The organism is Rhizobium chutanense (assembly GCF_002531935.1).
GTDB lineage: Bacteria > Pseudomonadota > Alphaproteobacteria > Rhizobiales > Rhizobiaceae > Rhizobium > Rhizobium chutanense.
The window spans coordinates 57,672-113,245 of the sequence record NZ_NWSV01000014.1 but is presented as its reverse complement, the minus strand read 5'-3'; the positions used below and the strand labels follow the sequence as shown (position 1 = coordinate 113,245).

At 61.1% G+C, this 55,574-nt stretch carries 55 protein-coding genes, 2 tRNA genes and 1 pseudogene (1 of these 58 only partly in view); 35 read left to right on the top strand and 23 right to left on the bottom strand.

The genetic code is table 11. The features are described 5' to 3' along the window. The first annotated feature begins 20 nt into the window (after positions 1-20). Complete coding sequence (erpA, locus tag CO666_RS20730) at positions 21-353, top strand: iron-sulfur cluster insertion protein ErpA (RefSeq protein WP_010068483.1); 333 nt, start codon at positions 21-23, stop codon at positions 351-353. A 156-nt stretch (positions 354-509) separates the two neighbouring features. Then, complete coding sequence (xth, locus tag CO666_RS20725) at positions 510-1,301, top strand: exodeoxyribonuclease III (protein WP_097614075.1); 792 nt, start codon at positions 510-512, stop codon at positions 1,299-1,301. A gap of 15 nt (positions 1,302-1,316) precedes the next feature. On the opposite strand, the gene exoR is transcribed toward xth, so the two are convergent. From exoR to CO666_RS20695, 6 genes are all read right to left on the bottom strand, one after another. Beyond that, on the bottom strand, positions 1,317-2,126 hold the full coding sequence (exoR, locus tag CO666_RS20720; RefSeq protein ID WP_097614074.1) for an exopolysaccharide production regulator ExoR: 810 nt from the start codon (positions 2,124-2,126) through the stop codon (positions 1,317-1,319). A 19-nt stretch (positions 2,127-2,145) separates the two neighbouring features. Further along, positions 2,146-2,616 (bottom strand): hypothetical protein, encoded by a 471-nt coding sequence (locus CO666_RS20715; RefSeq protein ID WP_097614073.1) that lies wholly within the window; start codon positions 2,614-2,616, stop codon positions 2,146-2,148. Between the two features lie 228 nt (positions 2,617-2,844). Continuing rightward, positions 2,845-4,110 (bottom strand): OmpP1/FadL family transporter, encoded by a 1,266-nt coding sequence (locus tag CO666_RS20710; RefSeq protein ID WP_097614072.1) that lies wholly within the window; start codon positions 4,108-4,110, stop codon positions 2,845-2,847. A 397-nt stretch (positions 4,111-4,507) separates the two neighbouring features. Then, the gene (locus CO666_RS20705; protein ID WP_097614071.1) at positions 4,508-7,351 is read right to left on the bottom strand and encodes a valine--tRNA ligase; all 2,844 of its coding nucleotides are present in this window, start codon (positions 7,349-7,351) and stop codon (positions 4,508-4,510) included. A gap of 116 nt (positions 7,352-7,467) precedes the next feature. Further along, positions 7,468-8,361, bottom strand: coding sequence for a DUF2497 domain-containing protein (locus CO666_RS20700; protein WP_097614070.1), 894 nt, complete (start codon positions 8,359-8,361; stop codon positions 7,468-7,470). Between the two features lie 255 nt (positions 8,362-8,616). Further along, a complete protein-coding gene (locus tag CO666_RS20695; RefSeq protein WP_179869733.1) occupies positions 8,617-9,282 on the bottom strand; it encodes a protein-L-isoaspartate O-methyltransferase family protein in 666 nt (221 codons plus the stop codon). 533 nt (positions 9,283-9,815) lie between these two features. On the opposite strand from CO666_RS20695, the gene CO666_RS20690 reads away from it, so the two are divergent. Further along, a tRNA-Cys gene (locus CO666_RS20690) sits at positions 9,816-9,889 on the top strand. Between the two features lie 74 nt (positions 9,890-9,963). Here CO666_RS20690 and CO666_RS20685 read toward each other — a convergent pair. Continuing rightward, positions 9,964-10,266 (bottom strand): hypothetical protein, encoded by a 303-nt coding sequence (locus CO666_RS20685; RefSeq protein WP_097614069.1) that lies wholly within the window; start codon positions 10,264-10,266, stop codon positions 9,964-9,966. A gap of 187 nt (positions 10,267-10,453) precedes the next feature. Between CO666_RS20685 and CO666_RS20680 the strand changes: the two genes are divergently transcribed. Then, positions 10,454-10,789: a KTSC domain-containing protein gene (locus CO666_RS20680; protein WP_097614068.1), complete on the top strand. Its 336-nt coding sequence runs from the start codon at positions 10,454-10,456 to the stop codon at positions 10,787-10,789. A 10-nt stretch (positions 10,790-10,799) separates the two neighbouring features. On the opposite strand, the gene CO666_RS20675 is transcribed toward CO666_RS20680, so the two are convergent. After that, positions 10,800-11,099 (bottom strand): hypothetical protein, encoded by a 300-nt coding sequence (locus tag CO666_RS20675; RefSeq protein ID WP_097614067.1) that lies wholly within the window; start codon positions 11,097-11,099, stop codon positions 10,800-10,802. Between the two features lie 100 nt (positions 11,100-11,199). Continuing rightward, positions 11,200-11,517: a hypothetical protein gene (locus CO666_RS20670; RefSeq protein WP_097614066.1), complete on the bottom strand. Its 318-nt coding sequence runs from the start codon at positions 11,515-11,517 to the stop codon at positions 11,200-11,202. Between the two features lie 117 nt (positions 11,518-11,634). On the opposite strand from CO666_RS20670, the gene CO666_RS20665 reads away from it, so the two are divergent. Beyond that, positions 11,635-11,709, top strand: a tRNA-Asn gene (locus tag CO666_RS20665). 189 nt (positions 11,710-11,898) lie between these two features. Further along, a complete protein-coding gene (locus CO666_RS20660; protein WP_097614065.1) occupies positions 11,899-12,999 on the top strand; it encodes a hypothetical protein in 1,101 nt (366 codons plus the stop codon). A gap of 474 nt (positions 13,000-13,473) precedes the next feature. Here the strand turns inward: CO666_RS20660 and CO666_RS20655 are convergent, their stop codons facing one another. Then, positions 13,474-13,788 (bottom strand): hypothetical protein, encoded by a 315-nt coding sequence (locus tag CO666_RS20655; protein WP_097614064.1) that lies wholly within the window; start codon positions 13,786-13,788, stop codon positions 13,474-13,476. A 505-nt stretch (positions 13,789-14,293) separates the two neighbouring features. Continuing rightward, a complete protein-coding gene (locus tag CO666_RS34585) occupies positions 14,294-14,473 on the bottom strand; it encodes a hypothetical protein (protein ID WP_097614063.1) in 180 nt (59 codons plus the stop codon). Positions 14,474-14,796: 323 nt separating this feature from the next. Here CO666_RS34585 and CO666_RS20640 point away from each other — a divergent pair, with 323 nt between their 5' ends. The 3 genes from CO666_RS20640 to CO666_RS20630 all read left to right on the top strand — a co-directional run bounded on the left by CO666_RS20640 (position 14,797) and on the right by CO666_RS20630 (position 18,509). After that, positions 14,797-15,708, top strand: a complete 912-nt coding sequence (locus CO666_RS20640; RefSeq protein ID WP_097614062.1) for a hypothetical protein — start codon at positions 14,797-14,799, stop codon at positions 15,706-15,708. A 172-nt stretch (positions 15,709-15,880) separates the two neighbouring features. Further along, positions 15,881-17,998, top strand: a complete 2,118-nt coding sequence (gene katE, locus CO666_RS20635; RefSeq protein ID WP_097614061.1) for a catalase — start codon at positions 15,881-15,883, stop codon at positions 17,996-17,998. 151 nt (positions 17,999-18,149) lie between these two features. Continuing rightward, positions 18,150-18,509, top strand: a complete 360-nt coding sequence (locus CO666_RS20630) for a low affinity iron permease family protein (RefSeq protein WP_097614060.1) — start codon at positions 18,150-18,152, stop codon at positions 18,507-18,509. 21 nt (positions 18,510-18,530) lie between these two features. On the opposite strand, the gene CO666_RS20625 is transcribed toward CO666_RS20630, so the two are convergent. Continuing rightward, complete coding sequence (locus CO666_RS20625) at positions 18,531-18,938, bottom strand: low affinity iron permease family protein (RefSeq protein WP_097614090.1); 408 nt, start codon at positions 18,936-18,938, stop codon at positions 18,531-18,533. A 210-nt stretch (positions 18,939-19,148) separates the two neighbouring features. Between CO666_RS20625 and CO666_RS20620 the strand changes: the two genes are divergently transcribed. Then, positions 19,149-20,240, top strand: a complete 1,092-nt coding sequence (locus tag CO666_RS20620; protein WP_097614059.1) for an extracellular catalytic domain type 1 short-chain-length polyhydroxyalkanoate depolymerase — start codon at positions 19,149-19,151, stop codon at positions 20,238-20,240. Between the two features lie 16 nt (positions 20,241-20,256). Here CO666_RS20620 and CO666_RS20615 read toward each other — a convergent pair whose 3' ends face one another. After that, positions 20,257-20,556: a DUF6074 family protein gene (locus CO666_RS20615; protein WP_097614058.1), complete on the bottom strand. Its 300-nt coding sequence runs from the start codon at positions 20,554-20,556 to the stop codon at positions 20,257-20,259. Between the two features lie 195 nt (positions 20,557-20,751). Here CO666_RS20615 and CO666_RS20610 point away from each other — a divergent pair, with 195 nt between their 5' ends. Continuing rightward, complete coding sequence (locus CO666_RS20610; protein ID WP_097614057.1) at positions 20,752-22,017, top strand: glycerate kinase type-2 family protein; 1,266 nt, start codon at positions 20,752-20,754, stop codon at positions 22,015-22,017. On the opposite strand, the gene CO666_RS20605 is transcribed toward CO666_RS20610, so the two are convergent. Beyond that, positions 22,014-22,985, bottom strand: coding sequence for an NAD-dependent epimerase/dehydratase family protein (locus tag CO666_RS20605; RefSeq protein WP_097614056.1), 972 nt, complete (start codon positions 22,983-22,985; stop codon positions 22,014-22,016). The genes CO666_RS20610 and CO666_RS20605 overlap by 4 nt on opposite strands. A gap of 97 nt (positions 22,986-23,082) precedes the next feature. After that, entirely contained in the window at positions 23,083-24,039 is a 957-nt protein-coding gene (locus tag CO666_RS20600; protein ID WP_097614055.1) for a lytic transglycosylase domain-containing protein, read from the bottom strand. A 183-nt stretch (positions 24,040-24,222) separates the two neighbouring features. Between CO666_RS20600 and CO666_RS20595 the strand changes: the two genes are divergently transcribed. Further along, positions 24,223-24,792, top strand: a complete 570-nt coding sequence (locus tag CO666_RS20595) for a hypothetical protein (protein ID WP_097614054.1) — start codon at positions 24,223-24,225, stop codon at positions 24,790-24,792. Between the two features lie 68 nt (positions 24,793-24,860). Here CO666_RS20595 and CO666_RS20590 read toward each other — a convergent pair whose 3' ends face one another. Then, on the bottom strand, positions 24,861-25,520 hold the full coding sequence (locus CO666_RS20590) for a peroxiredoxin (protein WP_097614053.1): 660 nt from the start codon (positions 25,518-25,520) through the stop codon (positions 24,861-24,863). Positions 25,521-25,983: 463 nt separating this feature from the next. Between CO666_RS20590 and CO666_RS20580 the strand changes: the two genes are divergently transcribed. The 6 genes from CO666_RS20580 to CO666_RS20555 all read left to right on the top strand — a co-directional run bounded on the left by CO666_RS20580 (position 25,984) and on the right by CO666_RS20555 (position 35,044). Next, positions 25,984-26,571: an ANTAR domain-containing response regulator gene (locus tag CO666_RS20580; RefSeq protein ID WP_064838202.1), complete on the top strand. Its 588-nt coding sequence runs from the start codon at positions 25,984-25,986 to the stop codon at positions 26,569-26,571. Positions 26,572-26,605: 34 nt separating this feature from the next. Continuing rightward, positions 26,606-27,886, top strand: a complete 1,281-nt coding sequence (locus CO666_RS20575) for a CmpA/NrtA family ABC transporter substrate-binding protein (RefSeq protein ID WP_097614051.1) — start codon at positions 26,606-26,608, stop codon at positions 27,884-27,886. A gap of 435 nt (positions 27,887-28,321) precedes the next feature. Next, a complete protein-coding gene (locus CO666_RS20570; protein ID WP_097614050.1) occupies positions 28,322-29,563 on the top strand; it encodes an MFS transporter in 1,242 nt (413 codons plus the stop codon). 17 nt (positions 29,564-29,580) lie between these two features. Next, the gene (nirB, locus tag CO666_RS20565) at positions 29,581-32,031 is read left to right on the top strand and encodes a nitrite reductase large subunit NirB (RefSeq protein WP_097614049.1); all 2,451 of its coding nucleotides are present in this window, start codon (positions 29,581-29,583) and stop codon (positions 32,029-32,031) included. A 4-nt stretch (positions 32,032-32,035) separates the two neighbouring features. After that, on the top strand, positions 32,036-32,386 hold the full coding sequence (nirD, locus tag CO666_RS20560) for a nitrite reductase small subunit NirD (protein WP_097614048.1): 351 nt from the start codon (positions 32,036-32,038) through the stop codon (positions 32,384-32,386). After that, positions 32,387-35,044 (top strand): nitrate reductase, encoded by a 2,658-nt coding sequence (locus tag CO666_RS20555; protein WP_097614047.1) that lies wholly within the window; start codon positions 32,387-32,389, stop codon positions 35,042-35,044. 31 nt (positions 35,045-35,075) lie between these two features. Here the strand turns inward: CO666_RS20555 and CO666_RS20550 are convergent, their stop codons facing one another. Both CO666_RS20550 and CO666_RS20545 read right to left on the bottom strand, forming a co-directional pair. After that, positions 35,076-35,753: an HAD family hydrolase gene (locus tag CO666_RS20550; RefSeq protein ID WP_097614046.1), complete on the bottom strand. Its 678-nt coding sequence runs from the start codon at positions 35,751-35,753 to the stop codon at positions 35,076-35,078. 124 nt (positions 35,754-35,877) lie between these two features. Continuing rightward, positions 35,878-36,297: a DUF2000 domain-containing protein gene (locus CO666_RS20545; RefSeq protein ID WP_097614045.1), complete on the bottom strand. Its 420-nt coding sequence runs from the start codon at positions 36,295-36,297 to the stop codon at positions 35,878-35,880. Between the two features lie 139 nt (positions 36,298-36,436). Between CO666_RS20545 and CO666_RS20540 the strand changes: the two genes are divergently transcribed. Further along, positions 36,437-36,922 (top strand): Lrp/AsnC family transcriptional regulator, encoded by a 486-nt coding sequence (locus CO666_RS20540; protein WP_097614044.1) that lies wholly within the window; start codon positions 36,437-36,439, stop codon positions 36,920-36,922. 19 nt (positions 36,923-36,941) lie between these two features. On the opposite strand, the gene CO666_RS20535 is transcribed toward CO666_RS20540, so the two are convergent. Next, on the bottom strand, positions 36,942-37,256 hold the full coding sequence (locus tag CO666_RS20535) for a hypothetical protein (RefSeq protein WP_097614043.1): 315 nt from the start codon (positions 37,254-37,256) through the stop codon (positions 36,942-36,944). 212 nt (positions 37,257-37,468) lie between these two features. Between CO666_RS20535 and CO666_RS20530 the strand changes: the two genes are divergently transcribed. The 3 genes from CO666_RS20530 (at position 37,469) to CO666_RS20520 (ending at position 40,855) form a co-directional block, all read left to right on the top strand. After that, complete coding sequence (locus tag CO666_RS20530; protein ID WP_085736989.1) at positions 37,469-37,795, top strand: hypothetical protein; 327 nt, start codon at positions 37,469-37,471, stop codon at positions 37,793-37,795. Between the two features lie 175 nt (positions 37,796-37,970). Continuing rightward, positions 37,971-39,419 carry a cryptochrome/photolyase family protein gene (locus CO666_RS20525; RefSeq protein WP_097614089.1) on the top strand — a complete coding sequence of 483 codons (1,449 nt, stop codon included), beginning with the start codon at positions 37,971-37,973 and terminating at the stop codon, positions 39,417-39,419. Positions 39,420-39,595: 176 nt separating this feature from the next. Then, positions 39,596-40,855 carry an SAM-dependent methyltransferase gene (locus CO666_RS20520; RefSeq protein ID WP_097614042.1) on the top strand — a complete coding sequence of 420 codons (1,260 nt, stop codon included), beginning with the start codon at positions 39,596-39,598 and terminating at the stop codon, positions 40,853-40,855. Here CO666_RS20520 and CO666_RS20515 read toward each other — a convergent pair whose 3' ends face one another. Both CO666_RS20515 and CO666_RS20510 read right to left on the bottom strand, forming a co-directional pair. Continuing rightward, positions 40,856-41,689 (bottom strand): SDR family NAD(P)-dependent oxidoreductase, encoded by an 834-nt coding sequence (locus CO666_RS20515; protein WP_097614041.1) that lies wholly within the window; start codon positions 41,687-41,689, stop codon positions 40,856-40,858. It abuts the gene before it with no gap. 100 nt (positions 41,690-41,789) lie between these two features. Next, a complete protein-coding gene (locus tag CO666_RS20510; protein WP_179869732.1) occupies positions 41,790-42,449 on the bottom strand; it encodes a ChrR family anti-sigma-E factor in 660 nt (219 codons plus the stop codon). Between the two features lie 226 nt (positions 42,450-42,675). Between CO666_RS20510 and CO666_RS20505 the strand changes: the two genes are divergently transcribed. From CO666_RS20505 to CO666_RS20485, 5 genes are all read left to right on the top strand, one after another. Continuing rightward, on the top strand, positions 42,676-43,713 hold the full coding sequence (locus CO666_RS20505) for a cysteine synthase A (protein ID WP_097614039.1): 1,038 nt from the start codon (positions 42,676-42,678) through the stop codon (positions 43,711-43,713). A 6-nt stretch (positions 43,714-43,719) separates the two neighbouring features. Next, positions 43,720-44,457 (top strand): alanyl-tRNA editing protein, encoded by a 738-nt coding sequence (locus CO666_RS20500; protein WP_097614038.1) that lies wholly within the window; start codon positions 43,720-43,722, stop codon positions 44,455-44,457. 18 nt (positions 44,458-44,475) lie between these two features. After that, positions 44,476-45,345 carry a 3-mercaptopyruvate sulfurtransferase gene (gene sseA, locus CO666_RS20495; protein WP_097614037.1) on the top strand — a complete coding sequence of 290 codons (870 nt, stop codon included), beginning with the start codon at positions 44,476-44,478 and terminating at the stop codon, positions 45,343-45,345. Between the two features lie 5 nt (positions 45,346-45,350). Then, positions 45,351-45,911, top strand: coding sequence for a GNAT family N-acetyltransferase (locus tag CO666_RS20490; RefSeq protein WP_097614036.1), 561 nt, complete (start codon positions 45,351-45,353; stop codon positions 45,909-45,911). Between the two features lie 202 nt (positions 45,912-46,113). Continuing rightward, entirely contained in the window at positions 46,114-46,623 is a 510-nt protein-coding gene (locus CO666_RS20485; protein ID WP_097614035.1) for a DUF1203 domain-containing protein, read from the top strand. A 16-nt stretch (positions 46,624-46,639) separates the two neighbouring features. Here CO666_RS20485 and ald read toward each other — a convergent pair whose 3' ends face one another. Continuing rightward, the gene (gene ald, locus CO666_RS20480; protein ID WP_097614034.1) at positions 46,640-47,758 is read right to left on the bottom strand and encodes an alanine dehydrogenase; all 1,119 of its coding nucleotides are present in this window, start codon (positions 47,756-47,758) and stop codon (positions 46,640-46,642) included. Between the two features lie 156 nt (positions 47,759-47,914). Here ald and CO666_RS20475 point away from each other — a divergent pair, with 156 nt between their 5' ends. The 7 genes and pseudogenes from CO666_RS20475 to CO666_RS20440 all read left to right on the top strand — a co-directional run bounded on the left by CO666_RS20475 (position 47,915) and on the right by CO666_RS20440 (position 54,409). After that, positions 47,915-48,376: an Lrp/AsnC family transcriptional regulator gene (locus CO666_RS20475; protein WP_003573658.1), complete on the top strand. Its 462-nt coding sequence runs from the start codon at positions 47,915-47,917 to the stop codon at positions 48,374-48,376. Between the two features lie 72 nt (positions 48,377-48,448). Then, positions 48,449-49,344, top strand: a pseudogene (locus CO666_RS20470) (DMT family transporter). Between the two features lie 73 nt (positions 49,345-49,417). Beyond that, positions 49,418-49,969: a TetR/AcrR family transcriptional regulator gene (locus CO666_RS20465; RefSeq protein ID WP_097614033.1), complete on the top strand. Its 552-nt coding sequence runs from the start codon at positions 49,418-49,420 to the stop codon at positions 49,967-49,969. A 60-nt stretch (positions 49,970-50,029) separates the two neighbouring features. Further along, positions 50,030-50,761, top strand: a complete 732-nt coding sequence (locus CO666_RS20460; protein ID WP_097614032.1) for an SDR family NAD(P)-dependent oxidoreductase — start codon at positions 50,030-50,032, stop codon at positions 50,759-50,761. Continuing rightward, positions 50,761-51,492, top strand: coding sequence for an SDR family NAD(P)-dependent oxidoreductase (locus CO666_RS20455; RefSeq protein WP_210202064.1), 732 nt, complete (start codon positions 50,761-50,763; stop codon positions 51,490-51,492). Before CO666_RS20460 ends, CO666_RS20455 begins: the two co-directional genes overlap by 1 nt. 156 nt (positions 51,493-51,648) lie before the next feature. Then, positions 51,649-52,050, top strand: coding sequence for a PilZ domain-containing protein (locus CO666_RS20450; protein ID WP_097614031.1), 402 nt, complete (start codon positions 51,649-51,651; stop codon positions 52,048-52,050). A 370-nt stretch (positions 52,051-52,420) separates the two neighbouring features. Then, positions 52,421-54,409: a bifunctional 2',3'-cyclic-nucleotide 2'-phosphodiesterase/3'-nucleotidase gene (locus tag CO666_RS20440; protein WP_097614029.1), complete on the top strand. Its 1,989-nt coding sequence runs from the start codon at positions 52,421-52,423 to the stop codon at positions 54,407-54,409. Positions 54,410-54,451: 42 nt separating this feature from the next. Here CO666_RS20440 and CO666_RS20435 read toward each other — a convergent pair whose 3' ends face one another. Then, positions 54,452-55,420 carry a LysR family transcriptional regulator gene (locus CO666_RS20435; protein ID WP_097614028.1) on the bottom strand — a complete coding sequence of 323 codons (969 nt, stop codon included), beginning with the start codon at positions 55,418-55,420 and terminating at the stop codon, positions 54,452-54,454. 139 nt (positions 55,421-55,559) lie between these two features. Here CO666_RS20435 and CO666_RS20430 point away from each other — a divergent pair, with 139 nt between their 5' ends. After that, a protein-coding gene (locus tag CO666_RS20430) for an FMN-dependent NADH-azoreductase (RefSeq protein WP_097614027.1) crosses the window boundary here: on the top strand, positions 55,560-55,574 show its 5' end (the start). It continues 600 nt past the right edge of the window; only the first 15 of its 615 coding nucleotides appear in the window; the start codon lies at positions 55,560-55,562; its stop codon lies beyond the right edge, outside the window.

The following is a 55,574-nucleotide window of genomic DNA, read 5'->3' as shown; positions in this document are numbered from 1 at the left end:
TGACCCCGGCAGGAGGAAACATGACGGATACGAGTGTAACCCTTTCAGATGCCGCAGCAAAGCGTATCGCTGCGATCGTCGGCGCCGAGGCCGGCAAGAGCGCCCTGCGCGTCTCCGTCGAAGGCGGCGGCTGTTCGGGCTTTTCCTATAAGTTCGATCTTGCCGAAGGCGCCGGTGACGACGACGTCGTCGTCGAAAAGAACAATGCCAAAGTGCTGATCGACAGCCTTTCGCTCGTCTACATGGCCGGCTCGGAGATCGACTTCGTCGACAATCTGCTTGGCCAATCCTTCCAGATCAAGAACCCGAACGCGGTGGCAAGCTGCGGTTGCGGCACAAGTTTCTCGATTTGAAGATTTGAATCTTTGACATTGTCCCCATCGAACCGGCCGAAGAACTGCTTCCGGCCGGTTTATCGTCTTGTCCCCCGGCAAAATACCGCGATAAAAGAAGCGCGTCGCCCTTCGAAACACCTCCGGACGACATGCAATAACGGGAACGGGAGAGCCATGAAGATCGCGACCTGGAACATCAACGGCGTCAAGGCGCGTATCGACAATCTCACGCAATGGCTGAAGGATTCCGACCCGGATATCGTCTGCCTCCAGGAGATCAAGACGGTCGACGAAGGCTTTCCCCGGCTGGAGATCGAGGCGCTCGGCTATCACGTCGAGACGCATGGCCAGAAGGGCTTCAATGGCGTGGCGATCCTCTCCAAGAGTTCGCCTTCCGAAGTGAACCGCGGCCTGCCCGGCGATCCGCTCGACGAACAGTCGCGCTTCCTCGAGGCGGTGTTCACGCTGCCCGACACGCGCATCCTTCGCGTCTGCTGCCTCTACCTGCCGAACGGCAATCCTGTCGACACGGAGAAATATCCCTACAAGCTCGCCTGGATGGAGCGCCTGCGGGCGTTTGCCGCCGAGCGGCTGGCCTATGAAGAGATGCTGGTGCTTGCCGGCGACTACAATGTCATTCCGGAGCCGCACGACTGCTTCGATCCCAAGGTCTGGGAAAACGACGCGCTGTTTCTGCCGCAGACGCGGGAGGCGTTCCGCCGGCTCGAAAATCTCGGGCTGACGGATGCGGTGCGCGCGACGACCGACGCGACGCAGTTCTATTCCTTCTGGGATTATCAGGCCGGCGCCTGGCCGAAGAACAACGGCATCCGCATCGACCATCTGCTGCTGTCGCCTGAGGCCGCCGACCGGATGACGTCGGCTGCGATCGAAAAACATGTGCGGGCATGGGGGAAGCCGTCCGACCACGTGCCGGTCGTCGCTTATTTCGATTTCGCGGCCTGAGGCTTCCCCTCAGCCTTAATCGTCAGAGCCGCTGGCGATGCTATGCGAGAGGGATACCGCCGTGCGGCGGTCGGCCTCGTTGGCGACCGAGAAGGCCTGTTCCTGCAGCGCTTCCATCCAGCTGCAATCCTTGGGCTTGCAGCGGTCGAGCGCCGCCGTCATCAGCGCCAGGCCGCGGGCCGTCTGGCCTTCGTCGAAAAGAATATTGCCGAAGACCGCCATGGCGCCGGGATGACCGCTCTTGCGCGCCTGGTTCAGCCATTTCTTCGCCTGCTGCGGGCTGGCATTGCCGCCCTCGCCGGCCAGCATCATCTGCGCCAGCTGGAATTGCGCCTCGGGGACGCCAAAGGTGGAGGCCACCTGAAAATAAAGCTGGCGCGCCTGGCTGAGGTCGATCCGGACCGGACTGCCTGAGATGCCGTGCTTGTAATAATTGGCGAGCGAAAGCAGCGCATTGACGAAGAATCCGGTATCTTCCGAACCGGGCTCGACACCCTGCTGGGCGATTTCGCTGTAAATCTTGAAGGCTTCGAAATCATCCTGCGTGACGCCGTCGCCATCGGCATACATATTGGCGAGCGCCCAGCGCGAGCCGGTGTGCCCCTTTTCGGCGGCGTATTTGTAGGCTTCGACAGCTTCTTCCTTCTGGCCGTTCTTATAGGCTTTGAAGCCGAACTTGAAGAGATCGAAGGGGCCGGATTCCTTGCTGACACCAGCCTTGATGTCGAATGCGCGGGCCGGACCGGACAGTGCCACGGCCAAGGCCAAGGCCATAGACATGCCCATCAGCATGAATTTGAACAGTTTGAACTCGGACGTCACCATTTCAACCGATTTCTTTCGCTCATCGCAGGCAGGAAGCAACGGCGCTCGCGCCATGCATTCCGCGGATGTATTTCGTCGAGGCGAGCGATCCCGCGGCGAGCTCGATGGCTCCTTTGCCCGCGTCGCATCCAGCCCACTGGCCTTTTCGCAAAGGCCGCATTTTCAGCGCATCGTTCAGAACCACCCGGCTCCCGGCATGGCCCGACTGCAATCTCCGTGGCACTCTTTCAGCAGGTGCGGCATCCGCCTTCCCGCCTTTATCGCATTCGTAAACAGCAAATGTGACGAAACCGGTATCGACATCTTCGGCAACGCCCATCTGCTCATTCGAGCGGAGCGAAAACCGCAACGATGAACGGCTCGACGGCATCGCCGCGAAGCCCGATCGGCGGCTGGAACAGCCTTGTGCTGAAAGCGAAACGACCGCCAACGAACGATTGTTGCCAATCATATCGCGCGATCTGCTGTTACCGGAAAAAAATCGACCCATGCTACTGATTACACGCACCGTAAGTCTGCCATCTCGTCGCCTGCAAATAGCGGTGCTCCCTCTTTGTGGCGGGAAATGGACAAATTCGCCCCACGACCATCATATGCAAACTGTCGTAAAAAAGTGTTGCTGAATCGTCACAAAACGGGACCGGGATTGGCATGGTTAACGGACACGAATAAAGAAGAGCCCGGCAGTGCCGGGCTCCTAATTCTTCAAATCGGGGAATTAGAACTTGACCTTTAGACTTGTCGACAGTGCAGCGACCAGATCGTTACCAAAAGAATAAGAGACGTCGTCGCCATAGGTCTGGCCATTATACTCGACGGTGCCGGACGAACCGCTCGTCAACACGCCCACGGCACCGGCAAAACGCCATTCGATATTTTCGGTCGGCGTATAGGCGGCGCCGAGACCGAGCGTCCAGCTGTCAGTCTGCGCACCATAACCCTGGCTGGTGCCGCGATCCCACGTGAGGCTGATCGCGCCGGCCCACTGATCGTTGAACTTGTGGCCCACGCCGCCGGCGATGGTCCAGCCGTCACGATAGAGAAGGTCGAGCGAAGTGATTTCCGTAGCGCCACCCGCTGTGCAGGCGGCCAGGCCCTTTGTCGATTTCGGGCAGAAAGCCACGGACTGGAGGACACTCCAATTCGTCCACTTGACCGATCCGAAGGCGAGCCAATCCGGAGCGATACCGCTTTGCAACTTCAGTTCCAGCGAATCCGGCGCTTCGGCGGAACCGAAAACAGGTGTGACCAGGCCTCCATATGTCGGAACAACCGGAACCTGACGGAGATCGACAGTGCCGGTCAGATTATCGTACTTGACGCGGCTGTTGTAGACGAGACTCGCGCGCATCGCATATTCGGGGATCTCGTAAGCGAGACCAGCGCGCCAGCCCCAGCCGCTATCGTCGAGATCGAGGCGGCCAACGCCGGTGCCGGTGCCGAGCAGAAGCGGAAGTGTGGAAACCAGACGTTCCTTGAAGCCCTCGACCTCCTGGTAGAAACCGCCGCCAATAAAGCGAAGCTGCCCCGGGCCGACATCAAAACGATAGGAGCATGTGCCGCCATAATTGCGGGTTTTGATCTCCGTCTCGATATTATTGTTGGCGCCGGCCCAGTTCGAACCGGGGTCGGTATGCGCGCCGAAGGGCTCCGAATAGTCAACGAGGCAGTCGACTGCATCGCCGAAACCAGCCTTAAAGCCAATATAGGGGATCGTGTAATTTGAGGTCTCGTCGGCTGTGTCTGGACGGCTGTTCAGATTACCGCCGCCGGTTAAGACGGAGGTGTTCGTGTCGCGGACGTCCTTCAGCTTGCGCTGCGGCGTGACGTAGGTCACGCCCGACTGAAACGAGAAAGGCGACGTATCGAACAACTGATCGATATTGTATCCGCCACGCTCCAGACCGCCGGCAAAGGACGGCGATGCAAGCGACGAAAAAAGAACGAGCGACGTTACGCCCTTGGAAAACCTACGCGATGCCATTGTGTCTCCCCCACTCCAGCAATTGATGTCACGCCACTCTAGTAAGTGTTCCCTCGACCTGGCAACGCGGCCCACGGCGGCATTCCCGGGCGTTGCACCGACTAACTTACGTAAAGAAATTGACGGACACGTCAAAAAATCTGGTTAATAAAATTTTTTTCCAGAGTTTTTGATTTTCAGATGGGCTTTTGGGTTTTCATTCCAAACATTGTGGAAGCTGTATCAATCCGACAACAGTGGCAGTTTTCGCCCATCGGAGATCCGGAAAGCCACAATCCACAGGCTCAGCGCCCGAAACCGCCGCTTTCAGGACCGAATCACGCGCGCCCGGAATGACAAAAGACGCGCCCGAAGCGAGCGCGTCTTTGAAATAACTTACCAAAATGGACGGCGAAACTTACCCGGCTTCGCTCACCCTGGAAAGGGCAGTCTTCAGGCTGGTGATCTGCCCCTTCAGTTCATCGAGGCGCTCACGCTCGGCCTCGACCACCTCGGGATTGGCGTTGGCAACGAACTTCTCGTTGGAGAGCTTGCCGTTGATGCGGGCGATTTCCGCCTCCATCTTGGCGATTGCCTTTTCGAGCCGGGCCTTTTCGGCGGACAGGTCGATCAGATTGCCGAGTGGCAGGCAGATGGTGGCTTCGGCGACGACGATCTGAGCAGCACCCTTCGGCGCATCGTCGGCCAGCGATATCGCCTCGACGCGCGCAAGCCGCTTGATGGCGGCGTCGTGGCGGAACAGCCTTTCGCGGGTCAGGTTGTTGGCTTTGACGACGACGAGCGGGGCTGTCGCCGACGGCGGCACGTTCATTTCGGCGCGCACCGAGCGGATGCCGGAGACGAGGTCGATCAGCCAGTTGATCTCGTCGGCGGCCGCGTCATCGGCATAGGAGGGTGCCGGCCATTCGGCATGGCAGACCAGCGTGTCACGCTCCTTGCCCTCGCCCGCCGTATGCGCCCAGAGCTCCTCGGTCATGAACGGCATGAAGGGGTGCAGCAGTTTGTAGATCTCTTCGAGAATATAGGCGCTGCAGGCCTGGGCCTCGGCCTTGGCGCCTTCATCCTCGCCGTTAAAGACCGGTTTCAACAGCTCGAGATACCAGTCGCAGACCTCGTTCCAGACGAAGCGATAGAGCGCGCCGGCCGCATCGTTGAAGCGGAAGGCTTCGAGTGCTTCCGTTACGTCACGTTCCGTACGGGCAAGCTCCGTCAGGATCCAGCGGTTGATGGTGAGTTCGGCAGCCTCGGGCACGAAATGCGGATCGCTCTTGGCGCCGTTCATCTCGGCAAAGCGCGTGGCGTTCCAGAGCTTGGTGCCGAAATTGCGGTAGCCGGCGATGCGGGCCGGATCGAGCTTCACGTCGCGGCCCTGCGCGGCCATGATCGCCAGGGTGAAGCGCAGCGCATCGGCGCCGTATTCGTCGATCAGTTCCAGCGGATCGATGACGTTGCCCTTCGACTTCGACATCTTCTGCCCATTCTTGTCGCGCACCAGCGCGTGGACATAGACGGTATTGAAGGGTTCGACGGGCTGGCCATCTTCGTCCTTCATGAAGTGCAGGCCCATCATCATCATGCGGGCGACCCAGAAGAAGATGATATCGAAACCGGTGACGAGAACGTTGGTCGGATAATAACGTGCAAGCTCCGGTGTCTGATCCGGCCAGCCGAGCGTCGAGAACGGCCAGAGCGCCGAGGAGAACCAGGTGTCGAGCACGTCCTCGTCGCGCGTCAGGATTTCGCCCGGCTTAAAGTTTTCCAAGAGGTCCTCGACATAGGCCTTCATCGGCCCCTCATGCGAGAGGTAATGCTGGATCGCCGCCTGCAGTGCCTCTTCCTCGGTCTTTTCGACGAAGACCTGGCCATCCGGCCCGTACCAGGCGGGAATCTGGTGACCCCACCAGAGCTGACGGGAAACGCACCAGGGCTGGATGTTCTCCATCCATTCGTAATAGGTCTTGTCCCAGCTCTTCGGCACCATTCTGGTGCGGCCTTCGCGCACCGAGGCGATCGCCGGTTCGGCAAGCGTCTTGGCGTCGACATACCATTGTTCGGTCAGCCGCGGCTCGATCGGCACGCCGCCGCGGTCGCCATGCGGAACCATGTGCTTGTGCGGCTCGATCTTGTCGAGAAGACCGGCCTCTTCGAAAATTTCGACGATGACCTTGCGCGCATAAAAACGGTCCTGCCCTTCCAGCCGATCCCAGGCGCCATGGAGTGCCGCCGGATTGTCGAGACCTTCGAGAAAGTCCTCGTTATCCTTGATCGTAATCGTGCCGTCATCATTCATAATGTTGATGATGCGAAGACCCGCGCGCTTGCCGACATCGAAGTCGTTGAAATCATGGGCCGGGGTGATCTTGACCGCACCGGTGCCGGCCGTCGGGTCGGCATAATCGTCGGCAACGACCGGAATGCGGCGACCGACGATCGGCAGAATGACATGCTTGCCGATGATGCTCTTGTAGCGGTCGTCCTTCGGATTGACCGCAACGCCGGTATCACCCAGCATGGTCTCCGGCCGGGTCGTTGCGACGACGAGATAATCGCGCGTTTCGAATTCGGTCGGCTTGCCTTCTTCGTCGAAGGCGACCGGATGCTGGTAGGTGACGCCCTTTTCCAGCGGATAACGCAGGTGCCACAGACTGCTCTTGACCTCGACCGGCTCGACTTCGATATCGGAAATCGCCGTCAGCAGCTTCGGATCCCAATTTACCAGGCGCTTGTCACGATAGATGAGGCCCTGCTTGTAGAGCGTGACGAAAACTTCGAGAACGGCCTTCGACAGGCCTTCGTCCATGGTGAAGCGCTCGCGCGACCAGTCGCAGGACGCACCCAGGCGCTTCAGCTGGTTGAAGATCAGGCCGCCTGATTCAGCCTTCCATTCCCAGACCTTGTCGATGAAGGCGTCGCGGCCCATGTCGCGGCGGCCGGGCAGCTGCTGTTCCATCAGCTTGCGCTCGACGACCATCTGTGTGGCGATGCCGGCATGATCCATGCCCGGCTGCCAGAGCACGTCCTTGCCGCGCATGCGCTCGAAGCGGACGAGAATGTCCTGCAGCGTGTTGTTCAGCGCGTGACCCATGTGCAGCGAGCCGGTGACATTCGGCGGCGGGATCACGATGGTGAAGGTCTCGGCCCCGGGCTTGGCGTTCGCGCCGGCGCGGAAGGCGTCCGCTTCATCCCATTTAGCGGCGATTTTCGGTTCGACGGCAGCGGAATCATAGGTCTTGTCGAGCATTTTCTGACCAATTTCGAGGTTCGAGGGTGGCGTTTGTAAATAGGATGGCTACGGCCAAGTCAATAAAAAAGCCGCCCCGGAGACCGGAGCGGCTTTTCAGGGAAAAAGCAATCCGATCAGCGGCGCGGGCCGCGCGCCACGCGCTCAATTTCCTCGCGCACCAGCCGCTCGACCAGTGTCGGCAGATTATCATCAAGCCATTCGCGCAGCATCGGGCGCAGCATATCCTCGGCGATCTCGTCCAGCGAGCGGCGCTCCGCCCCGTCGATGGCGGCGGCGAGCTCCTCGAAAGAGCGGCTGATCTGCAGACCGGCATCCTCCGAAAGCAGCGTCGGCTGAACTTCGTCCATAACGCTCGGCAGGAAACGCTCGGCAGACGACTGAGCGGGCTCCAAAGCCGGCGGCGCCGTTTCGATGGCGGGCGCCGGCTCAGCGACGGCCACCTCAGGCGCTTCCATAAACACCGGCTCGGGGGCCGGCTGCTGGATTGCAACATGCTGGGGTGTCGGGGCAGCCGTGAAGGCAGGCTGCGCCTGATGCGATTGCGGTTGCGGCTGCGGTGTTGCGGCACGGGGCTCCGGCATGACGGCCGGCGGCGGTTCGGGCTGGCGGAAGCCGCTCGGAATTTCACGCAGCGCCTGACCGGCCTGCACGGCGCTGCGCTCGGAGGCGGCGCGCACACGGGCGGCGACATCGGCAAGCGACAGGGCGCGGGCCGGCACTTCGGGTTCAGGCGCGGTGCCGGCCGAATTGGCGGCGACGAAACGCGGATCGGAAGAGCGTGGATCGGAGGAGCGCAGGGCCGGTTCGGGGAATTCCACGCCGGCATAGGTGTCATCCACCGTCAGATGGATTTCGGAGCCGTTCTCATCCTCATCGGCGCCGTAGACCGGCGGCAGGGACGCGGAAATCGCCTTGCCGGCGCCGGGCTCATTGCTTTCGATGATCTGGCGGATGGAGGCCAGAATTTCTTCCATGGACGGTTCACGCGCTACGCTTGGCTGAGCCATTTCTATCCCCGTTATCCAAAAACAACGACCGGATGATGTGGAGCGTTCACCCGAATCACCACCACCTTAGAATACCCCAGCCATGAAAAAAATCATCGCGAATCAATTGAATGCAGCCATGCACAGTTTTGTTACCCGATGTTTGCGACGTGGCGGCGTTCAGGATAAATCATGTTTGTGAAGGCTCTGCCGCGACCCTCATAAAAAAACGGGCGCCGATGGCGCCCGTCGCTGAATTCATCAATGAAATCGGCCTCAGAAAACGAATTCGCGCGCCTTGGCGAAACCCGGCAGCGGCTTGACCGAAGCGTTGAAAAAGACGTTTTCCGAAACGGCGCCACGCTCGGCGACGAAGACCTTGGCGCGGGCGGCATTGCCGTAGCCCTCGACCGTGACCAGGCGGCCGCCATCGCGCAATTGACCGAGAAGACCAGCCGGAACTTCCTCGACAGCACCGTTGACGAAGATCAGATCATAGGGCGCGCCGGCGGCATAACCCTTTTCGAGCGGGCCGGTGACGACCTCGACCTTGGCATAGTCGGCAAGCTTCGCCTTCGCTTCGGCGGCAAGCGCCTCGTCGCATTCGAGCGCGACGACGGAGCCGGCGATGATCGACAGCAGCGCCGATGTGTAACCCGTGCCGCAGCCGACTTCGAGCACGAAATCATCCTTGGTGATTTCAGCCAGCTGCAGCAGCTTGGCAAGCGGCGACGCCTCCATCAGGAATCGGGCAGGCTTTCCGGGTGCCGCGGCCGATATCTCGACATCGTTGTCGATATAAGCCAGCAGCTTCGCCTTCTCGGGCACGAATGCCTCACGCGGCACCGTCAGAAGCGCCGTCAGCACGGAATGCGAGGTAACGTCCGTCGTGCGAACCTGGGTGTCGACCATCTTTGCGCGCGCTGCTTCGAAATCCATCATGTCCTCTCGCTCTTTAAAAAGCGGTTCTTGTCCCCCGTCTCTTAATCCGCGCCACGAATGCTTTCAAGGCTTGGCAGCCATCGGCGAAAAGAATCCGGCGTGCGCCTCTTCCGTGCCACAGCAGGACCGAAGCATTGCTACTGCGCGTGGAATCCCCTGCCCCTTCATGTTATGATTCACAGCGGAGGAAACAGGAGGAGGAGCAGGCCATGTCTGCGATCTTGGGTTATTTCACGCTGTTCGATTTTTTCATCGTCGCAGCGCTCATCGGCATATTCTGCTGCGGGCTGCTGGACGGCGAAACGACCCTGAAGTGACAAGGCGTCGGAGCGCTCCGGGATAGAGCTGGCGGCGTCTTGGCGCGATCTTATCGCTGGCGATCTGGTCTGGAAACTCCAGCGCGCAGCCTTCCGTTCTGCGACAGAGAATGACTTTTTCAACCGCCGCAGAATGGCGTTTTTCCGAAATGCCCTCTTGCGATTTCCTTACGATCATTCTAAACGCTCGCCACGGCTCTGATAACGAGCCGGTGAGGCCTCGTGGCGGAGTGGTGACGCAGAGGACTGCAAATCCTTGTACCCCGGTTCAATTCCGGGCGAGGCCTCCAAAATTCTTCCACATGACGTAAGCGATGTGAATGCGGCTCCCCTTTGCGGGCGCGGCATGGGCGACCGCGCAGTGCTACCAGGCCTGCTGGCCAGGCGAAAAATCGAACTGTGACGGATTGATTCCCGTGAGACGGTAGAGCGCCTTCAGCCCGCCTTTGCGGATCGCCGCCTGATACTCGAGATCGCCCAACTCGGATCCCCCATCGATTTCCGGGCCGACGCCGAGTAGACGTCGCATAGCCTCCGGCGAAATTCGGGTAAAACTGCGAATGTCGCCGCTGCTGTATTTGACGAGCAGCAGGCGGGCATCGGCGTTGTAGTGAAGCGCTTCTATGTCGCGCGATTGGATCAAAAAGGTTTGCATGCGCGCACCCATAGCGGAAGGTGACGCTGCCGCAACAAAATGGTTGACGTAACGTTAATTGGCGCAGAGTTATCGAGGCGAAGAGAGGCGTTGCCCTTTGAATTGCGAAGCGGCAATGATTGCAGTTTGAAACAAATCGTCAGCTTGACGATCGTCCACCCGGCCTCATATTGCCCCGGGAGGGTGATAGGAGCTTGCAATGGAATGGGCTGCCCTCAAAGCGAAGCACGCGCGTGCGGCTTACGATGCCGAGAGCCGCGATCTCCATGTAAAGTTCCCGGGTGCTGCGCCGGTGAAACATGCGGACATTCCGCCACACGTCTACCAGAACCTGCTGGAAACGAGCGATCCGCACTTCTACTACAACTATTATGTTGCGCCTTCCCGCGTCGCATCGGGCGGCCGACATGCGGTTTCCCTATCCTACGCCATGAAGCTCGTCCTCATCCTTGCCGCCTGTAGCCTGTTGCTGGCGACCAGCCTTGATCCGGACCATGGCGGCGTTTTCGAGGAAAGCGAAATCAGATCGAATTAGGCCGACTCAATCACAGAGCGGCAATGCGGCTGAATGCAGGGTCGACATTGTCCGTTCTGTTCTCATTGCGATAGCGGCGGTCGTCCCGATTGCGGTCGTTCCCGCCATCACGCTCGTTCCTGCCGTTGAAATTGCGATAGTTGCGAGGCCCGTTATAGCTGCCGCCTTGGCCGTGGTCGATCACGCAACCCTCGGGACGGCGGCAAATGCCGCGGGCGTCAAAACCGCCACTGTCGACGGCTTGAGCCGCGACGGGAACGCCGGAGAGAATCGTCGCCGCTGACAGGGCAATAACAAAAAAGGCCTTCATTTCCGCACCTGGACCATTGTGACGCATTTTCGCGTTTCATTCCATAAACCACGAATGCGAGACGCGCTCCACCGTTCGATGAACACGCGCCCGGTATCCGTCAGCCGGCCGGTTTTCCACGCCTGTGCCACCAGACCGCCAGCCGCCGGCGAAGCCGGCGCGCGACAGGCAGATCGTGCGAAAGCACCAGCAAACCAAGCGGCAGCATCCAGAAGCCCAAGATCGGCAAGAAGCCCAGGAACCCGCAAAGAATGAGGCCCACGCCGATCGCCATCCGGGCGATGCGCGAGCGCGGCATGCCGATGCTGAAGGCGCCGAGCATAAGCCGGCCGCTGGTGTGATCGATACCGAAGCGCCGCCCCCGCTTCTCGGGCCTATCGCCGCCCCTTGTCTCTTCGCGTTCATTGCCATTCGTCATTCCCCAGAGATGGGCACGGGCACCCCAAATACAAGTTCATTTCATTTTTTTGAAAAAACTGCTTGGCAAATCGGGAAAGCATTTGTATTAGCCCACTCACACCGCGCCAAGCAGTGATCCCTGGTAGCTCAGCGGTAGAGCATTCGACTGTTAATCGACAGGTCGCCGGTTCGAATCCGGCCCGGGGAGCCATTTTTTTCAAGCAAGCGTCTGTTTCAGTCGATAAGTCCGAAAGCAGGCGTTTTCTTTCCCCACTTTTGTAACGCTTTTCCGCGGTTCGACTCCGCTGTCGGCTCCTGTGGATAACTGCGCACCCCATGGCTGGCGCCGCCTGCGACGACATCATATATTCCTTTCGTACGAGTGCCGCGCGGGATCTCAATGAATCCGGACAAACTTCGCAACCTGCTGCAGGAAATGGATACTCGCGTCGGCCGGATGCAACGCGCGAGGAAGGACCACTTCACTGCAAACCTCTCCAGGCTCAGGGCCGAGGTGCAGCGACTTCTCAGCAAAGTCGATACGTTGCGAGCGCCGGACATTGCCGCACTGGAACTAAACCTGTCGGTCATTCCGATTCAGGACCTGGACCGATCAAGTTTGAATAATCTGCTGCTCGGCATGAAGATCGGCTTGAACCAACTTGGCCCCGAAGACGTCCTGGACGCATTGCCCGGTCAGAGGCCCGCAGCCTTTCAGTTTGGGTTCGAGGGCGAACGCGTCGTTGTGGTTGATCAGCCTCTTAGAACTCGAGAGCGCGATAAGGATATTGCTGTGGCAGCATTAGAAGCTGCCACGGAGAAGGGAGCCTACGTTGGTGAGCAGTTGGCTTTATCGAACTGTTCTCCGCGCCTGAAGGACGCATTCAGGTCACTCCAGGACAAGCTTGAGGCTCGCGCCAACATCATTCAGATAGGGATGTACAATCAGACCTGTGGTCGCGTCTTGCGCGGGGACGTCGAGGAACTCTCGCCAACGCTTTTTGAGCTGTTGCGATCCCACGTCGATCTCGTCTTCGCTGCAGCGTCGCAGTTTGAGGCGTGGAGAGTGTTCCGTGAGAACGCCGTGGACATTGATCGAGATTCTGTCACCGCACTGTCCCAAAGCACCATCGCGCTGGTACGGGATCTAAGGGCACGAAGAGATGCAGATCCTGAGGTAGCGAGCGCTCTGGAGATTGTAGTCAGTTGGACGGAGGACAAAGACGCGGATAAACGCGATGTCCTTGCTCTTACGGGAACCCTTCAAAATCTCTGGTCGCTCGCTGCCAAATCTGCATTAGCTAAGGAAGTTGTCAGCGAGGGTCGCAAGCTGGTTGCCAAGGCCATTATCGCGGCTCTCCTGGCCGCTACCACGGCTGGTGCCCTTGCGGCCTTCGCAAAGGTGCCGGGTGCTGAATGGATCGAAACAACCGCGGCGTACTTCAAATCTACGACAGAAGCCACTCCCGCCCCGCCTGCGCATAAATCGGCAACACCTTAGCCCCTTGCAATGATTCGGAACCGGGCTAAGTCATGTTCATGAGATAGTGTCGCCCGTGACAGCGGATGTGCTGGCACTTGGCAGAAGGTTGGAGCGAGCATTCGCCCGGCCTCTTTGTTTGCTTACTGAAAAGCGTCACCCTAAGGTGGGGATCTCCGCACAGCTAAGCGGGTGAGATCCAGACAGGTAGCGGCGCAGATTACCCCACTGCATGTTATTATGACGTCGGCAGTTGCCGTTAGTCTTGTGCGGCTTGCACAGCCCGCAAGCAGATTCGCGCGCACGCTTTCTCTTGTGATGCATGTCGATCTCCGAGCGAATTCGGTGCGCCTCGATGGCGCACGCCTGTGTGTCGGAGAGAATGGACGTGCTGTTCATCTGCGCTATAGCAGCGAGATATGGAAAAGCCGCCGGATTGCAGGGCCGGCGGCGCGCTTGTGGTGTGCCAAGGTTGGTGTTCCCTGGCGCTGCCAACTAAAAATCGAAATACACTGTCACACCTGACCGACGACGATAGGGGTAGTCGTCGCGGTAGCTGTAATAGTCGCGCGAGCCGTAGTACCGCGGACGATAGCACGAGCCGTAATACCGGCAATCGCGGTAAGCGTACCGGTGTTTCTTCCAGTGGCCATACGCATATCCATTACCGTGGCGACGGTGTTTGACCTGCTCGACGATGGGGGCGTGCACCTGTACGGCACTCGGAACAACGATCGGCGTTGCGTTTAGCGGCAGGGCGAAAGATGCAGACAAGACAATGGCTGCAAGTGAGGAACAAAGCATTTTCATCGGCGCATCCTTTCATGCCACGATTCTGGGTTAATGAGGATTAACCTCCGATGAACGGCCGCGTGCTTGTTAGAAGAGCCGAAAGCAGGCGTTTTCTTTCCGCCTTTCTCCCGCTTTTGAAGCCGATCTTTTGCCGTTGGCTGGTTGTAGCCAGAACTCGGTAGCCCCGTAATCCTTGTCATAAGTCACAAGCCGACTACACTTGGTGCATGAAATCAGATGGCCGGCGACCACGGATGAACTGGCGCTTTGCCGATGATGATTGAAAAAGGCCGGCGCGAACTCTCGCGCCGGCCTTTTGTCTTCTGTGCATTGGGAAGGGCCATCCGCTGAGGTGAGGATGGCGCGACCACCTTTGCGTTGACGATCGGATGGTATACAGGCTGCGGCAGGACGCGACTGCCATTAACTTTAGAATGGAGTCGGGCGGCAGATTGACGTCACGTCGCTGCCACGAGATCACGTGGCCGTCCTGAAGCGCCGCTCTTTGCGGAGCACACTGCCTCTAATAACTGCACGAACGGCCCTCGCGGGGGCGGAAGCCGTCCGCACAGGCCGGGTTCATCGAATCTCCCGGCTGATATCCCGATGCCGAGCCATATGAATTCGGCGGTGTCGAGCAAGCCGAGGTTAAGGCGGTAAGGCCGATTGCTCCGGCTGCCAGAAATGCCCGAAATCTGTTCATCAATGCTCTCCAGTTTAGCCGGGAGTGGAGAGCCTCTGCTCTCCTCCCTGTCCCCTTCAACATAGATATAGGCGCGCTCCCCCGCCGGCGTTAGCTCCGCGCGCGCAAAGATTTTCGTCGATCTCCATGAACTCCTCATGGAGATCGTCGACGAGCGGGCCGGCCGGGAACAAAGACCGTGGATTAAAGTTGAGTGGCATCAACAACGTAACGTCAGCCCTGACAGGAGGTCTCTCATGGGTCGCGGTATTCTACTTTGGCTGCTCGGTGTTCCACTGCCTATCATCATTCTTCTTGCTCTGTTTATGCGATAGGAACGGATCATGTCGGTTTCAATGACAGGTTCCGGAGAGATTGCCGCTCCGGTCGAATCCTCCAAATCGGCCATGACATGGGGGCCTATCTTCGGGGGTGCCGCCGCTGCCGTCGGCGTGACCTTGATCCTTTTGCTTCTCGGATCCGGCCTCGGGCTGACGATGGTGTCGCCCTGGTCGGGGCAGAGCAGTTCGCTCGGGACAATCGGCGTGACGGCGGCGATCTGGCTCGTTCTCGTGCAATGGCTCTCTTCGGCGCTCGGAGGCTATATTACCGGCCGATTGCGGACGAAATGGGCGGCCGTCCACACCGACGAGGTTTTCTTCCGCGATACCGCGCATGGGTTCTTAAGCTGGGCTTTGGCGACAGTTTTCGTCGCCGGCTTTCTTGCGTCGTCGCTGACGTCGCTCGCCGGCGCGGGTGCACAAGCCGTGGGTTCGGCCGCACAGGCCGTCGGGTCGACTGCCAGTACTGCAGCAGCATCGTCGGCAACCTCGCCGGTGGATCTCTCCACGTCCTATTTTACCGACGCCTTGCTGCGCCCCGATCAGGCTCGCGCGGCGGCGACATCCAATGATGCCGCAGCAACATCGGAGGTATCCCGCATCCTGCTCAACGGCGCCGCCGAGGGCCAGATTCCCGACGATGACAAGGCCTATCTTGCCACGATCGTCTCTTCTCGGACCGGCCTTTCCGAAGCCGATGCACGCACGCGCGTCGATACGGTGCTGAAGCGCATCGACGATGCCAAGGTCGCCGCCCAGAAAGCGGCCGATGAGGCACGCAAGGCCGCCTCCACCACCGCCCTGCTCGGCTCGTTGTCGCTGCTGATCGGGGCTTTCATCGCCTCTGCCGCCGCCGCATTTGGCGGATCGCAACGCGACGAAGAGGAAGATCTCCTCGTTACGCCCCGGCTCTGACAACTGGCGAAAACCGGGCGCGCGGGGTCAAAAGCCCCGCGCCTTCTTATGTGAGCCGCCCCGCGCCTGAAAAGACGCGTAGCGCTGCAAGCAGCGGTTTATTTCATCCCGAACGGAACATGTCGCCATTTTTGAGCTTCGGTTAGGTCAAACCCGTTCCCGGAGAAAATAGATGGCCAAGAAGACGTCCAAGACCTCGCCCTCGGACAACGCGACGATCCATGATCAGAAACCGCACCGAGGTGCGGGCGGTGAGCTTCATCAATTTGCCGAAGACGGCATGCCGGTGCTGACCACAGCACAAGGCGGCCCCGTCTCCGACGACCAGAATACGCTTCGTCTGGGCGCCCGCGGCCCCGCCCTCATCGAGGATTTTCATTTCCGCGAGAAGATCTTTCATTTCGACCATGAGCGTATCCCGGAGCGGGTCGTGCATGCACGCGGTTACGGCGCCCACGGCTACTTCGAAACGTATGAATCCCTGGCCGCCTATACGCGAGCCGATCTTTTCCAGCGGCCCGGCGAGAGGACGCCGGCCTTCGTCCGGTTTTCAACCGTGGCCGGCAGCAAGGGTTCGTTCGATCTGGCGCGCGATGTGCGCGGTTTCGCGGTGAAGCTCTATACCCAGCAGGGGAATTGGGATCTGGTTGGCAATAATATCCCTGTCTTCTTCATACAGGACGCGATCAAATTTCCCGACGTCGTCCATTCCGTAAAGCCGGAACCCGACAGGCAATTCCCGCAGGCACAGTCGGCGCATGACAATTTCTGGGACTTCATCACCCTCACCCCGGAAAGCATGCACATGATCATGTGGGTGATGTCGGACCGCGCCATCCCACGCTCCTTCCGTTTCATGGAGGGGTTTGGCGTTCATACCTTCCGCCTCGTCAACGCGGCAGATGAATCGACCTTCGTCAAATTCCACTGGAAACCGAAGCTCGGCCTGCAGTCCGTCGCCTGGAACGAGGCGGTCAAGATCAATGGTGCGGATCCGGATTTCCATCGCCGCGACCTCTGGCAGTCGATCCAGTCGGGGAATTTCCCGGAATGGGAACTCTGCGTCCAGCTTTTCGATCAGGACTTCGCCGATAGCTTCGATTTCGATATCCTCGACCCGACCAAGATCATTCCCGAGGAAATCCTTCCGGTCAAACCGATCGGCCGGCTCGTGCTTGACCGCATGCCGGAAAACTTTTTCGCAGAGACCGAGCAGGTCGCCTTCATGACGCAGAATGTTCCGCCCGGCATCGATTTCAGCAACGATCCACTGCTGCAGGGGCGGAATTTCTCCTATCTCGACACGCAGCTGAAACGTCTGGGCGGTCCGAATTTCACGCATCTGCCGATCAACGCTCCCAAATGTCCCTTCCACAACTTCCAGCAGGATGGCCATATGGCGATGCGCAATCCGGTCGGGCGCGCCAATTACCAGCCGAACTCGTGGAATCAGGGGCCGCGGGAATCGCCGGTTCAGGGCTATCGTCACTTTCCTGCCGAGGAACAGGGCCAAAAGGTCCGGCTGCGGCCGGAAAGCTTTGCCGATCACTACAGCCAAGCCCGCCAGTTCTACATCAGCCAGACTCCGCCGGAGCAACGCCACATCGCCGCAGCGCTGACCTTCGAACTGAGCAAGGTTGAAACCCCGGTCATTCGCGAGCGCATGGTTTCGCATCTGATGAACATTGACGAGACGCTGGCCAGCAAGGTCGGTCACGCACTCGGCTTCCAATCGATGCCGAAGCCCGCCGATGCCGCCACGCCGACACGCCAGGACCTCGAGCCGTCGCCGGCGCTCAGCATCGTCGAGCGCGGCCCGAAACGCTTCGAAGGCCGCAAGCTCGGGATCCTTGTCAGCGACGGCACAGATGTCGCCATCTTCAAGGCGCTGCTTGCCGAGATCACCGAGCAGAAGGCGACATTCGAAGTGATCGCGCCAAAGGTCGGCGGCGTGACGCTCTCCGACGGCAACTGGATCGAGGCGCATCAGATGATCGACGGCGGACCTTCGGTTCTCTACGACGCCGTCGCCCTCCTCCCTTCGTCCGAAGGAACCAGCGATCTGCTGAAGGAGGCAACGGCCGATGATTTCGTGTCGGATGCCTTCGTGCACTGCAAGTTCATCGGCTATGTGAAAACCGCGCTGCCGCTCATGCAGAAGGCCGGAATCGCCGATTCACTGGATGAGGGTGTGATTGCCCTTGGAGGGCCTGGGGATGTCGCAGCCTTTGTCAAGGCGCTCGGCAAACTGCGTGTCTGGGGCCGGGAACCATCGGTCAAACTGAATTGATCGTCCGGACGCCATGAAAATGGCCCGTCATCGCCTAAAACCCGCGGACGCGGGTTTTAGGCTGTTCACAGCGCGCATTTTTTATCGAGTGAGGGTGATGGAAACGGCTTCGATCCGCTCCATCTTCAATGTTGTGCGCTGTGGAGGCCGTATGCGCTGGCGTTTTCGACAGATCTCCGACTTGGCCGTCTTGTGGGCAGGGCATCGCGCCGTACCTGCGACCCTCATCATATTGGCAGTCTTGTGGGCGGTGGTCGGTCTGCACTTTTCTTTCCCCCGGCAATGGTTTCTGCTGACCAACATGGTGGGGACACTCATCGTCTTTTTCATTTTGCTGCTGGTGCAGCACGCCCAAAATCGGGACATGATGGCGCTCCAGACCAAGCTCGACGAATTGATCCGATCAAGCAAGGCTGGAAATCATTGGATCGCAGCCGAGAAGAACGAGGCCGAGGCCATTGAGGAAATGCGTCGGCAACATCACGACCAGATCAGAGAGACGATGAACTGAGGCGCGTCGAAGCGATATGCGTCAGCTGGATGCTGCCTCCGTGGCAGATTTCTCATCCGCTTTCTCCCCGACGCATTCGGCTTGCGCGGCAAGCGTCTTGCTCATTTCTCTCAGTTCACCCTCCTCCAGCTTCTCGATGCCGACGAATTTGTTGGCGGCCTGGCTCGTCAGGATGAGTTCGTCAAGCTTGGCCTGGACCGCTTTGCCGTCGCGGTTCTGGCTGTTCTGCAATACAAATACCATCAGGAAGGTAATGATGGTCGTGGTTGTATTGATCACCAGCTGCCAGGTTTCAGAATAGCCAAAAAAAGGGCCGGATATCGCCCAAGCGAGCACGAGCGTCAGAGCCGCGACAAAGGTGAACGGCTTTCCCGAGAAATCGGCGACGGCCGTTGCAAAGGAAGAGAAGAAGTTGGGTTTGTTCGACATCTGAAAAGCCTCGCTGGATTGCAGCATCAATGCTGTCAATCGACAACATCAACGTCACATCCGGATTGAAGTTCCTTGCCTGCCGAGCGGCCCGCGCACCTGGAAATCCGGCCGACTCGAATAATATTGTGCAGCGCAGCAACTTTCCGCCGCCCGATGCGTTTAGCCAGGCATCACCGCCATCCCGGCAGCTGATTGGCGGAGACTATCATGAGATCTATGTCAGACACCCTCGCACGCCTTGCTGCGTTGCGAGGAACGCTTCGCCCCCGCCCCACGCAGGAAAATCCCAATCTCCTCGCCTTGGACGCATTCGGCGCAAATCCGGGCGCCTTGGGCGGTTACATCTACCTGCCATCGAAGCGGGGGAAAAACACGGCCCTGGTGGTCATTCTGCACGGCTGCACCCAGACTGCCGCCGGCTATGATATCGGGTCGGGGTGGTCTAGGTTGGCCGAGGATTATGGTTTTGCGCTGCTGTTTCCCGAGCAGCGAAGGGCAAACAATCCAAACCTCTGCTTCAACTGGTTTAACCCGGAAGATATCCGCCGGGATCACGGCGAGGTCTTTTCCATTCGCCAGATGATCGCAAAGGTCGTAGCGGAATACGGTATGGACAGCAGGCGCGTTTTCGTGACCGGGCTTTCGGCCGGCGGCGCCATGGCCGCCGCCATGCTTGCCACCTACCCGGAGGTTTTTGCCGGCGGCGCGATCATTGCAGGCCTGCCCTATGCCAGTGCTGCGACCATTCCCGAGGCCTTCGACCGAATGCGCGGTCACGGCGGCCCGACCGCCGGAGAACTTCAGCTGCGGTTGAGAAACGCTTCAGGCCACAAAGGCCCCTGGCCGACATTGTCCCTGTGGCAGGGAAGCGCAGACAGAACCGTCGTGCCATCCAACGCGAATGCGATCGTCGAGCAATGGAGAAATATCCACGGCATCGACGCATCGCCGTCGCGCGTCGACGATATCGGACGACATCAGCGAAGGATCTGGACAGATGCCCATGGGACCGAGGTGATCGAGCTCCATACGATTGCGGGTATGGATCACGGCACGCCGCTCGATGTCGGCACCGGCTACGGGGCAAGCGGCCCCTTCATGCTTGACGTCGGAATTTCCTCGACTGTCGAAATTGCCAGGTCCTGGGGGCTCGTTCCCTCGTTTGAAAAGCGCAGCAACGCAAAACCCTCTGCTGCGCAAGCGGAAAACGCCGCGGTTCCATTCACCACTGGCAGCGACCGCGGCGGCATTCAGAAGGTCATCGAAGATGCCCTCCGCTCCGCCGGGCTACTGCGGTAATCGTCGAAGATCGCCGCTATCGGTTCTGAGACTTGGGCAGCGGGCCGTTTTGATGGCTGAGGACGAGTTCGATCTGGACATCCTGCTGGAACTGCAGCACGCGCTCGCCGACATCACTCTCCGGCATCCCGGCTGCCAGAAGCTGATCGGCAATCCTGCGGCATTCGGCCCTCCAGAATTCTATCGCCTCGGCGCCGTGCCGCCGGCCGAGCTCACGGGCGCAGCGCTCGATATTGGCAGTGCCGGTTCCGGAGGGAAACGCAATAACCCTGCCTTCACGAGGGGCGACGGGGCGGCCGGTCATTTCAGTAGCCATCGAACACGGGTTCCTTTGATCCTGTTCGTTGTCTACGGGACTATGGTTAATGCTTTCTATTCGTCGTACCCGTTCTTTCCACGAATCAGAATTTGCAACCGAAGTCGTCACGGCGTGTCGCCTTCGACCTTGACGCCGGCATGCCGATGCACCGACAGTTCCGCAGCACGATCGACACTCCAGGCAGAGACACCGATGACGATATCAGCTCCCCGCGATTTCCTGAAAAGCCTGTTCGACGCGGCGGTTCGCGCCGCCGACCCGCTGACCGGCATCAAGGCGAACCTGCCTGACAGGCCGAAGGGACGAACCGTGGTGATCGGCGCCGGCAAGGGTGCGGCGCAGATGGCACGAGCGCTCGAAAGCGTCTGGGGCGGGCCGCTCGAGGGTCTGGTGGTCACACGCTACGGCTATGGCTGCGAAACGCGCGACATCGAGATCATCGAGGCCGCCCATCCTGTTCCCGATGCGGCAGGACTTGCCGCGGCAAAACGACTGATGGAGACGGTGCACGGACTGACGGAAGACGATCTGGTGATCGCGCTGATCTGCGGCGGCGGCTCGGCGCTGCTGCCTGCGCCGCCGGAGGGTTTGACCCTCGAAGACGAGATTGCACTTAACGAAATGCTGCTTGCCTCCGGCGCGCCGATCTCGGCAATGAATGTGGTGCGCAAACATCTCTCCACCATCAAGGGCGGAAGACTTGCTGCAGCAACCAGAGCAAAGGTCGTCAGCCTTGTTGTCTCCGACATTCCCGGCGACAACCCCGCCCATGTCGCCTCCGGGCCGACTGTGCCTGATGGTTCGACGCGGCACCAGGCGCTGGAGATCGCCCGCCAATACGGGCTCAAGCTGCCGCAAGCGGCACTCGACCATCTGAATTCGCCGAAGGCCGATGCACCACGACCGGACGATCCCGTATTTCTACATCACTCGCACCACGTCATCGCCTCGGCCGGCGTATCGCTGGAGGCTGCCGCTGCCCTGGCAAAATCGCAAGGGATCGAGCCCGCCATCCTCTCGGATGCGATCGAAGGAGAATCGCGCGACGTGGCGCTGGTACATGCGGCAATCGCCCGCGAGGTGTTGGGCCGAAACAGACCGTTTCCCAAACCGGTCGTCATCCTTTCCGGCGGCGAGACGACCGTGACGCTGCGCGCCAAGGGCGGCAAGGGCGGGCGCAACGGTGAATTCGCGCTTGCCATGGCGCTTGCAATCGACGGACAGGAGAGCATTCATGTCCTGGCCGCCGACACCGACGGCATCGACGGCTCCGAAGACAATGCCGGCGCCTTTGCCGATGGCGGCACGGTGAGGCGCCTGCGCGCCACCGGCCTCGATCCGCGCCGACTGCTCGACGGCAATGACAGCTATTCGGGTTTTGCGAGCGTCGGCGACCTCTTCGAAACCGGGCCGACCGGAACCAACGTCAACGATTTCAGGGCGATCCTGATCCGTTAGTATCCAGTGACGGACCAGCTCTTGATCCGCCCCTGTCCGACCAGCCATCCCACCGCCTCCTGCACCGCCTGCAGAGAAGTGTATCTCGGGGCATACCCAAGCAGGCGCCGGGCTTTGGCGATCGAGCAATTCGGGCTGCGGGCGATATGCTCCCATGTGGCCTCCGCATCCTCGGTCGTCTGCCCCTCGGCCCAGGCGTCGAAGGGCGCGAAGGTCAGCTTCGGCTCATGCCCGAACCACCGGTGCATAGCTTCCGCATAGCCGCGCAACGTCAGCGCTTGCTCGGAAACTGCATGGAAACTTTCGCCGATCGAGGCACTCCAGTTGGCGATCGCGCCCATGAACATCGCTGCCACATCATCGGCATGGACGTGATGAACGGTTTCCAGGCCGAAATTGGGCAATGCCAGGGCTTCGCCACGGGCAAGGGTCGAAAAGACCTGCAGATTGAAATTGCCGGCAGGATTGAGCGGCGCCCATCCCGGGCCGACGATGTGGCCGGGATGGATGACGGTCGCCGGAAATCCGCGCAGCCTTGCCTGCTGCAGCAGATAGGTTTCGATTGCGGCCTTCTGTGTGCCATAGTCACCGAAAGGAGACTTCGGCGCTTCCTCCCGTGTCGGCACGGCACTGGGGTAACCATGCGTCCAGATCGTACCTGTATGCAGGAAGTGGCCGACATGCCCGGACAGGGCCATCACCAGTTGCTCGGCACTTTCCAACGTGAAGCAGATCATGTCGATGACGATATCGGCTTTCACTGCCCGCACGGCCGGGCCGAAGTCGCCGGACCGCTCCATTTCGGCCCGATCCATCTGGCGCTGATCGACGAAAGCCCAGGCGCGGTTTGCCGTATAAGGCTGTGCCACGCCGCGGCTGATGGTGACGACGTCGTGGCCCGCCTCCACCAGGCGGGGAACGAGGTAGGTGCCGACATGGCCCGTTGCGCCGATGACCAAAACCCGCATTGCCGTTCCTCCCTTTGGCATGATCCGCACCGACTATGCTGCGCCGGGCTGCGATCCTGCAAGCAGACTTTTCGCCAGGAACGGGCAAGCCGGCCGGCTATGGATTTTTGAAAACAAGGCAGGTGCCGCCGTGCTTCCGGATCTGGTTGCAGAGGTTATTGGCTTCCATACGCGTCGGCCGGCCGATGCGGGCAGCATATCGCGGGCGAAAGCCAAAGCTGCGATCGCGCTGACGCAGGATCAGCGGCTGCTCGGCATTCAGGGGCGCAGGCAGATCCTGCACGGCATCGAGAAACAGGCGCCGGGCCATTGCGACATCCGCATTCGCCGCAAGCTGAACGCCCCAGGGGGCCCAGTTGCCCTCCGGCCGCCAGGGCGCGTCCTTCAACGTCCGCCGTTCGGCAAGCGCCACGCAGCCATCGAGAAAGGACTTGTCCTTGTCGAGCGGGGCTGCCGCACTTTCCGGCGGATTATCCTTCCATTCCTCGACCGTATGGGCGGTGATCGCCAACACATAGCCCCGCGTCTCGTAAGGTAACCTGCCTGACTTAAGATAAGAGGCAAGGCCGTTTTCGCCGGCATTATAGGCGGCGGCGGCGAGACCGAGATTGCCGAAACGATTGCGCAATTCATCGAGATATTGCGCCGATTTCCTGAGTGCTTCCAACACCTGATAGCTGTCTTCAAGGCCGCGCAGTTTCGCCGTTCCGGGCATGAACTGCGCAATCCCCTGCGCTCCCTTGAAGCTGACGGCATCGGGGCGAAAGGTGCTCTCGCGCCAGATGAGGCGGGCGAAATAATCCGGCGGCAGTTGATTGGCGCTGGCGAAATGCTCGATCGCGACGCAGAGATCGCGATTGAAACTGTCCTTGCGGATGCAGAGCGTCTCATCCGGTCCCGACGCCGACGGCCCAGAATAAAGGCAGACAGGCTCGTCGGCACTCTCCTCCGATTGGGCCTTCGGCGTGCCTATCGCGCAAAACAGAAAACAGAGCGAAAGCAGGGCCTTCGCCGGGCTTCTCCCCATGTCGGACTGACGCTTTCGCCCTATCATCGGATCTCGGCAGGTTCGACTTCCATCGCGACGCTGGATTTCTAGATACCATCAATCAAGGCGCGACGCTTCCCTATTTGGCGCGGACGGTCTGAGGTTTCCAATTTTCGTCTTTCATGCGAAAAAGCGCTCGCAGCCGACGGCGATCGATTAGGCGTCTGGGCCACCAGAGTGGAGACTAATATGCGTGTGACTAAGATCGCTATGGGCGTAATACTGCTGGGCACCATTCACGCCGCATCAGCTTTTGCAACAAACGCCGAACACGCCACGGCAGCGGGTCCTCTAGCGAATCATGACGATGCGGTCATCAATACGTTTCAGGTGATGTGCACGCTTGAGCCCGAAAACTTTGAACATATCAGCGCGACAGCGCAGGCGATGTCCATGCGGAAGTCAACGGACAGGACGGAAAAGCAGACTGCAGACATCACGCGTCATCTCCAAGTCTTTGAGGGAACTCTCACCACTGGTCACTTCAGCTTACTTCTCGAGAAGATCAGCGGACCCGCTATCAACGCCACAAACTGCGGAGTGGCATCAAATACGCCGGACAAACGCGCATTTTTTGATGACATCGTCAGAACACTCCACCTGAGCAAGAACATCTCCAAACGAACAAGCTTAAATGGAAATTCCGTGACAACGTGGGACGATGTTTACGGCCCTCACACATTTCTCGATTTCACCGATGTCAGGGGAAGCAATGGCGTTCTGGTCCAGTTGTTGGATGCGCCAGCGAAACCTGAATAGCCCTGATCACAAAAAAGCCGCCGGGCCAATGGCCACGGCGGCTTCGGGAACGGGCTGGAAAGCCGCTGTCAGGCCGACGGCTGCTTCGTCTTCCTGAGATAGGGCAGCACCGTATCGAAGGAGCCGAAACGCGTGATCGCGTCCTCGTTGGACACCGCCGCGGTGATGATGACGTCCTCGCCCTGGTTCCAGTTCGCCGGCGTCGCCACCTGGTGTTTTGCCGTCAACTGGATGGAATCGATGGCGCGCAGGATCTCGTTGAAATTCCGGCCCGTCGTCATCGGATAGGTCAGGACCAGCTTGATCTTCTTGTCGGGCCCGATGATGAAGACCGAACGCACCGTCGCATTGTCGGCGGGCGTGCGGCCCTCGGAGCTCTCGCCGGCGCCGGCCGGCAGCATGTCGTAGAGCTTGGCGACCTTGAGGTCCTTGTCGCCGATCAGCGGATAATCGACATCGAAGCCTGTAGCGGTCTTGATGTCGCCCTTCCACTTGGCATGGCTTTCCACAGGATCGACGGAAATGCCGATGATCTTGACGCCGCGCTTGGAAAATTCTCCGGCGAGGCCGGCCATGGCGCCGAGCTCGGTGGTGCAGACGGGCGTGAAATTCTTCGGATGCGAGAACAGAACGGCCCAGCCGTTGCCGATCCAGTCATGGAAGCTGATCGGTCCCTGCGTGGTCTCGGCAGTAAAATCGGGGGCAATATCGTTGATACGCAAGCTCATGGTCGGCCCTCCAAGCCTTGTGTTAAATGTCGTTCATCTCAAATCGAGGGTATGGAACCCGTCCGCCGGAAGCGGTCGCGAGATTAGAATGATCAGGATCGCGCCCGCCCACAGTAACAGCCTCCCATCCCAGGATTTTAACTAGGTTATATATCACGATAACCGAAGGCATGCTCTTTCGATTTCCGGCCCGTCGCTGCATTATTTTTCCCGCGGGCGTGCAATGAACACCGATGGTTTTGCATCGGTCTCGTTGAAAGCAGGAGAACCACCGCCTCGCCTCAAGCAGTCTCACCCCGGAAAGATGACAGTATCGACGCCGACCTTTGATGGGCTTAGAATGCCTCCAGCCAAACTGCGCCCGAAAGCGGCAGTTTGATCAATTTTTGTGCATGTCTCTTTGTGCACACTTTTCAGGCGGACGCGCTTGCCAAAATTGCTGCAGCGCGTCATTATTATAGCAATGACGCATCTCGATCTGACGATTCTGGTCATCGACGAAAATGCCATACGCGCCTCGATCATCGAAGAAGGGCTGCGTGAGGCAGGGCATGCGCGCGTCACCGTGGTGCATGAGGTCAACGGTATCGCGCGGACGATCGAAACGCTGATGCCCGATGTGATCATCATCGATATCGAAAACCCCAACCGCGACATGATGGAGCATCTGTTCCAGCTGACGCGCACGGTCAGCCGGCCGATCGCCATGTTCGTCGATCGCTCCGACACGGCATCGATCGAGGCCGCCGTCGATGCCGGCGTTTCGGCCTATATCGTCGACGGATTGAAGAAGGAACGCGTCAAACCGATCCTCGACATGGCCGTCAGCCGCTTCAACGCCTTCAGCCGGCTGAGGCGGGAGCTTGCCGATGCCCGCTCCGCGCTTGAGGAACGGAAGCTCATCGAGCGCGCCAAGGGCATACTCATGAAGATGCGCGGACTGTCCGAGGAAGAGGCCTTCGCCCTGTTGCGCCAGACGGCGATGAACGAAAAAAAGAAGATGTCGGAAATCGCCCAGAGCGTTGTCACCGCCGCGGGACTTTTGATGTGAAGGCGGGCCTCCTCAATTTCCGGAGGAAACCGGAGTGGATATGATGACGAACACCGCCAGTTCCCGGGACAGGCTGCCCTTGCCCGTGCATATCAACAACGAAGGGCCGAAAGTGCTGCGAGCCGGCTTCATTCCGCTCGTCGACGCATCGGTGCTGATCGCAGCGGCCGAATTCGGCTTCGCGCAGAAGGAAGGCCTGACGCTCGATCTCGTCAAGGACGTCTCCTGGGCGAATGTGCGCGACCGCCTGGCATTCCGCCAGTTCGATATCGCCCACATGTTGTCGCCGATGCCGGTCGCTTCCATGCTCGGTCTCGGCTCCAATCCTTCGCCGACGATCACGCCATTTTCGCTGGGGCGCGGGGGCAATGCGATCACGCTATCGACGCGGCTCTTCGAACGGATGCGGGATGAGGCCGGATTGCCGGAGACGGCAAGCGCGCTGGATAACGCCCATGCCCTTTCAAAAACAATCGCGGCGATGAAGGCGCGCGGCGAGCCGCTGCCGACCTTCGGGGTCACCTATCCCTTCTCCTCGCATAATTACGAATTCCGCTACTGGCTGGCGGCCGGCGGCATCGATCCCGACCAAGACGTCAAGCTCGTCGTCGTGCCGCCGCCGATGACGTCGGACGCACTGGCGGCCGGGGCGATCGACGGTTTTTGCGTCGGCGCGCCGTGGAACATGGTCGCTTCGGAGCGTGGCCTCGGCCGGATCGTCGCCGCCAAACAGGATATCTGGCCGTCGGCCCCGGAAAAGGTGATCGGCATGCGGCCGGATTGGGCCGAAAGCCACCCAGAAACCGTTTCCCGGCTGATCGTGGCGCTCGACGCGGCAGCCCGCTGGTGCGACCTGCCTGACAATCACGATGCGCTGGCCGCCGCTCTCGCCGATCCCCGCTACATCGCCGCCCCTGTCGACATCATTCGCCGCGTGCTTGCCGGCGAATTCAGCCTCGATGGCAGCGGCAACCGGCGCATCATCGCCGATTATTTCAAGTTTCATTCCGGCTTCGCCAACTACCCCAGACCAAGCCATGCGCTGTGGATCTACAGCCAGATGATCCGCTGGGGACAGGCTGAGGCCAGCCTCAACAAGGCGCGGGCCGCTGCCTGCGCCTACCGGCCGGATCTTTATCGTACGGCGCTCGGTGACACCAGCGCACCCGAGGATGCCGATATCCGCATCGAGGGCAGTGACGAGGGCGACCGCTTCATGGATGGCCATGTCTTCGATCCGACGCGGCTGCCGGAGTATATTGCAGGCTTCGCCGTCAGAAGCGCCCTGCCCTTTGCTTCCGGCGACGACGCCTGATCATGCCGGCCTGCCCAAAACGCCAGCAGCGATCCGCGTTCACCTCACGAAATCAGCACAAAATATTTGCACGTTTTTTGGCAGGTCGAAAAACAAGCAGGCTGTGGATTTCTAAAAATACACTTCATATTCAACACCTTAAATAAATACCGCCGAACTGGCACGCAGCTTGCAAGGCTATTAACGCACCGATCAACGGCGATCAGCGCAGAACGAGCGCGCGATAGGCGCTCGCAGAAGACAGAGACATCACGCTTCGGATCGAAGACGCAGGTCTCAGTGACATGAATTCGGCGTCCAACGGCGGGCGCCCCCAGCAAAGCCGCTGATCAGGATATCTCGCGCACCTCGTGCGTGCGCAGCCTGAACAGCGGCTTTTCGTTTTTAACCCCCAGCGATGGATCGGCGCGACCTTTGTCGGGCCACGGAGAAGCCATGTCTGTCATCGAGAAAGTGCCGCCCATGTCTGCCGGCGAACCAGCCAAAGCACTGTGGATCTCCACGGTCGCCTTCACCCTCTGTTTCGCCGTCTGGACGATCTTTGCGATCATCGGTGTCCGCATCAAGCAGGAGCTCAACCTGAACGAGGCCGAGTTCGGACTGCTTGTGGGCACCCCGGTTCTGACCGGTTCGCTCGTACGCATCGTGCTCGGCATCTGGACGGGTCGTTATGGCGGCCGTCTCGTTTACACGCTGACGATGCTTGCTGCCGCAGTGGCGACCTTTCTGCTCTCCTACGCCCATACCTATACGCAGATGCTGATCGCCGGCCTCGGCGTCGGGCTTGCCGGCGGCTCCTTTGCGGTCGGCGTCGCCTATGTCTCACCGTTCTTCCCGGCGGAAAAGCAGGGAACGGCGCTTGGCATTTTCGGCGCCGGCAATGTCGGCGCGGCCGTGACCAAATTCGCCGCCCCCTTCGTCCTGCTCGCCTGGGGCTGGCAGGCGGTCGCGGAGATCTGGGCCGTCTGTCTGGCGCTGATGGCCATCGTCTTCTGGTTCACCACGACAGATGATCCGGCCTTCCGCCTTCGCCGCGAGCGCGGCACTGCCTCCAAAAGTCTGGCCCAGGAATTCGCGCCGCTGCAGAACGTCCAGGTCTGGCGCTTCTCGCTCTATTATTTCTTCGCCTTCGGCGGCTTCGTCGCCCTGTCTCTGTGGCTGCCGCGCTATCTGGTCGGCGTCTATGGCTTCAACCTGGAAACTGCCGGCATGGTCGCCGCCGCCTACTCTATCCCGGGCAGCATCTTCCGGGCCTTCGGCGGCGTTCTGTCGGACAAGAAGGGCGCGCGCAGCGTGATGTATACGATGTTTACGGTCTCGGCCGTGGCCACCCTCGTTCTGTCGCTGCCGGCCGCCACCATCACGCCCGTCATCTTCATCGTCGTCATCTTCGTGCTCGGCTTCTTCATGAGCCTCGGCAAGGCCGCCGTCTACAAGCACATTCCGGCCTATTACCCCGAAAGCGTCGGCGCCGTCGGCGGCATCGTCGGGATGATGGGCGGTCTCGGCGGCTTCATCCTGCCGATCGCCTTCGGCCTTCTCAAGGACATGACCGGCCTTTGGTCCAGCTGCTTCCTGCTGCTTTTCGCGATCGTCGCGATCTCGCTCGTCTGGATGCACCTGTCCGTCAAGCAACTGTCGCGCCAGGGCCACTCGACGCCCGTGGCTGCAACCTGATCCAAGGACCTTCAAATATGACCGAAAAACTCGTCATCATCGGCAATGGCATGGCGCCCGGGCGCATGCTGGAGCACCTCCTCGAGCGGGCACCCGGACGTTATGAAGTCACGATCTTCAACGCGGAGCCGCGCGTCAATTACGACCGCATCATGCTGTCGCCGGTTCTCTCCGGCGAAAAGGACTACGAGCAGATCATCATTCACGGTGACGGCTGGTATATCAAGCACGGCATCATGCTCTACAAGGGCCACAAGATCGTCAACATCGATCGTGAAGCCAAGACCGTCACGTCAGACCACGGCGTCACCGAAAGCTACGACAAGCTGGTGATTGCCACCGGTTCCGTGCCCTTCATCATCCCGGTTCCCGGCAAGGATCTGCCCGGCGTCATCACCTATCGCGACCTCGACGACGTGCAGGCCATGCTGCTTGCCGCCCAGTCGCGCGAAAAGGCCGTCGTCATCGGCGGCGGCCTGCTCGGGCTCGAAGCGGCGGCCGGTCTTGCCCAACGCGGCATGGACGTCACCGTCCTGCACGTCATGCCGACGCTGATGGAGCGCCAGCTCGATCCTGCCGCCGGTTATCTCTTGCAGAAGGCGGTCGAAGAACGCGGCATCAAGGTCATCTGCAAGGCCAATACCAAGGCGATTATCGGCAACGGCAAGGTCGAGGGTATCGAGCTCGACGACGGCCGCATCATCCCGGCAACCCTCGTCGTCATGGCCGTCGGCATTCGTCCGAGTGTCGGCCTGGCGAAGGATGCCGGCCTGGCGGTCAATCGCGGCATCGTCGTCGATGCTGGCATGCAGACCTCGGACGGCGACATCTTCGCGCTCGGCGAATGCGCCGAAGTGGGCGGCATGGTCTACGGTCTCGTTGCGCCGCTCTATGAAATGGCCCGGATCGCTGCAGCACATCTGAGCGACGATCGCTCGCCGGCTTTCGTTCACGCCGACACGCCGACCAAGCTCAAGGTCACCGGCATCGAACTCTATTCGCTCGGCGATTTCGCCGACGGGGACGATCGCGAGGAGATCGTGCTGCGCGATGCCTCAGCAGGGGTCTACAAGCGCCTGGTGCTGAAGGACAACAAGATCATCGGCACCGTGCTTTACGGCGAAACCGCCGACGGCGCCTGGTTCAACGACCTGAAAAAGAAAGCGACCGATATTTCGGAGATGCGCGAGACGCTGATCTTCGGACAGGCCTATCAGGGAGGGTCGCCGCTGGACCCTATGGCGGCCGTTGCAGCCTTGCCGGATGACGCGGAGATCTGTGGCTGCAACGGCGTATGCAAGGGCAAAATCACCTCGACGATCACCTCTAAGGGACTGACGTCGCTCGACGACGTGCGCGCCCACACGAAGGCATCCGCCTCGTGTGGCTCCTGCACCGGCCTCGTCGAACAACTCATGACGCTCACCCTCGGCGACAGCTACAATCCGGCTGCCGTTCAGCCGATGTGCACCTGCACCGAACTCGGCCATGACGACGTCCGCCGCCTGATCAAGGCCAAGGGCCTGAAGAGCATCCCTGCCGTCATGCAGGAACTCGAATGGAAGACCTCCTGCGGCTGCGCCAAATGTCGGCCGGCGCTCAACTATTACCTCGTCTGCGACTGGCCGGACGAATATGCCGACGACTACCAGTCGCGCTTCATCAATGAGCGCGTCCATGCCAACATCCAGAAGGACGGCACCTACTCCGTCGTGCCGCGCATGTGGGGCGGCGTCACCAATTCGAACGAGCTGCGCGCCATCGCCGATGTCGTCGACAAGTTCGAGATCCCGATGGTGAAGGTGACCGGAGGCCAGCGCATCGACCTGCTCGGCATCGAGAAGGAAGACCTGCCGGCCGTCTGGGCCGATCTCGGCAAGGCCGGCTTCGTCTCCGGCCAGGCTTATGCCAAGGGTCTGCGCACGGTGAAGACCTGCGTGGGTTCGGACTGGTGCCGCTTCGGCACGCAGGATTCCACCGGTCTCGGCATCCGCATCGAGAAGTTCATGTGGGGCTCCTGGACGCCGGCCAAGCTGAAGATGGCCGTCTCCGGCTGCCCGCGCAACTGCGCCGAAGCAACCTGCAAGGATATCGGCGTGATCTGCGTGGATTCCGGTTTCGAGATCCATTTCGCCGGAGCGGCCGGTCTCGACATCAAGGGCACCGAAGTGCTCGGCCTCGTGAAAACCGAGGACGAGGCGCTGGAGCATATCGTGGCGCTGACGCAGATGTACCGCGAGCAGGCCCGCTATCTCGAGCGCATTTACAAATGGGCCAAGCGTATCGGCCTGGAGGAAATCCGCCGTCAGATCATGGGTGATCCCGAAAAGCGCCAGGCCTATTACGAGCGCTTCGTCTTCAGCCAGAAATTTGCCCAGGTCGATCCCTGGTCGGAGCGTGTTTCCGGCAAGGACAAGCATGAGTTCAAGCCGATGGCGACGATCGGCTATCCGCAGGCAGCCGAGTAAGGAGATGGACATGAACTGGCCCAATGAAAACTGGCATCCGATCGGCGACATCTCCGACATCCCCTTGCGCGGTGCACGCTGCGTGAAGACGCCGCAGGGCAAGATCGCCGTCTTCCGCACGGCCGAGAACGAGGTCTTCGCCATCGAGGATCACTGCCCGCACAAGGGCGGTCCGCTCTCCCAGGGCATCGTGCATGCCAAGGCCGTCACCTGCCCGCTGCACAATTGGGTGATCTCTCTCGAAACCGGCAAGGCGCTCGGCGCCGACCAGGGCGAGGTGCGGACCATACCGGTCCGCAACGAGGACGGCGCCCTCTACATCGCGCTCGAAAGCCTGATGATGGCGGCGGAATAGATGGCAGCTGAGGTCAAGACCACCTGTCCCTATTGCGGTGTCGGCTGCGGCGTTATCGCCACGGTCGACGAGGCCGGAACCGTCAGCGTCAAGGGCGATCCCGAGCATCCGTCGAATTTCGGCCGGCTCTGCTCGAAAGGGTCGGCGCTTGCCGAAACCATCGATCTCGACGGCCGGCTTCTCTACCCGGAAATCTCAGGCGCGCGCAGCGGCTGGGACGAGGCGCTTGACCTGGTCGCCCGGCGCTTCTCCGAAACGATCGCCGAACACGGGCCAGATTCCGTTGCCTTCTATGTCTCGGGCCAGTTGCTGACCGAGGATTATTATCTCGCCAACAAGCTGATGAAGGGCTTCATCGGCTCGGCCAATATCGACACCAATTCGAGGCTCTGCATGTCCTCCTCGGTGGCGGGGCATCGCCGCGCCTTCGGCGCCGATACGGTGCCGGGGACCTATGAGGATATCGAGCTTGCGGATCTGGTGATCCTGACCGGCTCCAACCTTGCCTGGTGTCATCCCGTCATCTACCAGCGGCTGGCCGCCGCAAAGACGGCGCGGCCCAACATGCGCATCGTCGTCATCGATCCGCGCCGGACGATGACATGCGATATCGCCGACCTGCATCTGGCAATCCGCCCGGACGGCGACGTGGCGCTGTTCATGGGACTGCTTGCCCATCTCGCGACAAGCCCGGCGATCGACCAGAATTATATCGCCGCCCATACGGAAGGTTTCGGCGAAGCTTTTGCGGCAGCCGCTGCCCTTGATATCAACGATCTCCTGGAACGCACCGGCCTGCCGGCCATGCAGATCCGGGAATTCTTCCGCCTGTTCGAGACAACGCCTAAGGTCGTGACCTGCTACAGCCAGGGCGTCAACCAGTCCTCCTCCGGCACCGACAAGGTCAATGCCATCCTCAACTGCCATCTGGCGACCGGCCGCATCGGCCGTCCGGGCATGGGGCCGTTCTCGCTGACCGGCCAGCCGAACGCCATGGGCGGGCGCGAGGTCGGCGGCCTTGCCAATATGCTGGCAGCCCATATGGCAATCGAAAATGCCGACGATCGCGACCGCGTGCAGCGCTTCTGGAACTCGCCCGTCATCGCCGCCAAACCCGGCCTGAAGGCGGTCGACATGTTCCACGCCGTGGCCGACGGGCGCATCAAGGCGCTCTGGATCATGGCGACCAATCCCGTCGTCTCGATGCCGGATGCCGACAGCGTCGAAAGCGCGATCGCCGCCTGTCCCTTCGTCGTCGTCTCGGACATCCTCAAAGAGACGGATACGACCCGGCACGCAGATGTGCTTCTGCCCTCGCTCGGCTGGGGCGAGAAGGACGGAACCGTCACCAATTCCGAACGGCGCATTTCACGGCAGCGGCCGTTTCTCGATCTCCCCGGCGATGCAAAGGCCGACTGGTGGCAGCTTGCCGAGGTCGGACGCCGGATGGGTTTTGCCGCCGCTTTCGATTTCGACGCGCCGGCGGCGATTTTCTCCGAACATGCCGCCCTTTCCGCCTTCGAAAATAACGGCAGCCGTGATTTCGACATCGGCGCGCGTGTCGGCATGACAGGTGTCGCCTATGACACGCTGTCGCCCTTCCAGTGGCCGCAGGCGGCAGGGACCGAGCCCGGCGTCACCCGCTTCTTCGCCGAGGGCGGCTTCTACCATGCCGATGGCAAGGCGCGCTTCGTCGCGGTCAAACCGCCCGAAACGAACCGCACCAATGCCGACTTCCCCTTCACGCTGAATACCGGGCGCATCCGCGACCAGTGGCACACGATGACGCGAACCGGAAAGAGCGCGCGGCTTTCCGCCCATATCGCCGAACCCTTCGCCGAGATCCATCCGCGCGACGCGATCGAAACCGGCATATCAAGCGCCGGCCTCGTCGAGATCGACAGCCCCCACGGCAAGGCGATCGTCCGGGCGCTGGTGACCGATCGCCAGGCGCGCGGCGGCATCTTTGCGCCGATGCACTGGAACGACCAGTTCGCGGCAAAAGCGCGGATCGACGCCGTGGTCGCGCCGATCACCGACCCCTTTTCCGGCCAGCCGGCGTCGAAGAACGTCGCCGTCGCCATTCGCCCCTTCCGCGCCACGCATTACGGCTTCGCCGTCTCGGCGACAAAACCGGCAACACCTGACGCGGCCTATTGGGCGCTGGCGAAAGCCGATGGCGGCTGGCGGCTGGAGCTTGCCTTCACCGAGGCGGTGGAAGACTGGACGGCTTGGTGCCGGGCGGTTTTCGCCATTCCAGACGAAATCGAGCCGCTCGGTTATGCCGACCGGCAATCCGGCGACCTCAGGCTCGCCTTCTTCGACGGCGAGACCCTGCTGGCCGCACTGTTCCTCGCCCGCGAGCCGGTTGCCGTCGCGCGCAACTGGGCGATCTCGCAGCTTACCACCTCGCACGGCGATCTGCGGAAACGCTTTGCGCTTGTCGCAGGCCGTCCCGGCGCCGGCAGGCCGGATCCGGGCGCCACCGTCTGCTCCTGCTTCAGTGTCGGGGTCAACCAGATCGCCGCCGCCGTGCGCGGCGGATGCCACAGCGTCGAGGCGGTCGGCAAGGAAACCAGCGCCGGAACCAATTGCGGCTCCTGCCGCAGCGAAATCGGCCGGATCATCGATCGCTGTCTGGCTGCCGCCGCGGAGTAAAAGCATAGAAGACGACGCGGCCGGACCGGCGTCAGGCCGCGGCGGGAACGATCAGCATTTTGCGGTCGGCGGAGATGCGGAGCGAAATCTCATCATAGGATGAGAGGGTCGGATGCGACGTTTCCATCTTGTCGTGATGGGTTGCGGTCACGACCATGACATCGGCGCCGGCCGCCTCGCCGGCCGTGATGCCGGCTTTGACATCCTCGAACACCAGACAATCCTGCGTGCTGACGCCAAGGCGTTCGGCGCCGAGAATGTAACATTGCGGATCGGGTTTTCCGACCTTGACGTCCTCCGCCGTCACCATGAATTTCGGCAGCGGCAGGCCTGCCGCCTCCAGCCGCCGATGGGCAAGACGCAGCGGCGAAGACGTGACGATCGCCCAGCGATCCGGCGGCAGTGCACTCAGAAAGGCCGCGGCACCCGGGATGGCAACGACATCGCCGACATCGGCGATTTCGGCCTCGGTCACCAGCCGGGATTCATGCTCGGGATCGACGCCGGGCAGGTTCAGCCGGGCGATCGTGTCGATGCCGCGCGATCCATGCATCTTCGGCAGGAAGGTGGCGACATCGAGCCCATGACGCCTCGCCCAGTCGCTCCAGACACGCTCGGCCGCACGGAGCGAATTGAGGATGGTGCCGTCCATATCGAACAGGAAGGCGGCATAAGGCTTCTCGAAGCCGCGGGGCATCGGCAGGGACAAAGGCGGAATCCTTTTGGGAAGAGCATCGGATGGTTGTCGCTAGCGTCCGATCAAACGGCAAATCATTGCCTTTTGCAAGCTTCGGCCCAGAGATACCCGTCATGTCTCCATTCGGTGATATCCATCAACGCAGCAGCTTCAGCGAGCCCGTCAGCGAGCGGATCCACTTCGTCGGACCGGCGAGGCCGACGCCGTCTATAATTTCCGCAGACAGGTCGCGTTCCGGTATCGAAGCCTCGTAATCGGTATAGACGTGCAAGGCGCGGGCAAAACGCGGGAACGGCACGACGAAGGCGCCGTCAGGCGTCGGCAAGGCCTTCAGCAACAGCGATCTCAGATCGGCGGCCGCCGCCTGCAACACCGGCACCGGCCTGTTGGCGCTGACATGAAATATCCGGCCGGCCTGGTCGCTCAGCCGCGCACCGGCAAGCGCGGGGACAGCAGCGCCAAGGCCGATCGACAGCACGGCGACGGTATTGGCAAGTTCGCCGGCCGGCAGACCCGGCTCGACAATCACCGCGACACGCCAGTCCTCACCCGTCATCCCTCATTCTCCATTCCTGGTTCGACCTCCCCCAGCCTATCGAAAGCCAGGGAAATATCCTGCCTATTCCTGTCGCCTCACGTACTGTTTTGGTAGGATCTACCCTTGCATCGATAAAAATAGAAAGGACTCACCCACAATGGAATTCGAGCCGGGAGATATCCGCATATTGAAGGCGCTGCAGAGCGAAGGACGGCTAACCAACCAGGAGCTGGCGGAACGCGTGGGGATGTCGACCTCGCCCTGCTGGCGCCGCGTGAAGCGGCTCGAAGAATCCGGTGTCATCCGCGGCTATCAAGCCCTCGTCGACCGGCGCGCCGTCGGCCTCGGTGTCCTCGCCTTCGTGCGTGTGCAGATCGATACGCATTCCCATGACGAGGCCGAGCGCTTCGAGCGCGAGGTCGGCGAGCTTGAAGCGGTCATCGCCTGCTATTCCGTCGCCGGCGAGGCTGATTTCCTGCTGCAGGTGGTGGCGACCCATCTCGACAACTATGCCGAATTCGCCATGACGGTGATCCGCCGCCTGCCCGGCATCAAGGAGATGCATACGATGTTCGTGCTGAAGGACATCAAGGCATCGACGATCCTGCCCGTGCAGCTATCGGCCACCGGTCGTTCGCGCTGACGCGCTGAGACTCCGTCATCTAAAAGGCTGTGCTGCCGGTGGCGATCAGATCGCAGGAGAGGCGCAGGCCAATCTGATCGTGGCACGGTGCATCGCGGCCGCCGGCCAGTTTCAGCTCGGCGGCAACGTCGGCGCGCAGATAGGCCTGTGTCGTCGGGTCGATGCGCGTCGGAACGGCTGTCCATAACGAGGGGCGGCTGACGTCGATCACCGCTATGCCGGCCTTCTCGCCACCCATGGCGGAGGACGCGATCGCCATGCCGCCTGCCGTCAATGCGAGCGCAAGGGCAATCTGGAGAACGAGATCTGCGGCCTCGCGCGGGGAAACGAACATAGCGGCCTCATGCTGCTGATTTTTAGCGTTTCACCACGCCACTAAGGCAGGCGGCAGCGACGATCCAGCGGCTTCGGCTGTTAAGGTTTATGCGTAACCATGGCGACAACGCCGAAGCGTGCCGGCAGTTTTTCTACAACTTTCGGAACAATGATTCCCGCAGGCGGTTACCCCAAGGTCATCCAAGGTGAAAATCAAAGGAGGATATCCTCATGACCAAATCCCTTATCGCCGCCTCGCTGCTGGCGATCGGCATGGCATCGTCGGCTTTTGCCCAGTCGAACCCCGATCCGATCGGGCCGACCAACGGCGGCTCGACCGATCCGAGTTCGGGTAATTATTCATCCGATTACACCAACAGTGACAATGGCATGTATCCGGTGCGCGTCGCTCCGGTCGATCCGATGACGACACAGAGCATCGGTCAGCCGCAAACGATGGAATGCCCGGGCATGCCGCAGCAGAGGTCGGGCGTCGATACACGCGGCGGCGAAAGCGGCGCCTCGATCAGTGAAGCCTGCCGCGAATACGACAACTGACAGGCAGTCTTCGCTTCAAAGCATGTCGCGCAAAGTGCGCCACGCTTGGAAAAGGCCGGTTCACACCGGCCCTTTTTCATGTAGCAACGGCAATGAACGTTTCCCGGGCGAAACTTTTGATCCGGGCTTTCAGTCCATCCGTAGCAGCTTGAAAAACAGCAAGGGAATGGTCTCATTGGCAAAGGACGCGGCAAAACCGGTCATTCTGTGGTTTCGCAAGGATTTGCGCCTTGATGACAACCAGGCGCTCAAGGCAGCCGATCTCTCCGGGCGGCCGATCATCCCTCTCTATATCAAAGAGCCCGCGGCACATACCGGTGCGCTCGGCGCCGCGCAGGCATGGTGGCTGCATCATTCGCTGGAAGCGCTCGACGGGTCGCTGCGCAAGCGGCAGGGACGGCTGGTGCTTGCCAGCGGCGAGGCGCTCGAGGTGCTTGGCGCCATCATCCGGGAGAGCGGTGCGGAAGCCGTCTTCTGGAACCGGCGCTACGATCCATCCGGCGCTGCCATCGACATCCGTGTCAGCCACGAACTGGAAAATCAGGCGATCGAGGTGAGAAGCTTCGGCGGCCAGTTGCTGCACGAACCTTCCCGGCTGCTGACCGGCAGCGGTACCCCCTATCGAGTCTACACGCCGTTCTGGCGTGCACTGGAGGGCGCCGGCGAACCGGAGCCGCCGCTGGAGGCGCCGGCGAAACTGCGGCTGGCATCGCCGCTTACGAAATCGGAAAGGCTGGAGAGCTGGAAACTGCTGCCGAGGAAGCCGGATTGGGCGAGGGATTTTGGCGACCTCTGGACGCCGGGCGAACAGGGCGCGCGGGAAAAGCTCCGTTCCTTCGTCGAGGACAGGCTCGACGGCTATAAGGAAGCCCGCGACTATCCGGCAAAGCTGGCGACATCGATGCTGTCGCCGCATCTGGCGCTCGGCGAGATCTCCCCTGCCCGCATCTGGGACGCGACCCGCGGTCTGTCGAAACGGGTGCCGACGGCCGACATTGTGCATTTCCGCAAGGAGATCGCCTGGCGCGAATTCTCCTATCACCTGCTTTTCCATTTCCCGCGCCTTGCCTCGGACAATTGGAACGATCGTTTCGACGGCTTCGAATGGCGCAATGACGATGACGATTTCGAGGCGTGGCGCCGGGGTCTGACCGGCTACCCGATCGTCGATGCCGGCATGCGCCAGCTTTGGCGCCACGGGTGGATGCACAATCGCGTGCGGATGATCGTCGCCTCCTTCCTCATCAAGGATCTGATGATCGACTGGCGCCGGGGCGAAGCCTGGTTTCGCGATACGCTCGTCGATGCCGACCCCGCCAACAACGCGGCAAGCTGGCAATGGGTGGCGGGTTCGGGCGCCGATGCCTCACCATTCTTCCGGATCTTCAATCCGGTGCTGCAGGGCCAGACCTTCGATCCCGAAGGCTGTTATGTCAAAGCTCATGTGCCGGAGCTTCAAGACCTCGGGGCGAAATACGTCCACCGGCCGTTCGAGGCGCCGAAGAGCATGCTCGAGGCCGCCGGCGTCACGCTTGGCCAGACCTATCCGAAACCGATCGTCGACCATGCCAGCGCGCGCAACCGGGCGCTCGCCGCCTACAACGCCACGAGGGGTGCCGCATGAACGCGCGCATCCAGTGCTGAAACACATTCAACTGCTCTTATGATCGTCTCTTAAATCGGTTCCGATTTTGGCAATTATGCAGTAGCCTTCGATGCAATGGCCGAGGGGGCGGCCGCGCATATCATAACGGGTGCTTCGTCGTCCCTAACCGGCAGGAAAATGCGGGAGGAGGAGAGATGAGCAAGGCGCAGGATTGGAATCTGCTGGCTCGCGATGCGGTGACGCTGACGGCCGAAAACATGTCCCGCATGGTGAAGGGCCTGCCCTTCAAGGCAAAGCTGGCGCTGCGCGGACTTCTGCACATGCAGCACGGTTCGCTTGCCGTGACTCTCCCCGATGGCCGCAGGCTGCTGGTCGAGGGCCAGAAGGCCGGGCCAAAAGCGGCGCTCAGCCTCCACAACTGGAACCTTGCCTATCGGGCGCTGACGAGCGGCACGATCGGGGTCGCCGAGACCTATATGGACGGCGACTGGGATAGCCCCGACACCACCGCCTTCCTCGAACTCTTCCTCGTCAACGGCGAGGCCGCGTTCAGCTATGCGCATGGCAAAAGCGGTATCGGCCGCCTCTTCGAGCGTGTGCGCCACTGGATGAACGCCAATACCAGGACGGGCTCGAAGCGCAACATCTCCGCCCATTACGATCTCGGCAATGATTTCTACAGGCAATGGCTCGATCCGAGCATGACCTATTCCTCAGCCCTCTACTCCACAGGAGCCAACGACCTGCAATCGGCGCAGAACGCCAAATACCGCGCACTCGCCGAAGCGACCGGCATCGGGCCCGGGGATCACGTGCTGGAAATCGGCTGTGGCTGGGGCGGTTTTGCCGAATTCGCCGCCGGCGAATTGAACTGCAAGGTGACGGGCCTGACGATCAGTCGCGAACAGCTCGCTTTTGCCGAGGAGCGCATCCGCAAGGCCGGTCTCGGCGACCGCGTCGAATTCCGTTTCCAGGATTACCGCGACGAGACCGGGCTCTACGACAGGATCGTCTCGATCGAAATGTTCGAAGCGGTCGGCGAGAAATACTGGCCGTCCTATTTCTCCAAGCTCCGCCAATGTCTGAAACCCGGCGGCAAGGCCGGCCTGCAGATCATCACGATCAAACCCGAGTCCTTCGACCAGTATCGCAGCAATCCTGACTTCATCCAGAAATATGTCTTTCCCGGCGGCATGCTGCCGACGCGCAATCATCTGGCCGAACTCGCCGGCAAGGTCGATCTGTCACTGGTCAGAGACTTCAGCTTCGGGCTCGACTATGCCCGGACGCTGGCCGAATGGCGCGAGCGCTTCTGGTCGGTCTGGGAACGCATCCGCCCGATGGGCTTCGACGAGCGTTTCAAACGGCTCTGGGAATTCTATCTGTTCTATTGCGAAGCCGGCTTCCGCGCCCGCAATATCGATGTGCGCCAGGTCGTGTTCTCGCGCAGCTGATCATTCCGCCGGATGCGGTGTCGCCGGATGGTGACCAGCCGATGGCGGCCGCTCGCGCCAGCCGGTGACGCGGCTCATCAGCGGGAAATAAGCGCCATAGGGAAGCAGGCGTGCGAGTTTCAGCATGGTGGTGAAGCGCCGGGGGAAGGTGATCTCGAAGGCCTGCGATTTCAGCCCGGCGGCAATCTGCCGGGCCGCCGCCTCGACCGATATCACTGATGTCATTGGAAAGGCGTTCTTGCCAGCCGCCGGCGTATCGACAAAACCCGGGCTGACGAGCTGAATGCGGATGCCGATCTTGTCGAGATCGAATTTCAGGCTTTCGGCCATATTGATCAACGCCGCCTTGGTGGCGCCATAGGCCGCACCCGTCGGCAGGCCGCCATAACCGGTGACGCAGGAGACGATGGCGATCTGTCCCTGCCCTTTTTCCTTCATATGGCCGATCGCCGGCAGCAGGCAGTTGACGACGCCGGAAAGATTGACGGCGAAGCTTTTGTCGAAATCGGCGCGGTTCAGGTCTTCCGCGTGAACAGGCAGATAGACGCCGGCATTGAGGATCGCCATGGCGAGCGTGCCGTGTTCGTATTCGATGGAGGCCATGACATGTTCCATGTCCTCGGCATCGGTAACGTCGCCGTCGAGAACGACGATGCTGCCCGAAAGGCCGCGAGCCTCGGCCTGCAGTTCGACCAGCTTTTCGTGACTTCTGGCGGTGACCGCGACCTTGTATCCTTCGGCCGCGAGCTTCAGCGCAAGCGCCCGGCCGATACCCGAGCTTGCCCCGGTGATCCAGACGACTCCATGTTCGGGACGGGCGATGAAATCATGCATGACATGTTCCTCCTGCTCTGCCTTGCCAACACGAAAACAGGTCCGGAAGTTCCTCTGCTCCTCCCGGATTTATGGCTCTATCACACCATTGTGGCTGCTTTCAGCCGATCAGGTCGCCGATCATCTGACGAAAGGATCCCGTCAGCCTGACCGGCCCATCCGAAACGGCAAAGGCGATGCAAGGCCTGTCCTTTTCGGCGACCGGCCGGTGGTCGATCGTCTCGTCGGCAATGGAGATGTCGCCGGGGCCGAAACGGCCGCGCTCGTCGTTGAAGGCGCCGTCGAGGATGAGGATCAGTTCCATGCCTTTATGGGTGTGCGCCGGCAAGGCGCGGCCCGGACGGATCCACATCAGATTGACCTCGCAGCCGTCCATGTCGAGCGGATACTCCCTGAAGCCCGGCAGCCGCGTGCGCCAGGGCACATCCTCGGCCTCGAAACCGACGAAATCGCGCAATGCCCGGGGAAACAGGGTATGTTCCGGCCGCTTGATCGCAGCAGGCTCCATGAGCGGAGAATCGGAGGCAAAGATCGCCGCAAGCCGCCGGTCGCGGTCGGCAATGGCGGCTGCAGGCACGCTTTCCAGGGCTTCGCCTGCCAGCAGCTCGAGGCTGTGCACCAGGCTGCGATTGTCCGGCTTCATTTCGAGATGGGCCTGCACCAGTACACGCGCCGGCGCGGGCAAGGAGCCGGCAACATAACGCGCCATCAATGCATCGATCGTGTCGATCTGCTCGTGAACCATGTCTGTTTCGGTCACGCCCTGTTGCCGCGTTCCGTTTTCGCTTTGTCGTCATCCGTACGGGGAAAGTCAATCTTCGGATCACCCCGCCCAGGGCGGGATTGCCGGCCATGCGTCATTTCGGGGGACGAAGGCCAAATTTTATCGTGTCCGACAGGGGCGTGGAATAGCATTTCTTGCCAACACAGCCTTGTGAAGGGAAAAGACCGTTCCTAAAGTAAGAGTTCGAATAGAGGCAGATTCCATGACCTTTCACCCCTCCGTCCTCGAAGCCATCGGCAACACGCCCCTGATCAAACTCAAGGGCGCTTCGGCTGCGACCGGCTGCACCATTCTCGGCAAGGCGGAGTTCCTGAACCCCGGCCAGTCGGTGAAGGATCGCGCCGCGCTCTACATCATCCGCGACGCAGAGCGGAAGGGGCTGCTCCGGCCCGGCGGCGTCATCGTCGAAGGCACGGCCGGCAATACGGGCATCGGGCTGACACTGGTCGCCAAGGCGCTCGGCTACCGCACCGTCATCGTCATCCCGGAAACGCAGAGCCAGGAAAAGAAGGACGCGCTGAAGCTGCTCGGCGCCGAACTCGTCGAAGTGCCCGCCGTTCCCTACAAGAACCCGAACAATTACGTGAAGGTCTCCGGGCGGCTTGCCGAGCAGCTGGCGAAAACCGAGCCGAATGGGGCGATCTGGGCAAACCAGTTCGACAACGTCGCCAACCGCCAGGCGCATGTCGAGACGACCGCCCCGGAAATCTGGAGGGATACCGACGGCAAGGTCGACGGCTTCATCTGCTCCGTCGGCTCCGGCGGCACGCTGGCCGGTGTCGCCGCCGGCCTCAAGGCTTTCAATGTGGACGTCAAGATCGGCATCGCCGATCCCGACGGCGCCGCTCTTTATGAATTCTACCAGAACGGCACGCTGAAATCCGAGGGATCCTCGATCACCGAGGGCATCGGCCAGGGCCGCATCACCGCCAATCTCGAAGGCTTCACGCCCGATTTCTCCTATCGGGTCTCCGATGCCGAAGCGCTTCCCTATCTTTTCGACCTCGTCGAAAACGAAGGCCTTTGCCTCGGCGGCTCGACAGCGATCAACATTGCCGGTGCGGTCAAACTCGCCCGGGATCTCGGCCCCGGCCATACGGTGGTAACGATCCTCTGCGACTACGGCAACCGCTATCAGTCGAAGCTCTTCAACCCGGATTTCCTGAGCTCGAAGGGGCTGCCCGTTCCGGGCTGGATGGCCAAGTCGTCCGAGATCGACGTTCCCTACGAACCCGCGTGAGACCCCATGCCCGTCAATGCCCTCTATCGTGACGACTTCTATCTCTCGACATGCGAGGCGGTCGTCACCGCCGTTCACGAGGACGGGGGCATCGAACTGGACCAGACCTGCTTTTATGCGACATCCGGCGGCCAGCCGGGTGACACCGGCGCGCTCGAACGGGCCGACGGCACCAAGATCGCACTCGGCCAGACGAAGCACGGCCCAAGCAAGGATATCGTCATCCATGTACCGCTCGAAAACGAGCCTCGGCCTGATGTCGGCGAAAAGCTGGTGCTGCATGTCGACTGGCAGCGCCGCTACAGGCTGATGCGTATGCACACGGCCTGCCACCTGCTGTCCGTCGTCTGCTCCTATCCGATCACCGGGGCTGCCGTCGGCGAGGAGGAAAGCCGCGTCGACTTCGACATGAGCGAGACGATCGACAAGGACGCGGTAACGGCCAGACTGATGGAACTGGTCGCCGAGAATCATCCGGTCTATCTGCAATGGATCACCGACGAGGAACTTGCCGCCAACCCCGATATCGTCAAATCGAAGAACGTGCGCCCGCCGATCGGTCTCGGGCGCGTCAGCCTCGTCTGCATCGGCGAGAACTCCTCGATTGACAGCCAGCCCTGCGGCGGCACACATGTCTCCGAAACACAGGAAGTCGGCCAGATCCACATCGCCAAGATCGAGAAAAAGGGCAAGGAGAACCGGCGCTTCCGCATCCGCTTCGGCACGCCCGGCGACGAAGCCTGAGCATCGAGGGAGAGCATAATGAGTGAGACCAAGAGCCGTTTCGTGGTGTCGGCCGACTGGCTGCAGGCCGAGCTCGGAAAGCCGGATCTGCGCGTGCTGGACGCCTCCTTCTATCTGCCGGCGCAAAAACGCGATGCCGATGCCGAATATGCGGCCGGCCATATTCCTGGCGCCATCCGCTTCGATCAGGACAAGATCGCCGATCATTCGACGTCGCTGCCGCACACGATCCCCTCGCCCGATTATTTCGCCGCTGAGGTCGGAAAGCTCGGCATCAGCGAGAATGATCGCATCGTCGTCTATGACGGCATTGGCCTCTTCGCCTCGCCGCGCGTCTGGTGGCTGTTCCGGGTGATGGGTGCGAAGAACGTCTTCGTGCTCGATGGCGGCCTCGACGGCTGGAAGGCCGAGGGCCGTCCGCTCGAAACCGCGGCGCCTAGCTATGCGCCGGCGACGTTCACGCCTGATTTTGACGAGAGCCGTGTGGTGACGCTTGACACGATGCGCGACATCGTTTCGAGCGGCGCGATGCAGATCGCCGATGCCCGGAGCGCCGGCCGTTTCGCCGCCATCGAACCCGAGCCGCGCGCCGGCATGCGCTCCGGCCATATGCCGGGCGCCCGCAGCCTGCCTTCCGGCGTCTTCGCCAACCAGGGCCGGTTCAAATCGCTGCCCGAACTTCGCCAGACCATCGAGGATGCCGGCATCGATCTTTCCAAGCCCGTCGTCACCTCCTGCGGCTCGGGGATAACAGCCGCGATCATCACGCTGGCGCTGGAATCGCTCGGCCATCATGACAACAAGCTTTACGACGGTTCGTGGAGCGAATGGGGCAGCCGTGACGATACGCCCGTTGTCACCGGCCCGCCGACGCCAGTCAAAGCCTGATCGCCATGGGGAAGACGCCCGCTTCGCTGAAAGCTCACATCACCCGGCTGGAAATGACGGCGCCGCCGAAGGCGAGCATGCCGGTGCCCGTCAATATCCAGACGGCGATCATGCGCGCACCTCAGATCCCGCTGCCCTTCTACCGCTACCTCTACCGGCAGGTGGGGGCGCGCTGGCAATGGGTGGACCGGCTGCGCATGAGCGACGAGCAGCTTGCCCAGACACTGAACGACAAGCGCAACAATATCAGCGTTCTCTATGTGAACGGTGCACCCGCCGGCTTCTATGAATATTTCTGCGAGGACGAGGATACGATCGAGCTCAGCCATTTCGGCCTGATCGAACATGCGCTCGGTCTCGGCATCGGCAAATGGTTCCTGCTGCAGGCGCTCTACGCCATCTGGTCGCTCAACCCGAAGCGTGTCACCACCACCACCAATAATCTCGACCACCCGCGCGCGCTGCAACTCTACCAGATGTACGGCTTCTCCCCGGTGTCCACCGGCACCGGGATTGTGCGTCCGCTGAGCGACAAAGAACTGCTGGAGATAGCGCGGAAAAGCTGAGGGGCTGGCGCTCTTTCCGGTTCTTGCATTGAGTCATTCACCGCGCGTCCGCGCGGTGAATGACTCAATGCGACGGTTGAAAAAGCCTCTCGTGCCCAAGGACTTACAGCCGACGATCTCGACAAGCCGACACAGGCAAGAATCGGGTGGCTCGAACGCCCGCCCAGGCGCAATCTCATGACAATCACCAAGGAGATCTGTCATGACCGCCATTCGTTTTGTTGCCATGCCGACCACCGACGCCGAATATCTCTGGAACGGCGGCCGCGACGCCTATGACCGGCTGCCCGAGACGATCGTTTCCGATGGTCCCGGCCATCCCTGCCGCCATTGCCTGCAGAATATCGATGCCGGCGAGGAGCTGCTGGTCTTCGCCTACCGGCCCTTCCCGGAGCTGCAGCCCTATGCCGAGACCGGCCCAGTCTTCCTGCACAAGCAAGCTTGCACACGCTATGCCGCCGAAGAGATCATGCCGCCGGTCCTGACGACCAGCCGCGATTTCATCGTCCGCGGCTACAGCGAGAACGACCGCATCGTCTACGGCACCGGCGCGGTGACCGAGATCGCGGATATTCCGGCCTACGGCGAAAAGCTGCTGGCACGGCCCGATATCGCCTATGTGCATGTGCGCTCGGCGCGCAACAACTGCTTCCAGTGCCGGATCGACAAGGTAAGGGCGCCGGCCCTTGCAGACACCGGCGCCCTAAGTTGACCTAGAGTCAGGCAGCTTACGCCACGTTGAGCACGCTCTCCGGCGCGAAGGCCTCATAGCCGAGCGCCTCGGCGACCGGCCTGTTGGTGATGCGGCCCTTGTGCACATTGAGGCCGTTCCTCAGATGCTTGTCTTCGGCAATGGCGCGCAGGCCGCGATCGGCAAGCGCCAGGCCATGGACCAGCGTGGCATTGTTCAGCGCATGCGCCGAGGTGACGGGGACGGCGCCCGGCATGTTGGCGACGCAATAATGCACCACGCCGTCGACCTCGTAGGTCGGATCGGAATGGGTTGTCGCATGCGAGGTCTCGAAGCAGCCGCCCTGGTCGATGGCGACATCGACGATGACGGCGCCCTTCTTCATGCCGGACAGCATCTCGCGGGTAACGAGCTTCGGCGCAGCAGCGCCCGGGATCAGCACGGCGCCGATAATCAGATCGGCCGAGAAGACCTCCTCTTCCAGCGCCTGGATGCTGGAATAGCGGGTGTGGACACGGCCTGCGAAGATGTCGTCGAGCTGGCGCAGGCGCGGCAGCGACCTGTCGAGGATGCTGACATCGGCGCCGAGACCGGCGGCCATCCGGGCCGCGTGCAGGCCGACGACGCCGCCGCCGATCACCGTGACCTTGGCCGGCAGAACGCCGGGCACGCCACCGAGCAGGACGCCGAGGCCGCCATTGGCCTTTTGCAGGGCGGTCGCGCCCGCCTGGATCGACAGGCGCCCGGCAACCTCCGACATCGGCGCCAGCAGCGGCAGGCCGCCGCGTTCGTCGGTCACCGTCTCATAGGCGATCGCGGTGACGCCGGAGGCGATCAGCCCCTTGGTCTGTTCCGGATCGGGCGCCAGATGCAGATAGGTATAGAGCAGCTGACCGTCGCGGAGCTGCGCCCATTCGGACGACTGCGGCTCCTTCACCTTGACGATCATGTCGCACTTTTCGAAGATATCCCTCGCGGAGGCAGCGATCTTCGCGCCTGCCGCGGCATAGGCGGCATCATCGGCGCCGATGCCGGCACCCGCCTTGGTCTCCACCCAGACCTCATGGCCGTGGGCGACATATTCGCGCACCGAAGCCGGCGTCAGGCCGACGCGATATTCGTGATTCTTGATTTCCTTCGGGCAACCGACACGCATTGACGTTCCTCTCCTGTCATCTCCGCTATCACGGATCTCCTCAGACGATGAATCCAACCACCAAGGCTGCGAAATGTCCTTGCAAAGACGATTTGCGAAGAGGTGATTTTTCGGCGATTATTGTGCTCTTCACCTCTTTCTTCGAAGGTTCTTCGAATGGCTGATCTCGACACCATCGATCTTGCGATTCTCAAGGCATTGCAGGCCAATGCCCGCATCACCAATGCCGAGCTTGCCGAGAGGATCGGATTGTCGCCTTCGGCCTGTTCGCGCCGGCTCGACATCCTGGAAAGAAGCGGCGTCATCGATGGCTACCATGCGCGGCTTTCGCACAAGGCGCTCGACTACAAGATGATCGCCATCGTGCACATCTCGCTCTCCGGCCAGTTCGCCAAGACGCTGGCGGAATTCGAGGCAGCGGTGAAGCTCTGTCCCAACGTGCTCGTCTGTTACCTGATGTCGGGCGAATACGATTATATCCTGAGGGTCGCCGCCCGCGATCTCGAGGACTATGAGCGCATCCACCGCGACTGGCTGTCGGCCCTGCCCCACGTCGTCAAAATCAATTCGAGCTTCGCGCTCAGAGAAATCATCGACAAGCCGAATGTCGGGCTTTGAGCCCTTGCAAAGTTTTCGAAAGCCTGCCCAGACTTTCGGCGCGCGCGGGCGTTTCCCGCTCAACGGCATGTCATGACATCGAAGACCCAAGGCTATATTTTCGCTCTGCTGGCAATCACCATCTTCTCCTTGCAGGACGCGATCTCAAAACATCTGGCATCGACCTATCCGCCGATCTTCGTGACGATGATCCGCTACTGGGCCTTCGCGCTTTTCACGATCGTTCTCGCCTCGAAGATGCGTGGCGGCCTCAAGGCGACGGCCCGCACCAAACGCCCGCTCCTGCAGGTGACGCGCGGCGTGCTGCTGCGGTCCAGGTGGTTCTGGCCATCACCTGTTTTGCGATAATCGGCCTTGCCCGTTCGCAGGCGATCTTTTCCGCGACGCCGATCCTGATCGCGCTGCTGGCAATGCCGATCCTCGGCGAGCGGGTCGGCTGGCGACGGTGGGCGGCGATCGGCGTCGGACTTTTCGGGGTGCTGCTGATCCTGAAGCCGGAAGGCGAATTTTTCGATGTGAAGCTGCTTCTCGCCGTCACCTCCTGCTTCAACTTCGCCTTCTATGTCATCGCCACCCGCCTCGTCAGCCGCGACGATTCGTCGATGACCAGCTTCTTCTATACCGGCGTCATCGGCGGTGTGACGATGACGTTGATCGGGCCGTTCTACTGGAGCTGGATGTCGCCGGGCGACTGGGGCTGGATGGCGCTCGTCTGCATGACCAGCATTTCCAGCCATTATTTCCTGATCCGCGCCTACGATATTCTCGATGCCGCCGCCGTCCAGCCGCTGACCTATCTGTCCCTTGTCTACGCCTCCATCATCGGCATGGCGATCTATGGAGAAACGCTGAGCTTCAACATGATCGTCGGCTCGGTCATCGTGGTCGCAGCCGGTATCTTCACGGTCTGGCGCGAGCATGTGGTGGGGCGCAGGACGGCCGCCGCCGAAGCACTGCGCGTCGAATAGGCGTCGCGTATCGTCCTGTTCAGTGTCGCATTTCAATGCACATCGGTAGAGCGATCACTCTACTTTTTCTCCCATGACGACGAGAAAAGAGAAAATCGCCGGTGATCTCGACCGCCAGTTTGCGGAGATGGGTTTCGCCGAACAGGGTGTCGAAGCACTGCGGGCGGGAGCCGACGTGTCGTTGCGCACGCTGTACAAGTATTTTCCGAGCCGCGAAGCGATGGTGGTCGGAGCGCTGGAGTTCCGCGACAAAGCCTATTTCGACTGGCTGTCGGGCGGACCGGAGGGCGGGATCGACCATGTTCTCCATCCGATCGTTCGACTGGGTGACTGGTTGCGTGAAGTGGCCAATACCGGCTGTCTCTTCCTGAATGCCTTGGCGGAACATCCAGACAGCGCTGCCATTCGCGAGATCGTCCTGGACCATAAGGCGCGGCTTGCCGATGAATTTCGCATACGCCTTCAAAGCATTGTCCCCGGCAAGGACATAGAGCGGCTCGCCGAAACGCTTTTCCTGCTTCACGAAGGCATGACGCAGACCGCACGTTTGCAGGGACGAGATCGGGCGACGGACGCCGCGCTTCGCGCGGCGAGAGCGGCGTTGGCGGCAGAAGGTATCGCCTGAACTCTTGATGCAGGCGTCTCCGGTGAACCCATTATCAGCTTCTAATCCTGAGGTGATCGAATGAGATTTTCCGACAAGAAAGTTCTTGTGACCGGTGCTGCCGGCGGTATCGGAGCGACCATCGTGCGCCAGCTTCGCGCCGAGGGGGCACGTGTGGCGGTTGCCGACCGCGATGTTTCGGGTATCGAGGCCGACGCTCGCCTGCCCGGCGATCTCCTTGCACCGGCCTATGCCGACGGGTTGCCGCAGGCCGCCTTCGAGGCGCTCGGCGGCCTCGACGTCGTCGTCAATAATGCCGGCGTGATCACGCGCGGAAAGGTGACCGAAACCACGGACGCCGATTGGGACCTCTCCGTGGGCGTCAATATGCTCGCGCCATTTCGGATCAGCCGTGCGGCGATCCCGCTTCTGGCAGCCCGAGGCGGCGGCGCGATCGTCAACACCGCGTCCTGCTGGGGCCTGCGCCCCGGTCCCAATCATGCCGTCTACTGCATGACCAAGGCGGCCATTGCCTCGCTGACCCAATGCATGGGCATGGACCATGCCCACCAGAACATCCGCATCAACGCGGTCTGCCCGAATGAGGTCAACACGCCGATGCTGCGCACAGGCTTCATCAAGCGCGGTTTTGATCCGGATACGGCGGTCGCCGAGCTTGGCAAGACCGTACCGCTTGGCCGCATCGCCGAGCCGGAGGATATCGCCGATGTCGTGCTCTTCCTCGCGTCCGACGCTGCCCGCTACCTGTGCGGCACGCTGGTCGAGGTGAACGGCGGAAAGGCGGTGGGCTGATGCGCTTCGCGGGAAAGGTGGCGCTGGTCACCGGTGGCCGTTCCGGCATCGGTCAGGCGATTGCCCGCAGATTGCGGGACGAGGGTGCGCAGGTCTTTACCGCCCAGCGTGGCGAAGACCAGGAATTTGCGAGTTTTCCGGTCGATTTCGCCGACCCCGCCTCGGCTGGCCAGGCGGTTGAACGCGTGGTCGCAGCCGCCGGGCGGCTCGATGTGCTCGTCAACAATGCGGGTATGATGCAGGAGGCGCTCGCCGAGGACATGACGCTGGCGGATTGGGAGCGGAACATTGCCGTCAATCTCACCACGCCCTTCATGTTGATCAAGGCAGCCCTGCCGCATCTGAGGGCGTCGACGGGCGCCATCGTCAACATCGGCTCGATCGAGGGCCTGGGATCGAACCCGAAGCATGCGGCCTATTGTGCATCCAAGGCCGGTCTTCATGGCCTGACGCGGGCAATCGCGATCGATCACGGAGCCGAGGGCATCCGCTGCAATGCGGTCGCGCCAGGGTGGATCGATACCGACCTCAACGTGGATTTCATCGAGAGCATGCCGGATCCGCAGGCCTTCCGCCGAGAGATCGGCCGCATCCATCCCGTCGGGCGCACAGGAAGGCCGGAAGAAGTGGCGGCGCTGGTCGCCTGGCTTGCCTCGCCGGAAGCCGGCTTTGTCACCGGCCAGGTCTGGACCATCGATGGCGGGCGCATGGCGAAGCTGAGCCTGCCCTGAATGAATGTGGGGTGGCGAGTGCAGCGGCTTGCCTATCAGCTGGCGCGAAAATGCTGGATCGCTCATATGATCGTTTCACTGCAATTTTAGCCAAGCCACTAAAACCATTTCAATTTTCGGGCGCTATGCTCTCCGACTGTATCCAAGGGAGACAGTATGACCCGCAACCTGAAAATCACGGCGCGAAAGGACGATCGGCAAAACTGCCGTGTCTTCGGCAGCGTTAAATATCTGAACAGCGAAGTGGATGTCCGCATTCTCAACCTGTCGGTGACCGGCGCTGCCCTCGAGACGAAGACACCGCTCCACGCCGCTTCCGGCAGCAAGGTACGCATCGAAGCCGAAAATATCGGGCTGCTCGAAGGCATCATCCGCTGGAAGCACAATGGCCGTATCGGCGTGCAGTTCGATGTGAATTCGAATGCTCGGGCACAGGTCTCCTCCTATTTCCGCTTTTTCCATAAGGAAATACGGCCGGTGCTGGCGGTGCGTCAGCTGAGAGCCGCGACCAGCGGCGACCGCCCACCTCATTTGGCGACGTCGACGCCGAAATCGTAAGGCCTCGCCGCTTCTGCGCCAAGGAGCGGCTGAAATCGTCCAGCAACTGCGGTTGGCGTTTGGCGCCGCCCGCAGGCGATGGAGACTGAAGATTTTTCTACCGTCGCCGGCGGCTTCTCCACATCGCCGTAAAGCGCCTGCGTCTTGTCGACCACACTGACGCGATGCATCCGAAATCTTCGACCCTTTGCGACCTTACTCGTCCGCCTCCCCCAGAGATTCAGCCGGAAGACTTCACCACAAGTTGCGTTTTAAAACCATTGCGCCTTTGCCACGGATTGTTTGCCGTCCTGTCATTTTCGCAGTGTACTCCTCGCCAAATCGTCCTAATTCTGACGGGCCGGACGATGTTTTTTGAAGGAGAGTTCACATGTCTTCCATTTTCGACGTTGGCGTCATGAGCCGCCGTTCTCTGCTCGGCGGGCTTGCCGCCACTTCCGCCCTGGTGCTGCTACACCCTTTCAGCGCGCGCGCCAGCGCCAACCAGGCGCATCTCCGGCTGATGGAAACGACGGATATTCACGTCAACGTCTTTCCCTATGACTATTATGCCGACAAGCCGAACGACACGATGGGTCTTTCCCGCACCGGAACGATCATCGACAATATCCGCGCAGAGGCCGTCAACTCGCTGCTGATCGACAATGGCGACGTGCTTCAGGGCAATCCGATGGGCGACTACATGGCCTATCAGCACGGCATGAAGGACGGCGACATCCATCCCGTGATCAAGGCGATGAACACGCTCGGCTATACGGTGGGAACGCTCGGCAATCACGAGTTCAACTACGGCCTCGACTTCATGTTCAAGGTCCTGTCCGGCGCGAACTTCCCCTTCGTCTGCGCCAACCTGACCAAGGGCCAGCTGGCCTCCGATCCGAAGCAGGACGATCTCTTCTTCAAGCCATACGTCATCGTGGAAAAGCAGATCAAGGACGGCGCCGGCAATGAGAGCCCGGTCAAGATCGGCTTCATCGGCTTCGTCCCGCCGCAGATCATGCTCTGGGACATCAAGAACCTCGAGGGCAAGGCGCAGACGCGCGATATCGTCGAGGCCGCCAAGGCCTGGGTTCCCGCCATGAAGGAGGCCGGCGCCGATATCGTCATTGCGCTCTCCCATTCCGGCATCGACGGAGCCGCGCCGTCCGAAAAGATGGAAAACGCCTCGCTGCATCTCGCCGCCGTCGAGGGGATCGACGCCATCTTCACCGGTCATCAGCATCTCGTCTTCCCCGGCCCGAAGAGCTGGGACGGTATCGCCAATGCCGATCCCGTCAAGGGCACGCTGCATGGCAAGCCCGCCGTGATGGCCGGCTTCTGGGGTTCGCATCTCGGCCTCATCGACCTGCTGCTCGAAAAGGACGGCAACAGCTGGAAGATCGTCGACTTCACTTCGGAAGCACGGCCGATCTACCATCGTGACGACAAGAAGAAGGTCGTGGCCGACTACGCCGACAAGAAGGACGTGGTCGAGGCGGCAAAGGCCGAGCACGAGGCGACGCTCACCTATGTCCGCACGCCCGTCGGCAAGACCTCCGCACCGCTTTATTCCTACTTCGCGCTCGTCGCCGACGATCCCTCCGTGCAGGTCGTCAGCCAGGCGCAGACCTGGTACATCAAGCAGATGCTCGCCGATACCGCGTATAGGGATTTGCCGGTGCTGTCGGCGGCGGCGCCCTTCAAGGCCGGCGGCCGCGGCGGCGCCGACTACTATACCGACGTTCCGGCCGGTGACATCGCCATCAAGAACGTCGCCGATCTCTACCTCTATCCGAACACGGTGCAGGCCGTCGCCATCACCGGCGCGCAGGTGAAGAACTGGCTCGAAATGTCGGCCGGCATGTTCAATCACATCGAGGCCGGCTCTAAGGATGCGGCCCTCCTCAACAACGACTTCCCATCCTACAATTTCGACGTCATCGACGGCGTGACCTACCAGATCGACCTGTCGCAGCCGCCGAAATATGATTCCTCCGGCAAGGCGATCAATCCGGATGCCAACCGCATCCAGAACCTCGCCTTCGGCGGCAAGCCGATCGATCCAGCCCAGAAATTCGTCGTCGTCACCAACAATTACCGCGCCGGCGGCGGCGGCAGTTTCCCCGAAATCGCGGCTGACAAGGTGATCTTCCAGGCGCCGGATACCAATCGCGACGTCATCGTCCGCTACGTCCACGACCAGGGCACGATCAATCCGTCAGCCGATGCGAACTGGACCTTCAAGCCGCTGCCGGGCACCACCGTGACCTTCGAAAGCGGCCCGAAGGCAAAACAGTTCCTCGCGGCGGTCAAGAGCGTCAAGATCGAGGATGCCGGCGACGGCGCCGACGGTTTCTCGAAGTTCAGGCTGGTTCTTTAAACCGAGGGAAATGCAGACGAAGGCGCGGCACCCGCGTCTTCGTCATTCAGCCGCGAGCGGTGTCGCGGGTTGCTGGAGTTCCGCCATCTCTGCGTGGAAAGCGGCCTGGTTCGGGCAATGGGAAAGCCGCGCGCGAAACGCATCGATCATCCAGCTGGCAGCAGGTCCGGGCGGGTTGGCGAGCTGGCGCACCGAATATATCGGATATTCCCCCTGCTCGTAGGCATCCAGATCGAGATGGACGAGCGCGCCGCTGCGGAGATCGTCATGCATTATGGAAGCCGGAAGACCGCCCCAGCCAAGGCCGGCCTTGATGAGCTGGTGCTTCGTCGCAATATCGCTGACACGCCATTTCTTGTAGGACAGCACGTTGAAATCCCGCCCCTTCGTTAGGCCTGAGGCGTCGGTGACGACGAGCTGCACTTCCTCGCGCACGTCCCCCAGCGTGAGCGGCCGGTCGATGCGGGCAAGCGGGTGGTTAGGGGCGGCAACCGGCAACATGAAGGAATGGCCGATCCGCTCCGTGATGATCGAATCGTCCTGCTTGAGAACCGCGCCGCCGATGCCGATCGACGCCTTACCGCTGAGGACGAGATCCATCACCATTCCAAGCTCGCCGACATTGAGGTTCAACGAAACGGACGGAAACCTTTCGCGGAATTCGTGCAGCACAGCCACCATGGCCCGCGAGGGCACCATGACGCTGATGGCGACCGAAACCTCGGCTTCGAGCCCTTCCCGCAAGCTCTTGACACGCGCCCGCATGACCTGCAGGTCGCCCAGGATACGGCGCGCATCCTCCAGCATCGCCTTGCCCGCCTCCGTCAGCTTCGGCTGGCGCGCGCCGGAGCGCTCGAAAAGGGGCACTTCGAGCTGCGCTTCCAGGTTGGCGATCGTATAGCTGACGACCGATTGCGCCCGGTTCAATGCCCGCGAAGCGGCCGAGAAGCTGCCGGTTTCGGCGACGGTCAGAAACACCTGCAATTGATCCAGGGTCGGGTTGGGGAGCATCTTCCATCCATTCCATCGATAGTTTCGATCGACATTATCACCGTTTTTTCGATAGCAGGCCAGACTTATTTTCCTCGTCGAGACTGCGGCTCACCTCCCTGCAACGGGCCGTCAAATTCACTTCGAAAGGAAATGCTCCATGTCGTCCATCCTG

Bases quoted from the DNA above. Each gene is read 5' to 3' on its own strand.
- CO666_RS20705 (WP_097614071.1), bottom strand. From the start codon at position 7,351: ATGCTCGACAAGACCTATGATTCCGCTGCCGTCGAACCGAAAATCGCC.
- CO666_RS20435 (WP_097614028.1), bottom strand. From the start codon at position 55,420: ATGCTCCCCAACCCGACCCTGGATCAATTGCAGGTGTTTCTGACCGTC.
- CO666_RS20555 (WP_097614047.1), top strand. From the start codon at position 32,387: ATGGCAGCTGAGGTCAAGACCACCTGTCCCTATTGCGGTGTCGGCTGC.
- nirD (WP_097614048.1), top strand. From the start codon at position 32,036: ATGGACATGAACTGGCCCAATGAAAACTGGCATCCGATCGGCGACATC.
- CO666_RS20570 (WP_097614050.1), top strand. From the start codon at position 28,322: ATGTCTGTCATCGAGAAAGTGCCGCCCATGTCTGCCGGCGAACCAGCC.
- CO666_RS20590 (WP_097614053.1), bottom strand. From the start codon at position 25,520: ATGAGCTTGCGTATCAACGATATTGCCCCCGATTTTACTGCCGAGACC.
- exoR (WP_097614074.1), bottom strand. From the start codon at position 2,126: ATGGTGACGTCCGAGTTCAAACTGTTCAAATTCATGCTGATGGGCATG.
- xth (WP_097614075.1), top strand. From the start codon at position 510: ATGAAGATCGCGACCTGGAACATCAACGGCGTCAAGGCGCGTATCGAC.
- CO666_RS20515 (WP_097614041.1), bottom strand. From the start codon at position 41,689: ATGCATGATTTCATCGCCCGTCCCGAACATGGAGTCGTCTGGATCACC.
- CO666_RS20655 (WP_097614064.1), bottom strand. From the start codon at position 13,788: ATGAAAATGCTTTGTTCCTCACTTGCAGCCATTGTCTTGTCTGCATCT.
- CO666_RS34585 (WP_097614063.1), bottom strand. From the start codon at position 14,473: ATGAACAGATTTCGGGCATTTCTGGCAGCCGGAGCAATCGGCCTTACC.
- CO666_RS20680 (WP_097614068.1), top strand. From the start codon at position 10,454: ATGGAATGGGCTGCCCTCAAAGCGAAGCACGCGCGTGCGGCTTACGAT.
- CO666_RS20580 (WP_064838202.1), top strand. From the start codon at position 25,984: ATGACGCATCTCGATCTGACGATTCTGGTCATCGACGAAAATGCCATA.
- sseA (WP_097614037.1), top strand. From the start codon at position 44,476: ATGAGTGAGACCAAGAGCCGTTTCGTGGTGTCGGCCGACTGGCTGCAG.
- nirB (WP_097614049.1), top strand. From the start codon at position 29,581: ATGACCGAAAAACTCGTCATCATCGGCAATGGCATGGCGCCCGGGCGC.
- CO666_RS20440 (WP_097614029.1), top strand. From the start codon at position 52,421: ATGTCTTCCATTTTCGACGTTGGCGTCATGAGCCGCCGTTCTCTGCTC.
- CO666_RS20660 (WP_097614065.1), top strand. From the start codon at position 11,899: ATGAATCCGGACAAACTTCGCAACCTGCTGCAGGAAATGGATACTCGC.
- CO666_RS20675 (WP_097614067.1), bottom strand. From the start codon at position 11,099: ATGAAGGCCTTTTTTGTTATTGCCCTGTCAGCGGCGACGATTCTCTCC.
- CO666_RS20450 (WP_097614031.1), top strand. From the start codon at position 51,649: ATGACCCGCAACCTGAAAATCACGGCGCGAAAGGACGATCGGCAAAAC.
- erpA (WP_010068483.1), top strand. From the start codon at position 21: ATGACGGATACGAGTGTAACCCTTTCAGATGCCGCAGCAAAGCGTATC.
- CO666_RS20460 (WP_097614032.1), top strand. From the start codon at position 50,030: ATGAGATTTTCCGACAAGAAAGTTCTTGTGACCGGTGCTGCCGGCGGT.
- CO666_RS20500 (WP_097614038.1), top strand. From the start codon at position 43,720: ATGCCCGTCAATGCCCTCTATCGTGACGACTTCTATCTCTCGACATGC.
- CO666_RS20475 (WP_003573658.1), top strand. From the start codon at position 47,915: ATGGCTGATCTCGACACCATCGATCTTGCGATTCTCAAGGCATTGCAG.
- CO666_RS20640 (WP_097614062.1), top strand. From the start codon at position 14,797: ATGTCGGTTTCAATGACAGGTTCCGGAGAGATTGCCGCTCCGGTCGAA.
- CO666_RS20670 (WP_097614066.1), bottom strand. From the start codon at position 11,517: ATGACGAATGGCAATGAACGCGAAGAGACAAGGGGCGGCGATAGGCCC.
- CO666_RS20610 (WP_097614057.1), top strand. From the start codon at position 20,752: ATGACGATATCAGCTCCCCGCGATTTCCTGAAAAGCCTGTTCGACGCG.
- katE (WP_097614061.1), top strand. From the start codon at position 15,881: ATGGCCAAGAAGACGTCCAAGACCTCGCCCTCGGACAACGCGACGATC.
- CO666_RS20600 (WP_097614055.1), bottom strand. From the start codon at position 24,039: ATGATAGGGCGAAAGCGTCAGTCCGACATGGGGAGAAGCCCGGCGAAG.
- CO666_RS20700 (WP_097614070.1), bottom strand. From the start codon at position 8,361: ATGGCTCAGCCAAGCGTAGCGCGTGAACCGTCCATGGAAGAAATTCTG.
- CO666_RS20530 (WP_085736989.1), top strand. From the start codon at position 37,469: ATGACCAAATCCCTTATCGCCGCCTCGCTGCTGGCGATCGGCATGGCA.
- CO666_RS20505 (WP_097614039.1), top strand. From the start codon at position 42,676: ATGACCTTTCACCCCTCCGTCCTCGAAGCCATCGGCAACACGCCCCTG.
- CO666_RS20620 (WP_097614059.1), top strand. From the start codon at position 19,149: ATGAGATCTATGTCAGACACCCTCGCACGCCTTGCTGCGTTGCGAGGA.
- CO666_RS20535 (WP_097614043.1), bottom strand. From the start codon at position 37,256: ATGTTCGTTTCCCCGCGCGAGGCCGCAGATCTCGTTCTCCAGATTGCC.
- CO666_RS20520 (WP_097614042.1), top strand. From the start codon at position 39,596: ATGAGCAAGGCGCAGGATTGGAATCTGCTGGCTCGCGATGCGGTGACG.
- CO666_RS20485 (WP_097614035.1), top strand. From the start codon at position 46,114: ATGACCGCCATTCGTTTTGTTGCCATGCCGACCACCGACGCCGAATAT.
- CO666_RS20615 (WP_097614058.1), bottom strand. From the start codon at position 20,556: ATGGCTACTGAAATGACCGGCCGCCCCGTCGCCCCTCGTGAAGGCAGG.
- CO666_RS20605 (WP_097614056.1), bottom strand. From the start codon at position 22,985: ATGCGGGTTTTGGTCATCGGCGCAACGGGCCATGTCGGCACCTACCTC.
- CO666_RS20540 (WP_097614044.1), top strand. From the start codon at position 36,437: ATGGAATTCGAGCCGGGAGATATCCGCATATTGAAGGCGCTGCAGAGC.
- CO666_RS20465 (WP_097614033.1), top strand. From the start codon at position 49,418: ATGACGACGAGAAAAGAGAAAATCGCCGGTGATCTCGACCGCCAGTTT.
- CO666_RS20595 (WP_097614054.1), top strand. From the start codon at position 24,223: ATGCGTGTGACTAAGATCGCTATGGGCGTAATACTGCTGGGCACCATT.
- ald (WP_097614034.1), bottom strand. From the start codon at position 47,758: ATGCGTGTCGGTTGCCCGAAGGAAATCAAGAATCACGAATATCGCGTC.
- CO666_RS20710 (WP_097614072.1), bottom strand. From the start codon at position 4,110: ATGGCATCGCGTAGGTTTTCCAAGGGCGTAACGTCGCTCGTTCTTTTT.
- CO666_RS20625 (WP_097614090.1), bottom strand. From the start codon at position 18,938: ATGTCGAACAAACCCAACTTCTTCTCTTCCTTTGCAACGGCCGTCGCC.
- CO666_RS20695 (WP_179869733.1), bottom strand. From the start codon at position 9,282: ATGATGGATTTCGAAGCAGCGCGCGCAAAGATGGTCGACACCCAGGTT.
- CO666_RS20630 (WP_097614060.1), top strand. From the start codon at position 18,150: ATGCGCTGGCGTTTTCGACAGATCTCCGACTTGGCCGTCTTGTGGGCA.
- CO666_RS20455 (WP_210202064.1), top strand. From the start codon at position 50,761: ATGCGCTTCGCGGGAAAGGTGGCGCTGGTCACCGGTGGCCGTTCCGGC.
- CO666_RS20545 (WP_097614045.1), bottom strand. From the start codon at position 36,297: ATGACGGGTGAGGACTGGCGTGTCGCGGTGATTGTCGAGCCGGGTCTG.
- CO666_RS20490 (WP_097614036.1), top strand. From the start codon at position 45,351: ATGGGGAAGACGCCCGCTTCGCTGAAAGCTCACATCACCCGGCTGGAA.
- CO666_RS20685 (WP_097614069.1), bottom strand. From the start codon at position 10,266: ATGGGTGCGCGCATGCAAACCTTTTTGATCCAATCGCGCGACATAGAA.
- CO666_RS20715 (WP_097614073.1), bottom strand. From the start codon at position 2,616: ATGGGTCGATTTTTTTCCGGTAACAGCAGATCGCGCGATATGATTGGC.